Annotated in this window: 33 protein-coding genes, 1 pseudogene and 1 riboswitch (1 of these 35 only partly in view); of the genes and pseudogenes, 15 read left to right on the forward strand and 19 right to left on the reverse strand. The window is 68.9% G+C overall.

Going from position 1 to position 40512, the window contains the following annotated elements:
- The 9 genes from ACZ3H8_RS31405 to ACZ3H8_RS31445 form a co-directional block, all read right to left on the reverse strand.
- A protein-coding gene (locus ACZ3H8_RS31405; RefSeq protein ID WP_356228201.1) for a trimeric intracellular cation channel family protein crosses the window boundary here: on the reverse strand, positions 1 to 146 show its 5' portion. Its footprint begins 514 nt before the window's first position; the window shows 146 of its 660 coding nt (coding positions 1-146); it begins with the start codon at positions 144 to 146; its stop codon lies beyond the left edge, outside the window.
- Between the two features lie 18 nt (positions 147 to 164).
- On the reverse strand, positions 165 to 1487 hold the full coding sequence (locus ACZ3H8_RS31410) for an ABC transporter ATP-binding protein (protein ID WP_467407592.1): 1323 nt from the start codon (positions 1485 to 1487) through the stop codon (positions 165 to 167).
- Entirely contained in the window at positions 1484 to 2608 is a 1125-nt protein-coding gene (locus tag ACZ3H8_RS31415) for an ABC transporter ATP-binding protein (protein ID WP_467407593.1), read from the reverse strand. The genes ACZ3H8_RS31410 and ACZ3H8_RS31415 overlap by 4 nt, the downstream gene beginning before the upstream one ends.
- Positions 2605 to 3603 carry an ABC transporter permease gene (locus tag ACZ3H8_RS31420; RefSeq protein WP_467407594.1) on the reverse strand — a complete coding sequence of 333 codons (999 nt, stop codon included), beginning with the start codon at positions 3601 to 3603 and terminating at the stop codon, positions 2605 to 2607. The genes ACZ3H8_RS31415 and ACZ3H8_RS31420 overlap by 4 nt, the downstream gene beginning before the upstream one ends.
- Positions 3604 to 3733: 130 nt before the next feature.
- Entirely contained in the window at positions 3734 to 5509 is a 1776-nt protein-coding gene (locus ACZ3H8_RS31425) for an ABC transporter substrate-binding protein (protein WP_467407596.1), read from the reverse strand.
- Positions 5510 to 5637: 128 nt separating this feature from the next.
- Complete coding sequence (locus ACZ3H8_RS31430) at positions 5638 to 6642, reverse strand: ABC transporter permease (protein WP_467407597.1); 1005 nt, start codon at positions 6640 to 6642, stop codon at positions 5638 to 5640.
- 458 nt (positions 6643 to 7100) lie between these two features.
- Positions 7101 to 7913 (reverse strand): enhanced serine sensitivity protein SseB C-terminal domain-containing protein, encoded by an 813-nt coding sequence (locus tag ACZ3H8_RS31435; protein ID WP_467407599.1) that lies wholly within the window; start codon positions 7911 to 7913, stop codon positions 7101 to 7103.
- 102 nt (positions 7914 to 8015) lie between these two features.
- Complete coding sequence (locus tag ACZ3H8_RS31440) at positions 8016 to 8786, reverse strand: enhanced serine sensitivity protein SseB (protein ID WP_467407600.1); 771 nt, start codon at positions 8784 to 8786, stop codon at positions 8016 to 8018.
- Positions 8787 to 8891: 105 nt separating this feature from the next.
- On the reverse strand, positions 8892 to 9581 hold the full coding sequence (locus ACZ3H8_RS31445) for an AAA family ATPase (RefSeq protein ID WP_467407601.1): 690 nt from the start codon (positions 9579 to 9581) through the stop codon (positions 8892 to 8894).
- Between the two features lie 148 nt (positions 9582 to 9729).
- A riboswitch (glycine riboswitch) is annotated at positions 9730 to 9827 on the forward strand.
- A gap of 148 nt (positions 9828 to 9975) precedes the next feature.
- On the opposite strand from ACZ3H8_RS31445, the gene gcvT reads away from it, so the two are divergent.
- The 5 genes from gcvT to ACZ3H8_RS31470 all read left to right on the forward strand — a co-directional run bounded on the left by gcvT (position 9976) and on the right by ACZ3H8_RS31470 (position 14970).
- On the forward strand, positions 9976 to 11100 hold the full coding sequence (gene gcvT, locus ACZ3H8_RS31450; RefSeq protein WP_467407603.1) for a glycine cleavage system aminomethyltransferase GcvT: 1125 nt from the start codon (positions 9976 to 9978) through the stop codon (positions 11098 to 11100).
- Positions 11101 to 11161: 61 nt separating this feature from the next.
- Entirely contained in the window at positions 11162 to 11539 is a 378-nt protein-coding gene (gene gcvH / locus ACZ3H8_RS31455; protein ID WP_467407604.1) for a glycine cleavage system protein GcvH, read from the forward strand.
- Positions 11540 to 11550: 11 nt separating this feature from the next.
- On the forward strand, positions 11551 to 12813 hold the full coding sequence (gene glyA, locus ACZ3H8_RS31460) for a serine hydroxymethyltransferase (protein ID WP_467407606.1): 1263 nt from the start codon (positions 11551 to 11553) through the stop codon (positions 12811 to 12813).
- A 166-nt stretch (positions 12814 to 12979) separates the two neighbouring features.
- A complete protein-coding gene (locus ACZ3H8_RS31465) occupies positions 12980 to 14347 on the forward strand; it encodes an L-serine ammonia-lyase (RefSeq protein WP_467407607.1) in 1368 nt (455 codons plus the stop codon).
- A gap of 230 nt (positions 14348 to 14577) precedes the next feature.
- Positions 14578 to 14970, forward strand: a complete 393-nt coding sequence (locus tag ACZ3H8_RS31470) for an STAS domain-containing protein (RefSeq protein WP_467407608.1) — start codon at positions 14578 to 14580, stop codon at positions 14968 to 14970.
- Positions 14971 to 15055: 85 nt separating this feature from the next.
- Here ACZ3H8_RS31470 and ACZ3H8_RS31475 read toward each other — a convergent pair whose 3' ends face one another.
- On the reverse strand, positions 15056 to 15271 hold the full coding sequence (locus ACZ3H8_RS31475) for an EF-hand domain-containing protein (RefSeq protein ID WP_215092733.1): 216 nt from the start codon (positions 15269 to 15271) through the stop codon (positions 15056 to 15058).
- Between the two features lie 82 nt (positions 15272 to 15353).
- On the opposite strand from ACZ3H8_RS31475, the gene ACZ3H8_RS31480 reads away from it, so the two are divergent.
- From ACZ3H8_RS31480 to ACZ3H8_RS31490, 3 genes are all read left to right on the forward strand, one after another.
- Positions 15354 to 15992: a GNAT family N-acetyltransferase gene (locus ACZ3H8_RS31480; protein ID WP_467407610.1), complete on the forward strand. Its 639-nt coding sequence runs from the start codon at positions 15354 to 15356 to the stop codon at positions 15990 to 15992.
- Positions 15993 to 16186: 194 nt separating this feature from the next.
- Positions 16187 to 16918, forward strand: coding sequence for a tRNA-dependent cyclodipeptide synthase (locus tag ACZ3H8_RS31485; protein WP_467407612.1), 732 nt, complete (start codon positions 16187 to 16189; stop codon positions 16916 to 16918).
- On the forward strand, positions 16893 to 18080 hold the full coding sequence (locus tag ACZ3H8_RS31490; RefSeq protein ID WP_467407614.1) for a cytochrome P450: 1188 nt from the start codon (positions 16893 to 16895) through the stop codon (positions 18078 to 18080). The genes ACZ3H8_RS31485 and ACZ3H8_RS31490 overlap by 26 nt, the downstream gene beginning before the upstream one ends.
- Positions 18081 to 18338: 258 nt before the next feature.
- Here the strand turns inward: ACZ3H8_RS31490 and ACZ3H8_RS31495 are convergent, their stop codons facing one another.
- The 6 genes from ACZ3H8_RS31495 to ACZ3H8_RS31520 all read right to left on the reverse strand — a co-directional run bounded on the left by ACZ3H8_RS31495 (position 18339) and on the right by ACZ3H8_RS31520 (position 24990).
- Positions 18339 to 19529 carry a YVTN family beta-propeller repeat protein gene (locus ACZ3H8_RS31495; RefSeq protein WP_467407615.1) on the reverse strand — a complete coding sequence of 397 codons (1191 nt, stop codon included), beginning with the start codon at positions 19527 to 19529 and terminating at the stop codon, positions 18339 to 18341.
- Complete coding sequence (locus tag ACZ3H8_RS31500) at positions 19529 to 20299, reverse strand: polysaccharide deacetylase family protein (RefSeq protein ID WP_467407617.1); 771 nt, start codon at positions 20297 to 20299, stop codon at positions 19529 to 19531. The genes ACZ3H8_RS31495 and ACZ3H8_RS31500 overlap by 1 nt, the downstream gene beginning before the upstream one ends.
- Before the next feature lie 398 nt (positions 20300 to 20697).
- Entirely contained in the window at positions 20698 to 21213 is a 516-nt protein-coding gene (locus tag ACZ3H8_RS31505; protein WP_467407618.1) for an ATP-binding protein, read from the reverse strand.
- Positions 21214 to 21465: 252 nt separating this feature from the next.
- Positions 21466 to 22233, reverse strand: coding sequence for an enoyl-CoA hydratase/isomerase family protein (locus ACZ3H8_RS31510; RefSeq protein WP_398984482.1), 768 nt, complete (start codon positions 22231 to 22233; stop codon positions 21466 to 21468).
- Positions 22234 to 22330: 97 nt separating this feature from the next.
- Positions 22331 to 23581, reverse strand: a complete 1251-nt coding sequence (locus ACZ3H8_RS31515; protein WP_467407619.1) for a L,D-transpeptidase — start codon at positions 23579 to 23581, stop codon at positions 22331 to 22333.
- A 182-nt stretch (positions 23582 to 23763) separates the two neighbouring features.
- Positions 23764 to 24990: a L,D-transpeptidase gene (locus tag ACZ3H8_RS31520; protein WP_467407621.1), complete on the reverse strand. Its 1227-nt coding sequence runs from the start codon at positions 24988 to 24990 to the stop codon at positions 23764 to 23766.
- 203 nt (positions 24991 to 25193) lie between these two features.
- Between ACZ3H8_RS31520 and glgX the strand changes: the two genes are divergently transcribed.
- The 3 genes from glgX to ACZ3H8_RS31535 all read left to right on the forward strand — a co-directional run bounded on the left by glgX (position 25194) and on the right by ACZ3H8_RS31535 (position 31444).
- Positions 25194 to 27461 (forward strand): glycogen debranching protein GlgX, encoded by a 2268-nt coding sequence (gene glgX / locus ACZ3H8_RS31525; RefSeq protein ID WP_467407622.1) that lies wholly within the window; start codon positions 25194 to 25196, stop codon positions 27459 to 27461.
- Positions 27462 to 27563: 102 nt separating this feature from the next.
- Entirely contained in the window at positions 27564 to 29609 is a 2046-nt protein-coding gene (locus ACZ3H8_RS31530; protein WP_467407624.1) for an ABC transporter ATP-binding protein, read from the forward strand.
- The gene (locus ACZ3H8_RS31535) at positions 29606 to 31444 is read left to right on the forward strand and encodes an ABC transporter ATP-binding protein (RefSeq protein ID WP_467407625.1); all 1839 of its coding nucleotides are present in this window, start codon (positions 29606 to 29608) and stop codon (positions 31442 to 31444) included. The genes ACZ3H8_RS31530 and ACZ3H8_RS31535 overlap by 4 nt, the downstream gene beginning before the upstream one ends.
- A gap of 9 nt (positions 31445 to 31453) precedes the next feature.
- Here the strand turns inward: ACZ3H8_RS31535 and ACZ3H8_RS31540 are convergent, their stop codons facing one another.
- Together ACZ3H8_RS31540 and ACZ3H8_RS31545 are read right to left on the reverse strand one after the other, a co-directional pair.
- Positions 31454 to 33283, reverse strand: coding sequence for a glycoside hydrolase family 15 protein (locus tag ACZ3H8_RS31540; RefSeq protein ID WP_467407626.1), 1830 nt, complete (start codon positions 33281 to 33283; stop codon positions 31454 to 31456).
- A 212-nt stretch (positions 33284 to 33495) separates the two neighbouring features.
- Positions 33496 to 34056 (reverse strand): NADPH-dependent FMN reductase, encoded by a 561-nt coding sequence (locus tag ACZ3H8_RS31545; RefSeq protein ID WP_467407628.1) that lies wholly within the window; start codon positions 34054 to 34056, stop codon positions 33496 to 33498.
- Between the two features lie 100 nt (positions 34057 to 34156).
- Between ACZ3H8_RS31545 and ACZ3H8_RS31550 the strand changes: the two genes are divergently transcribed.
- From ACZ3H8_RS31550 to ACZ3H8_RS31565, 4 genes and pseudogenes are all read left to right on the forward strand, one after another.
- A complete protein-coding gene (locus tag ACZ3H8_RS31550; protein ID WP_467407629.1) occupies positions 34157 to 34648 on the forward strand; it encodes a MarR family winged helix-turn-helix transcriptional regulator in 492 nt (163 codons plus the stop codon).
- Positions 34645 to 35711 (forward strand): annotated as a pseudogene (locus tag ACZ3H8_RS31555) (LLM class flavin-dependent oxidoreductase). Before ACZ3H8_RS31550 ends, ACZ3H8_RS31555 begins: the two are co-directional and overlap by 4 nt.
- Before the next feature lie 39 nt (positions 35712 to 35750).
- Positions 35751 to 36482 (forward strand): hypothetical protein, encoded by a 732-nt coding sequence (locus tag ACZ3H8_RS31560; protein WP_467407630.1) that lies wholly within the window; start codon positions 35751 to 35753, stop codon positions 36480 to 36482.
- A 399-nt stretch (positions 36483 to 36881) separates the two neighbouring features.
- Entirely contained in the window at positions 36882 to 38918 is a 2037-nt protein-coding gene (locus tag ACZ3H8_RS31565) for a M4 family metallopeptidase (RefSeq protein ID WP_467407632.1), read from the forward strand.
- A 51-nt stretch (positions 38919 to 38969) separates the two neighbouring features.
- On the opposite strand, the gene ACZ3H8_RS31570 is transcribed toward ACZ3H8_RS31565, so the two are convergent.
- Entirely contained in the window at positions 38970 to 40193 is a 1224-nt protein-coding gene (locus ACZ3H8_RS31570; protein WP_467407633.1) for an alginate lyase family protein, read from the reverse strand.
- Positions 40194 to 40512 lie beyond the last annotated feature (319 nt).

Here is a 40512-nt window from a genome sequence, read left to right on the forward strand (position 1 = left end):
AGCGCGGTGACCTCTGCGAGCACTGCGATGCCGAAGACGTCGAAGTTCTTGCGTACGGCGAGCAGTGCGCCGGAGATCGCGAAGACGAAGATTCCGGCGAGGTCGAGCGCGTGCTGGACGGAGGGCGTGAACAGTTCTTGGAGCACCGGACGATTGTGCCGGTTCTACTCCTTGGAGATGTCCCCCGAGCCCTCGGAACGGCCGGCGTCCGCGCTGTCGGCACCTTCGCCGTCGGCGGGCCGGTCCCGGCTGTCGCCGGCGTCACCCTCGGCGTCGGCCTCGGCCAGGCCCGTCTTGGGCTCCGCCCCAGCCGTGTCGGCCTTCGCAAGGCCCGCCCCGGACTCCGCGTCGGCCACGGCCTTCGCCGACTCCTCCGACTTCGGCGTCGCCGTCACGATCTCGATCGCCTCCCGCGCCGACGCCAGCGCCACGTCCTCCGGCGCCTGGTCCTGCGCGTTCTCCGGGTGGTGGCAGGCCACCTGCTGGCCCGGTCGCAGCGCGATCAGCGGCGGCTCCTGCTTCTTGCAGATCTCCGTCGCCTTCCAGCACCGCGTGTGGAACCGGCAACCCGTCGGCGGAGCGATCGGCGACGGCACGTCGCCCTTCAGCAGGATGCGCTCGCTCTTGCCGCCGCGACGCCGCGGGTCCGGCACCGGCACCGCCGACATCAGCGCCTTCGTGTACGGGTGCATCGGCGCCTCGTACAGAGACTTGCGGTCCGCCAGCTCCACGATCTTGCCGAGGTACATCACCGCGATCCGGTCCGACACATGCCGGATCACCGACAGGTCGTGCGCGATGATCACGTATGTCAGGCCCAGCTCTTCCTGGAGGTCGTCCAGCAGGTTGACCACCTGCGCCTGGATGGAGACGTCCAGCGCGGAGACCGGCTCGTCCGCCACGACCAGCTTCGGCTTGAGCGCGAGCGCACGCGCGATGCCGATGCGCTGGCGCTGGCCGCCGGAGAACTCGTGCGGATAGCGGTTGTAGTGCTCGGGGTTGAGGCCCACCAGCTCGAGCAGCCGCTGGACCTCCTTCTTGATCCCGCCCTCGGGCCGTACCCCCTGCAGCTTGAAGGGCGCGGAGACGATCGTGCCGATCGTGTGCCGCGGGTTCAGCGAGGAGTACGGGTCCTGGAAGATCATCTGGACGTCACGCCGCAGCGGGCGCATCTTGCCGACGCCCAGGTGCGTGATGTCGTGGCCCTCGAACTCGATCTTCCCGCCGGTCGGTTCGAGCAGCCGCGTGATCAGCCGGCCCATCGTCGACTTGCCGCAGCCGGACTCGCCCACCACGCCCAGGGTCTCGCCCGGGCGGACATCGAAGGTCAGCCCGTCGACCGCCTGCACGGCCCCGGCCTGCCGCTGCAGCAGCCCCTTCCTGATGGGGAAGTGCTTGACCAGGCCCTCGACCTTGAGCAGCGCCTCGGACGAGGAGACGGCTGCGGCACTCTGCTGCTCCGGGATCTTCACGTCGTTCTCACTCACAGCTTGGGCGCAATCTCTTCGGTCCAGATCCGCGTCCGCTCGTCCTGCGACATGTGGCAGGCGGAGAAGTGCCGGCTGCCGACCTCGTGGAGTTCGGGGCGGACGGTGCGCGTCAGGTTGTCCTTCGGCACATCGGCGTACGGGCACCGCGGGTTGAAGGCACAGCCGTCGGGGATGTTGATGAGGCTGGGCGGGGAGCCCTTGACCGGGATGAGGCGCTCGGTCTGGTCCCGGTCGATGCGCGGCATCGAGCCCAGCAGACCCCAGGTGTACGGGTGCTGGGGCTCGTAGAAGACCTTCTCGGCAGGGCCGCGTTCGACGCTCCGGCCGCCGTACATCACCAGGATGTCGTCGGCCAGCTCGGCGACGACGCCCAGGTCGTGGGTGATGATGATGACCGCGGAGCCGAACTCCTTCTGCAGATCCCGGATGAGGTCGAGGATCTGCGCCTGGACGGTCACGTCCAGGGCGGTCGTCGGCTCGTCGGCGATCAGCAGCTCGGGGTTGTTGACGAGCGCCATGGCGATCATCGCGCGCTGGCGCATACCGCCGGAGAACTCGTGCGGATAACCGTCCACGCGTTTGTCGGGCTGCGGGATGCCCACCCGGTCGAGCATCTCGATCGCGCGCTTGCGCGCGGTCTTCTTGTCGACGTCGTGGTGGACCCGGTACGCCTCGGTGATCTGGCGGCCGATCGTGTAGTACGGGTGCAGCGCGGAGAGCGGATCCTGGAAGATCATCGCCATCTCGCGGCCGCGCAGCTTGCGCACCATCTCCGGGTCGGCGCCGAGCAGCTCCTGGCCGTCCAGCCAGACCTCGCCGGAGATCTGTGCCTTGCGGCGGCCGTACTGGCCCGCGGTGTGCAGACCCATGATGCCGAGCGAGGTGACGGACTTGCCGGAGCCGGACTCGCCGACGATGCCGAGGGTCTTGCCCTTCTCCAGCTGGAAGCTGAGGCCGTCGACGGACTTGACCAGACCGTCGTCGGTGGGGAAGTGGACCTTGAGGTCGCGTACTTCCAGGAAGGCGGTGGGGGCGGGCGAGCCGACCGCGGCGGGCTCCCCCAGTGCGGTGCCGGTCACAGCGAGGTCCTCGGTACTGGGCTTGTCGAAACTGGTCATCCGATCCTCACTCGGGGGTCGATGACTGCGTACAGAAGGTCCACGAAGAGGTTGGCCACGCAGATGAACAGGGCCGCGATGAGGGTGACACCGAGGATGAGCGGAAGGTCCTTGGTCTCGATCGAATCGATCGCGAGGTGCCCGAGGCCGGGCAGGTTGTACGTGGACTCCGTGAGCACCGCACCGCCCAGCAGCGCGCCCAGGTCCAGGCCGAGCAGGGTCAGCACCGGCGTCCAGGTCGAGCGCATCGCGTGCCGCCCGATGACGACCTTCTCCGTGAGGCCCTTGGCACGGGCCGTACGGATGTAGTCCTCACCCATGATCTCCAGCATGGTGGCCCGGGTGAGCCGGGCGTACATCGCCGCGTACAGGAAGGCGAGGGTGATCCACGGCAGGATCAGCGTCTGGAACCACTGGGCCGGGTCCTCGCTGAACGGCGCGAACTCCCCGCTGACCCAGTCCAGCTGGTAGCTGAAGATGGCCAGCGACAGCAGACCGGTGAAGTAGATGGGGAGCGAGACGCCGGCCAGGGCGACGGTCATCGCGGCCCGGTCCCACAGCGTGCCCCGGCGCAGCGCGGAGACGACGCCGGTGGCGACACCGCCGACGACCCAGAGCAGGCAGGCGCCCGCGGCGAGCGACAGGGTGACCGGAATCGCCTCGGTGAGCTGCGGCCACACCTCCTGCTCGGTGCGGAAGGAGTAGCCGAAGCAGGGGGCCGGACAGTGAGTGACATCCGTGCCGCTGATGTAGTCACGACCGACGAACAGACCCTGGACGAAGTGCCAGAACTGCACCAGGACCGGATCGGCGAGCCCCAGCTTCTGACGGATTCCCTCGATGGAGGCCGGGTCGGTCTGCTTGCCGGCGAACAAGTAGGCGGGGTCCATTCCGGCCCACTTCGGCAGCACAAAGAAGATGACGAAGGTCGTCAGGGTAACGACCAACAGCATCATGGCGACGGCGAACAAGCGCCGGATGACGTAAGCAAGCACTGTGCGCGGCCCGGCAGCGGCCCGGAGATCCCGGATTACGGGTTCCCCGGACCGCCGCCCGAGGCCATCACCTGCCCTTCGGGACTGGCGGGTTGGGCGATGGTGGGTTGTGACTCGTCACGAGTGACGGTTACTTGACGACGCCGAGGGAGACGTAGTCGTAACGGCCGTTGTACGCCGCGGTGGAGTAGGCGTTGGTCAGCCGCGAGCTGCGCCAGGTGAAGTTCTTCTCGTAGATGAACGGCATCTGCACGGCGAGGTCCGCGACAGCGTGGTTCATCTGCTTGTAGATCTCACCGGCCTTCTCCGGGTCGGTCTCTTTGAGAGCGTCGTCGAAGTACTTGTTGATCTTCGGGTCGTTCGTCTCGGAGACGTTGTAGTTGCCGTTGGCCACGATGAAGCGACCGTCGACCAGCGGCTGCGAGAAGCCCTGGCCGGTCGGGAAGTCCGGGCCCCAGCCGGTCATGACCAGACCGAGACCGCGCTTCTTCACCACCGCGGGAGCACCGGTGATGCTGGAGGACTCGGCGCCGTCGATCGACTCCACCTGGGCCTTGATGCCGACGGCCTGCAGCGACTGCTGCAGCGCCTCGGCGACCTGAACCTCACCCGGGTTGTTGCTGCGGGCGCTGATGTTGGTGGTGAAGCCCTCGGGCTTGCCACACGCCTTCAGAGCCGCCTTCGCCTTGGCGACGTCCGGCTTGCCGTCACGCGCCAGGATGCCGTACGGGTCGTAGTCGTCCGAGCCCTTGATGGACTTCGGCAGCATGTTCGTGGCGATGTCGCCACCCGCGTCCGGGCCACCGCGGACCGTCTGCATCGACTTGTAGTCGGCCGCGTAGATCACGGCCTTGCGGCACTCGACGTTGTCGAACGGCGGGACCTTGGTGGCGATGTCGACGTACCGGATGAAGCTGGTCTCGATGTTGTCGACGTTGTCCTTGTGCTGCTTGAGCGCGGCGGTGCGGCCCGACTGGGACATGCCCGTGGCGTTCAGGTCGAGGTCGTACTCGCCCTTGATCAGCAGCTGGTCGATCGCCTCGATGTTGGAGTTGATCGTGACCGTGATCTTGTCCGGCAGCGCGGCGCGGATCGGGTCGGAGGCCTTCTGCCACTTGTCGTTGCGGACGAGGACAGCGCTCTTCTTCGGCGCGTACGACTCGAACTTGTACGGGCCCGAGGAGAACGGCTTCAGCTGGTACTTGGCCGCCGTGTCCTTCTCCTTCTTCACCGGGGAGCCGGCCGGCATCGCGAGCATCTGCTCGAAGTCACCGTTGGGCGTCGCCAGGTTGAAGACGATGGTCTTGTCGTTCGGCGTCTGGATCGCCTTCAGACCGAGCTTGTCCGGGGTGGTGTCCTTGTAGGGACCCTTGTACTCGTTCTTGGGGTCGAGGACCTGGCGCAGGTAGGCGGGACCGCCGGTGATGACGTCCGTGGCCCAGATGCGCTCTATGCCGTACTTGATGTCCTTGGAGGTGATCGGCGTGCCGTCCTCCCAGGTGATCCCGTCGCGCAGCTCGTACGTGTACGTCTTGCCGCCGTTGGTGACCACACCGTTCGCCTTGGCGAGGTCGGGGACGAGCTCGGCGCCGCCGGCACCCGGCTTCGGCGCGTAGGAGATCAGCTGGCGCGCGTAGAACCGGGAGAAGTCCCAGGCCATGCCGTAGTACTGGCGCTGCGGGTCGGTGGAGTCGAAGTCCTGCTTGCCGATGAACTTGAGCGTGCCGCCCTTCTTGGCGGAGGCGTTGGCGACGCCCTTCGTACCGGCGTTGTATCCGGCGGCCTTGCCGGCGCCGTCCTCGTCCTTGGAACCGCCGCCACCGCACGCCGCGGTGGACATGAGGGCTGCCACGACAACCGCCGCACCGGCGACCTGCCTGCTCCTCGACGAACGTAGGGGTTTCATTGTTTCTGCAACCTCCGGAGTAGCACGGTCCTTGGCTTGATGCCGGGGAACCTTCGGGGAGCCGCCTGACATATGTGGCAGGGGCACGTTCATTTGTCTGCGGCCGGACGGCGCCGCGGGGGGTGCCGTCACCGGGTGCCCTTGGGGTCGAGTGCGTCCCGCACTCCGTCGCCGAAGAGGTTGAAGGCCAGCACCGTCACAAAGATCGCCACACCCGGGACGACCATGAACATCGGGTCTTCCTGGTAGTACTCCACGGCCTTGGAGAGCATCTGCCCCCAGGAGGCCGTCGGCGGCCTCACACCTGCCCCGAGGAAGCTGAGCGCCGCCTCTGTGAGGATGTTCGTGGGGATCATCAGGGTGGTGTAGACGGTGATCGGCGCGACCAGGTTGGGCAGCAACTCCTTGAAGAGGACGTACCGCTGACCGGCGCCCAGGCTCCGGGCCGCCTCGACGTACTCCTTCTCACGCAGCGAGAGGGTCTGGCCGCGCACGATGCGTCCCACGTACGGCCAGCCGAAGAAGCCGATCACCATGACCAGGACGGCGATGCGGACGCTGGTGCCGGTGAGGCCGAACAGATCGCTGGGGAGGACGGAGACCAGCGAGATGATGAAGAGCAGCTGCGGGAAGGCCAGCAGCATGTCCATCACCCGGCTGATGATCGCGTCGACCCAGCCGCCGAAGTAACCGGCCACGATGCCGAAGATGGTGCCGAGCAGAACGGCGACCAGCGCCGCGAGGAAGGCCACGAGCAGCGAGATGCGGGCGCCGTAGACGATGCGACTGAACACGTCGCGGCCGTTCTGCGGCTCGAGACCCAGCAGGAAGTCCGAACTGATGCCGCCGAAGGCGCCCTTGGGGGTGCCGAACAGCGGGTCGATCTCGTCCTGGTGGAACTCGTTGGGCGGGTGGCCGAGCAGACTCACGATCAGCGGCGCGAAGATCGCCACGAGCACCAGGAAGATGACGACGACGCCGCCGGCCAGCGCCAGCTTGTCCCGCTTGAGGCGGGTCCAGGCGATCTGTCGCAGCGACCGCCCTTCTACCGACTTCTTGACTACATCCGCCGCGACATCGACGGCTGCGGCCTTGTCCGCGTCCGCGCTCGTGTCGTGCAATGGTGCCGTCATCGTGGTGGGGACCCCTCTCGGCCGGAGGTGACCGGCCCGTACCCGCCGCTGTAGCGGCATTTTTCACAACTTGTGGTGCACGTGGAGCTTTGGTGCGAGAAGTACGCGTGAAGCACGCCGTACACAGGGGCGAATATCCCCTTGCTGCGGGAGTCTTCAATGGTCTCGCGATCACCCGCCAGCCCCCCCGGGGAATGTTTGCTCAAACGTGATGAGGGGAGGGGGTTCCGTTATACGGACGACGGCTCTGACTGAGCGGATCGCCATCTACCGCGTATCGGGCGAAAGTTGAGTGAGGTACCGCCATGCGGACCCATCCGCCGCACCCGTCAACTCATTCGATTGAAAGGCCTTTGAGACCCAAGACGCACACAATCTCACCTGACCATCACTACAGGGCACGGAATGTGTTGGGCCAGGACGGCAATGGTGCCGTTGTGTGCCGTTGTGTAAAGGTTTCAGCGGCCGTGCGGCGGAGGGTAGCCGTAGCCGCCCCCCGGCTCCGCCGGGGCGGCCCCCACCACCGGTGCGCCGCCGTGGGCGTCACGGTCGTAGAACGGACGGGCGTTGGCCCGCAGCCACATCGTCACCGGGTCGTACTCGTCGGACATCGCGACGGTGGAGACCGGCAGCCCGTCCGGAACCGCGGCGATCGACTGCTGCATCATGGCCCGCACCGCGTCCACGGACTGCCTGCCGGTGTCGTACAGATCGAGCCCGATGGCGAGATACGGAGCGCCGAGCGCGGGCTGCACCCAGGCGCGGCGCAACGAACGGACCGCGGCTGTGCGGTGGGCGTGCTGCGACAGCAGGCCGTAGAAGTGCGGGATGTCGATGGCGGGCTCGGACATCCGCAGGGGACCGGCGGGCATCCGGTCGAGGCCGGTGGCGATCCGGCGCAGATCGAGCCAGGGGATGCCGACGCCGCCGCCGGGGGCGTGCGGGTTGAGCCAGATTCCCCAGCGGTCGGGGAACAGGGCGCGGGCGACATCCGGGCCGCTGACCACTTCGTGGGCGCGGTTCCAGCCGCAGACCGAGAGCTCTTGGGCGGAGGTGACGCAAGGGGCGTAGCCGACGCCGTCGACCTCCATGTTCCCGTACTGGGCGTCGGGCGAGCCCGCCTGGCCGTGCCAGAGCAGCATCCAGAGCCGGCCGCCGGCCGGGTCGGCGATCGCCTGCAGCAGCGCCTCGTACGCGTCGTAGCGCCCAGGAGTCACCTGGCGCAGCATGTGCTCGACCTGCCCGGCCGCCGCGGTGCCTGACGCACTCACCCTGGGTTCCGCCCCTCTTCGATCCACCCGGCACACAAGTGCGGCGGGTCCGGCCTGGCCATCAAACCAGCTTAATCGGGAGTTCTGACGCCGACTTGACGACTACACGTGCTGTCGTTGGTAGAAGGGCCGCACCCGTTCCAGCATCCATATGCCGACCGGGTCCTGCGCCACATCCAGCAGTACGAGATTGACCGGCCAGCCCACCTGGACCCGGCCCAGCGCCCGGCCGAGCGCATCCATCGGGGCGTTGCGCTCGGCGGCCTCCCAGGAGGAGAGCTGGACGCCGATGAACAGGGTCGGCGACTCACCCTCGATGGAGGCGAGCGCACGGCGGGCGGTGACGACGACGCCGGAGCTCTCGAACTCACCGGCCGCGGCGGCGAGGAAGTCCACCGGCTCCTCCTGCCAGTCGGGTTCGAAGAGCCGCACCCGGCCGCCGGTCGCCGGACCGTCGAGGGGCGTGCGTCCCACCCGGCACAGCTCGGCGACGGCGGGCGGCGGCAGCGGGGCGCCGACCGTGCCGCCCGGGTTCACGGCGATGCCGAGCTGCGGGGGCAGTCCGCGGGCGAATTCGCGGGCGGGGGCGATGGTGAAGGGCATATGGCTGCCGACGCAGTGCAGGAACTGCTGCTCGGAGCTGAAGACCGGGACGTACGCGGCCCCGTCGATCTCCATGGTGGGCAGATCGAGGTCGGGGCTGTCCGGACCGCCGCCGTTCGGCAGCGGCACCCAGATCTGGCTGCGGCCGAGCACCTCGACGAGGCGGCCTCCGGCCGAGGGGTTGCCGAGGGATGCGGCGAGCACCTCTTCGAGCTCGTTCGCCGGCCAGCCGCCGTACGGATGCGGATGCGGATGCTCCGGTGTCTGCATGTGCTGTCCTTCTCCCCCTGCGTTCCCACGGTTGCGCGCCACGACCCTAACGCCGTGGGGGTCCGCCGGGGCGGGTGGGGGCGCGGCCTTCGGCCCCCATTGTCCTCAATCGCCGGACGGGCCTGCTTTCGACTCCTCGAAGCCGACCCGGCCGAGCACCCCCGCCGAGTCGCGGTCCAGCAGCACCGCAGACGCGCAGCCCGCGGGCAGCCGCCCGGCCTCCGCGTCGCCGACCAGACGGCCCACCGCCCGCCGGTGCCTGGCGAATGCGTACCCCGACACTCCGCGGCCGCGCTCGCGCTGGCCCTCCCTCGCCACCGCGGGCGTGACGTCAAGCAGCACCAGATGCAGGCCGCGGCCGCGGCGGCGCGCCTCGCGGGCCAGCCAGCGCCGCACCCAGGCCTGGGTGCCGCAGTCATGTACGACGACGCTCTCGCCGGAGCGCAGCGCGCGCCGCAGTCCGGCGTAGTGCGCGATCCGGACCAGCGGGCGGTAGACGGCGTACGGCAGGAGCTTCGGCATCCGCGCGTCCCACCGGTCACGGGTGTCCTGCGAGTCGATGCCGCGGCCGCGCGCCGCGCGCCGGATCAGCGTGGACTTTCCGCTGCCGGGCAGGCCGGAGACGACCACCACGTCACCGGCGGCGAAGACCAGACTGCGCGGGCTGTGACCCGAGCGGTCTCTCAGGTCACGCAGCACGGGCGCGGGCACCTCGGCCAGTCGCCGAGCGGCCCCGCCCGGCGGGGCGGGCACCCCCGCGGTCGTCGCGTACGCCTCGGAGCGGTGCAACGTCATCACCCTCCCCCATGTCGGGTTACCCACCCTTGCCCATGAAGTGTAAAGAAACGGTAATGCGGCACAACCATATTGCAGCCGAGGGCCTGTCGCCCCACTCCGCCACGATGCGTGCAATGATGTGCGCGCCAACTGCATACCGGCCGCTTGAATCCACGCGGGAGAGTCCTGGCCACTGTGTGCGCCGGGCGCCGAAGGAGCAAGTCCCTCCCTTGAATCTCTCAGGCCCCGTACCGCGTGTGATGAGGCAGATCTGAAAAGCGAGCCGCTGTCGAGTGGCTCCACCCAAGGTGCAAGTCACGACCACCAATACGTGCGGTCGCGACGAACCTCTCAGGTTCCGATGACAGATGGGGAGGATTGTCCTCGCCAGCATGCCCTGGGAGCCACATCTATGAGCAACGCCCCCCGTCTGACCGCTCTCGACGCCCTGCACCGTTCACTGGGCGCGACCATGACCGACTTCGCGGGCTGGGACATGCCGCTGCGGTACGGCAGTGAGCGCGACGAACACAACGCCGTCCGCACCAAGGCCGGCCTCTTCGACCTCTCCCACATGGGCGAGATCACCGTCACCGGGCCGCAGGCCGCCGACCTCCTCGACTACGCACTGGTCGGCAACATCGGCGGTGTCGCCGTCGGCCGCGCCCGCTACACCATGATCTGCCAGGAGGACGGCGGGATCCTCGACGACCTGATCGTCTACCGCCTCGGCGATACCGAATACATGGTCGTCGCCAACGCGGGCAATGCGCAGATCGTCCTGGACGCTCTGACCGAGCGCTCGGAGGGCTTCGACGCCGAGGTGCGCGACGACCGTGACGCGTATGCCCTGATCGCCGTCCAGGGCCCCCAGTCCCCGGGCATTCTGAAGTCGCTGACCGACGCCGACCTGGACGGGCTGAAGTACTACGCGGGCCTGCCCGGCACGGTCGCCGGCGTCCCGGCGCTGATCGCCCGCACCGGTTACACCGGCGAGGACGGCTTCGAGCTCTTCGTCGAGCCACAGCACGCCGAGAAGCTCTGGCAGGCGCTGACCGATGCCGGAGCGCCGGCCGGTCTGATCCCCTGCGGCCTCTCCTGTCGCGACACGCTGCGCCTGGAGGCGGGCATGCCGCTGTACGGGCACGAGCTGACGACCGCGCTGACACCGTTCGACGCGGGCCTGGGCCGGGTCGTGAAGTTCGAGAAGACGGCCAATGGCGGGCGCTTCGTCGGCCGTGAGGCCCTTGAGGCCGCCGCCGAGCGCGCCGGGGCCAACCCGCCGCGCACGCTCGTCGGCCTGATCGCCGAGGGCCGCCGGGTCCCCCGCGCCGGTTACCAGGTCGTCGCAGGCGGTCAGGTGATCGGCGCGGTCACCTCGGGCGCCCCGTCGCCGACGCTGGGCAAGCCGATCGCCATCGCGTACGTGGACGCGGCGCACGCCGCTCCCGGCACCGAGGGCGTCGGCGTCGACATCCGCGGCGCCCACGAGCCGTACGAGGTCGTCGCGCTGCCGTTCTACAAGCGCCAGAAGTGATCTTCAGCACCACACCACGCCCGTTCAGCAGCACTCCCCCGCGTACAGGAGAATTCAGGCCATGAGCAACCCCCAGCAGCTGCGCTACAGCAAGGAGCACGAGTGGCTGTCGCCCGCCGAGGACGGCGTGTCGACGGTCGGCATCACGGAGCACGCGGCCAACGCGCTCGGCGATGTGGTGTACGTACAGCTCCCGGAAGTCGGTGACACGGTGACCGCGGGCGAGACCTGCGGCGAGCTGGAGTCGACCAAGTCGGTCAGCGACCTGTACTCGCCGGTCAGCGGTGAGGTCGTCGAGGCCAACCAGGACGTGGTGGACGACCCGTCGCTGGTGAACTCCGCCCCCTTCGAGGGCGGCTGGCTCTTCAAGGTGCGCGTCACGGAGGAGCCGAAGGACCTGCTCTCCGCCGACGAGTACACCGAGTTCTCCGGCTCCTAAGGACGTATGGCATGTCTGTTCTCAACACCCCTCTCCACGAACTGGACCCCGACGTCGCCGCCGCTGTCGACGCCGAGCTCCACCGTCAGCAGTCCACCCTCGAGATGATCGCCTCGGAGAACTTCGCTCCGGTCGCGGTCATGGAGGCGCAGGGCTCCGTCCTCACCAACAAGTACGCCGAGGGCTACCCCGGCCGCCGCTACTACGGCGGCTGCGAGCACGTCGATGTCGTCGAGCAGATCGCCATCGACCGCATCAAGGAGCTCTTCGGCGCCGAGCACGCCAACGTCCAGCCGCACTCGGGCGCCCAGGCGAACGCGGCCGCGATGTTCGCGCTGCTCAAGCCGGGCGACACGATCATGGGTCTGAACCTCGCCCACGGCGGGCACCTGACCCACGGCATGAAGATCAACTTCTCCGGCAAGCTCTACAACGTGGTCGCGTACCACGTCGACGACGCCACCGGTCAGGTCGACATGGCCGAGGTCGAGCGGCTCGCCAAGGAGTCGAAGCCGAAGCTGATCGTGGCCGGCTGGTCCGCGTACCCCCGTCACCTGGACTTCGCGGCCTTCCGCCGGATCGCCGACGAGGTCGGCGCGTATCTGATGGTCGACATGGCCCACTTCGCGGGTCTCGTCGCCGCCGGGCTGCACCCCAACCCGGTGCCGCACGCCCATGTCGTCACCACCACCACGCACAAGACCCTCGGCGGTCCGCGCGGCGGTGTGATCCTGTCCACACAGGAGCTCGCCAAGAAGATCAACTCGGCGGTCTTCCCGGGCCAGCAGGGCGGTCCGCTGGAGCACGTCATCGCGGCGAAGGCGGTCGCCTTCAAGGTCGCGGCGTCCGAGGAGTTCCAGGAGCGCCAGCAGCGCACCATCGACGGCGCCCAGATCCTCGCCGCGCGTCTGGTCCGGGACGATGTGACCGAGCACGGGGTCTCCGTCCTGTCGGGCGGCACCGATGTGCACCTGGTCCTGGTCGACCTGCGCAACTCCGAGCTGGACGGCCAGCAGGCCGAGGACCGGCTCCACGAGGTGGGCATCACCGTCAACCGGAACGCCATTCCGAGCGACCCGCGGCCGCCGATGGTCACCTCGGGTCTGCGGATCGGCACCCCGGCGCTGGCCACCCGCGGTTTCCAGGACGAGGACTTCCGTGAGGTTGCCGACATCATCGCCGAGGCGCTGAAGCCGTCGTACGACACTCAGGCGCTGAGCGCACGGGTCTCGGCGCTGGCCGCGAAGCACCCGCTTTACCCCGGCCTGAAGTAGTTCCGTACGGTTTTGTGCGAAACGCTTTTGTACGAACCCTTGGGGCACCGCGCACACTGGACAGTGCGCGCGGTGCCCCGCACCGTGTACCCCGCTCGCTGTACCCCGCTCGCTTCTGCACCACCCCGGCAGACAACGGCGTCTACCAACCCCCTAGGAGTTCTCCGTGGCCATCTCGGTCTTCGACCTGTTCTCGATCGGCATCGGCCCGTCCAGCTCCCACACGGTCGGCCCGATGCGCGCCGCCGCCATGTTCGCCCGGCGGCTCAAGAACGAGGGCATGCTGGCCCACACCGCCGCCATACGCGCAGAGCTCTTCGGCTCCCTGGGCGCGACCGGCCACGGCCACGGCACTCCCAAGGCCGTCCTGCTCGGCCTGGAGGGCAATTCCCCCCGTACCGTCGACGTCGAGACCGCGGACGCGCAGGTCGAGCGCATCCGCACCAGCGGCCGGATCAGTCTGCTCGGCAGCCACGAGATCGGCTTCGACTTCGACAAGGATCTGGTTCTGCACCGCCGCAAGGCGCTGCCGTACCACGCCAACGGCATGACGATCTTCGCGTACGACGCCGAGGGCGCGACGGTTCTGGAAAAGACGTACTACTCGGTGGGCGGCGGCTTCGTCGTTGACGAGGACGCCGTCGGCGAGGACCGGATCAAGCTCGACGACACCGTGCTGAAGTACCCCTTCCGCACCGGTGACGAGCTGCTGCGGCTCGCCCAGGAGACCGGTCTGTCCATCTCCGCGCTGATGCTGGAGAACGAGAAGGCCTGGCGCTCCGAGGAGGAGATCCGCGAGGGCCTGCTGGAGATCTGGGGGGTCATGCAGGCCTGTGTCGCACGCGGCATGTCCCGCGAGGGCATCCTGCCCGGCGGTCTCAAGGTGCGCCGCCGCGCGGCCAACTCGGCCCGCCAGCTGCGCGCCGAGGGCGACGCGCTGGCCCGCTCCATGGAGTGGATCACGCTGTACGCGATGGCGGTGAACGAGGAGAACGCCGCGGGCGGCCGGGTGGTCACCGCCCCCACCAACGGCGCCGCGGGCATCATCCCGGCCGTGCTGCACTACTACATGAACTTCGTGCCCGGCGCCGACGAGGAGGGCGTGGTCCGCTTCCTGCTGGCCGCGGGCGCGATCGGCATGCTCTTCAAGGAGAACGCCTCCATCTCCGGCGCCGAGGTCGGCTGCCAGGGCGAGGTCGGTTCCGCCTGCTCGATGGCCGCGGGCGCGCTCGCCGAGGTGCTGGGCGGCACCCCTGAGCAGGTCGAGAACGCCGCGGAGATCGGCATGGAGCACAACCTCGGTCTGACCTGCGACCCGGTCGGCGGCCTGGTCCAGATTCCGTGCATCGAGCGCAACGGCATGGCGGCGGTGAAGGCCGTGACGGCGGCAAGGATGGCGATGCGCGGCGACGGCAGCCACAAGGTCTCGCTGGACAAGGTCATCAAGACGATGAAGGACACTGGCGCGGACATGTCGGTGAAGTACAAGGAGACCGCGCGCGGCGGCCTCGCGGTGAACATCATCGAATGCTGAGCATCATCAAGTGCTGAGCGTCATCGAGTGCTGAGCATCGTCCGCTGCTGAGCCGGTGCGAAGACCTCGGCGGGTCAAGTCGCTTCACGCGGATTCACCCACAAGGGGGAGCTTTCTGGGCTCCGAACGTTTTTTCACCTCCGTGCGCCCGAAACCCCGCACTAGCCTCCCAGCCAGTACGCCCAACCTCAGGTGGCCACATCGGGCTCGCCGCAGCAAGGAGAACAGCCATGGCCGAGGGGCTGACTACCACGTCGTCCGGCTTACACGCACCCCTCCCCGGACCGTACGGCCGGGCCTACTGCACCCGAGGCCGTACCGTCGTCGAGCTGCACGGGGAGATCGACATCGCCGCGGCGAAGCCCATCGGGGCCTATCTGGACGTGGTCACCGCCGTCCGCGGCCACCATGTGGTGGTCGATCTGACGCATGTGGCGTTCTTCGACTGCTCGGGACTGGCCCTGCTGTGCCGTGCGCGGCGGCGCACCGCCGAGAACGGCGGGCGGATGTGGGTGGTGTGCGACCGCCCGGCGATTCTGCGTGTGTTCCGGGCGGGCGCGGTGCTCGAAGTGTTCCGTACGCTGCCGACGCTGGACGACGCCCTGGCGGCCGAGGACTGGTGAACTCCCGGGCGGTCCCCGGCCTGGCCGGGGAGCCTCCCCCAGAGCCTTCGGCCTGGGAGGTGCCCCCCGAAGGATCAGGCCTTGTTCAGCCCTTGTTGAGCGAGGCCCAGAACTCCTCGAACGTCAATTGACCGTCGCCGTTCGCGTCCTTGGTCTTGATCACTGCCTCGGCGACCGTCTCGGTGACATTGAAGTCCCCCAGCTGCGCCATCACGCTCTTGTACTCCGCCGCCGTGATCAGGCCGTCGCCGTTCACGTCGTACCGCTCGAACGCCCGGCGCGCCTCTTCGATGTCGGCCACTGCTTCCGCCCCTTCTTGGTGCATTACTGACGGAGGTCAGATTAACGGCCTGGTGGAGACTTAGGGCGAGGAGGTACGCGGGATGAGCGACGCACTGGAGAGGATCCTGGCAGCCGCGGCGGCCGGGGAGTTCCCGCCACCGGACGGTTCCACAACCGTGATCGGGCAGCCGAACGCGCGCGATGCGGGCGTGGTGGCGTTCACCGCACACTCGGTGATCTTCACGGACGAGGATCCGGAGTGGGTACGGGCCGAGCTCGCCGCGACCGACTCCGACCGGCTTGCCGCCGCGATGAACCCGGCGTTCCTGGCCGCCATGCTGGCCCGCACCGGCCGCTCGATGAACACCATCGACATGCTGACGGTTGCCGGGGCGCTGCCGGGCAGGCCCGATCTCGAGCTTCGCGAGATCGAGGACCCGGACCACCCGCGGGTGGCGCGGGCCCTGAAGTTCCGTGACGGCGTACGGGTCTGGGCCGCCGCCGGCGGAGTGGTGGTGCTCGGCCGGGGTGTGGCCGGCCGCTGGGAGACCGCGATCGAGGTGGACGAGCGGGCGCGCGGCCTCGGCCTGGGCGTGGCGCTCGCGCTGGCGGCACGCCATCTGGTGCCGGACTCCGTGGTGTGGTCCCAGCAGTCACCGGGGAACGCCCGCAGCGTGCGGACATTCCAGGCCGCGGGCTTCAAACCGGTGGGCTCCGAGGCGCTGTTCGTGGTCGGCTGAACAGACGACAGAAAAGGCTTCAACTACCTTTTCCGTAGGGCGGAAGATGATTTTCCGCCCTACTGGATGCAGTTCTGGCCAAATTCCCGAGGGGAATTCGTCACTCTCCGCCGACGGGAGATAACTTCATGCCGTCGCCGCCACACCAGGAGCACAGGGCTCCCAGGGACAAGCGGCGCAAAGGTGATGTCATCGTGACGATCACAATCGATTCCTTCTCGGTCCGGCCCTTCTCCCGTAACTGTCACATCATTTGGGACGAGGGCGACCATGTCCTGATCGGGGTTTCCCCGGGGAACAGCTATTTCTCCGCCCGCCGGATCACCGAACTCACACGCTGGGCGGCCCCGCGATTCACCGCGGTGGACATCGTCTACGCCGATCTGCATGTGGCAGCCGTCTTCGCGTCATTGGGCCACACTCCCGAACAAGCCGCCCGGCGTGCGGCCAAGGAGCTCAAGGCGGTACGCAGGCGGATTGTCGGCGGAGTGGCGGCGGCCGGGCCGCCGGGCCGCCGGATCCGTGTGCGGGCGCTGTCGGAGTTCTCCGACGATCCGGTCTACGCGCTGCTGCACCGGCGGGTCCAGCACTTCCTCGCCACCGACGATGAGTTCCGTAAGAGCTGCGACCTCATGGTGCAGCAGTTCCTGGCGCCCAAACTGGCAGCCGGTGAATCCATCTCCCCCGAGCAGCGGTCCGCCTGTCTCGACTACATAGCCGCCGAACTCCCCTTCTTCCTCGACACTCCGGGGATTCTCGGCGTCCCTTCCTCCGTCTCCTGCTATCACGCGCTGATGCCACTGACGGAACTCCTCTTCTCAAAGGGCGGCGGGCTACGAGCCGCCCGCAATCAGGCCTATGCCGTCGTACGGCCCGAAGCACCTGAAAGGAGCGCGGACGATGACCCCCAATCCCGAGCGGCTTGATTTCCCGCTCTCCCGGCGCGGTGATGTGCTGCCCGCCGAGTGCTCCTGGCTGCGCGAGAAGCAGCCGGTGACCAGGGTGCGTACGCTCACCGGCGACAGCGCCTGGCTGGTGAGCAGTTACGCGCTGGCCAAGCAGGTCCTGGAGGACGAGCGGTTCAGCCTCAAGGACACGGCCGCTCCCGGAGTGCCCCGGCAGTACGCGCTGACGATCCCGCCCGAGGTCGTCAACAACATGGGGAACATCAACAGCGCGGGGCTGCGCGGCGCGGTGATGAAGGCGCTCAACCCACGGGCCGACGGCCTGCAGGAGTGGCTGCGCGCCACGGCCGACGAACTCGTCGACGGCCTGCTGGCCGAGGGACCGCCGGTCGACTTCCGGGCGGGGTTCGCAGAGCCGTTCTCGGCTGCCCTGCACTGCAAGGTGATCGGGGTGCCGTTCACCGACTGGCGGCGGCTGATGTCGGGGCTCGACATCGCCTTCATGACCAGCGTCCGGCCTTTCGACGGGGCGAGCCTCAACTGGTACAAGGCCCTCGGCCATATGGTCGACCGGCTCAACTCCCCCGACCGCACCGGCCTGCTGGCCGCACTGGCGGCGCTGCGCGAGGACGCGGAGTCCGCGCATCTGACGGACGAGATGCTGGCCACCGTCGCCGTGTCGCTGTTCGGCGCGGGCGCGGTCTCCACCTCCGCCTTCCTGGTCCTCGCCGTGCTGGCGCTGCTCCAGCGCCCCGAGCTGATCGGGTACCTGCGTGACCACCCGGAGCGGATGGGGCCCGCCGTCGACGAGCTGCTGCGCTGGAATCTGTCGATCGGCGACGGACTGCCGCGGCTCGCCCTCGCCGATGTCCGCCTCGGTGAAGTCCTCGTCCGCAAGGGCGAGTTGGTGCTGGTCCTGGTGGAGGGGGCGAACTTCGACCCGGAGGTCTTCGAGAACCCCGAGCGCCTCGACCTGGAGCGGGCACCCAATCCGCATCTCTCCTTCGGGGGCGGCCGCCACTTCTGTCCGGCCTCCGGCCTGGGGCGGCTGCACGCCGAGACCGCGCTGGCGGCGATCGTGGACCGGCTGCCCCGGCTGCGGCTCGCCGTACCGGATGAGCAGTTGATGTGGCGTACGGGCTTCATCAAACGGCTGCCGGAGCGGCTGCCGGTGCTGTGGTGAGGCGGGGTCCTGCGGTGGGCCTTTGACCGGGGCTCCGCCCCGGACCCCGCGCCTCAATCGCCGGAGGGGCTGAATTTCGCGTCCGGGACCGCGCCTCAATCGCCGCCGGGGCCTAAATTTCCCGCCGGTCGGCCTGAAAACTCAGGCCGACCGGCGGGCTCAAGCCCGTTGGGGGGTCCCCCCGGACGAAGTCCGGGGGGAGATTGAGGACAACGCCCGAAGGGCGTACGGGGTCTGGGGACTCGCACCGCACTCGTCCTAGCGGAAGACACCCGTGTGGCCGAGCGAGTAGCGGCCGGGCTGCGGGTAGACCGCGAGTCCGTGCGGGCCGCTGCCCACCGCGATACGGGCGAGCTGCCTGCCGGTGGTGGTGTCGATCGCGTACACCTCGGAGTCGTAACGCCCGGACAGCCACAGCACCTTGCCGTCCGCCGAGACACCGCCCATGTCGGGGCTGCCGCCGTCCGGCAGCCACCACTTCTTGGTGAGCCTGTTCTGCTTGAAGTCGAAGATCGAGATGGAGCCCTCGCCGCGGTTGGGGACGTACATCTCCTTGGAGTCACGGCTGATGTAGAGGCCGTGGCAGCCCTTGCCGGTGGGCAGCAGCCCGGGCGGCAGGAAGCTGTCGCCGTCGAGCACCCACACGCCGTGCGCCATCATGTCGGCGATGTAGAAGGTCTTGCCGTCCGGGGAGAGCTTCACGTCCTGCGGCATCGCGCCGGGGAAGGGCAGCTTCTGCCGGCCGATGACCTCCATCTTCTCCGTGTCGACCTTCAGCAGCTCGCCGGAGAACTCGCAGGAGACGACGAAGTACCTGCCGTCGGCGGAGAAGTCCGCGTGGTTGACGCCGTAGCAGGAGACCGGGGTCGACTTGACCATTTTCATGGTGTGCGGGTCGCGGAAGACGAGTTCGCGGTCGAGGGAGGCCATCACGATGGCGTACTTGCCGTTGGGCGTGAAGTAGAGGTTGTACGGGTCGTGCACCTCGACCGCCTTGCCCGCGACGCCGGTGGCCGGGTCGATCGGGGTGAGCGTGTGGCCGCGGTTGTTGTTGACCCAGAGCGTCTTCATGTCCCAGGACGGGACGACGTGCTGCGGCTGGACTCCGACCGGGATCGTCCCGATGACCTTGTACGTGGTGGGGTCGATGACCGAGACGGTGTTGGAGCCGGTGTTGGGGACGTACACCCGGGACGGGAAGCCCCTGACCACCGGCGAGAGCTTGCCCGGCCGGTCCGCGGAGTAGATGTCGTGCGGGTCGAGCACCGGCGGCATGCCGGGCAGTCCGGCCGGGGCAACGGCCTTGGGCTTGGCGGGCAGCGCGGCGGACTTGGTGTGGCGCGCCTCGTCGCCGTGTGAGCTGCAGCCCACGAACAGGGCGAACAGCGCGAGCAGCGCGCCGGCGAGCAGCGCGGTGGTTCTCTTGGTGAGCGGAATGAGCGGGTGCATCAGGTCAGCAGCTCCATGGTCGTCACCGCGCGCAGTCCGCGGCGGTCGAGGTCGTCGAGGAGGCCGGGCAGTGCGGCGACGGTGTCCGCATAGCCGAAGTGCAGGCTCACCACGGATCCGCGCTGGATCTGCCGGGTGACGTTGCGGGTGACGGCCGTGGCGCCGGGCGAGGTGAAGTCGAGGGAGTCGACGTCATAGGAGAGGACGTGCGGGTAGCCGGCCCGGTGGGCGAGTCTGGCGACGAGGGGAGTCGCGTACTGCGTACGGGAGGGGCGGAACCAGCTGCCGATGGAACCGGTGAGCCGACGCAGCCGCTCGGCGCAGTCGGAGATCTCGGCGTACGCCTCGGTCTCGGACATCGATGAGATGCCCAGATGACGCTGGGTGTGGTTGCCGAGGTCGTGGCCGCCGTCGAGGATCCTGCGGGCGAGTTCGGGGTGCTGGTCGAGCCAGTCGCCGACGACGAGCACGGTGATGCGGGCGCCGGCCCGCTCGGCCTCGGCGAGCACGGCCTTGGCGATGGCCGGGTCACCCTGGCCGTGGAAGGTGAGAGCCACCCTGTCGCGGTCGCGTGGGCCGTGCGCGATCTCGGCGGGCTGCTCGGGGAAACGGCGCGGGGCGGGTGCGGGACGGGGACCGCGGGACGGCGGGGCAGACGCGGCGGGCGGCGCCGGGGCGGGACCGCCGTCGGTGCAGCCTGTGGAGAGGGCGCCCGCGGCGGCGGCCCCCACTCCTGCGCGCAGTGCGCTGCGGCGGTCGATCGAGCTCACGGGAAAGCACAGTAGGGGCGAACCAGGCAAAAGATAACGATTGACCCAATTCGGGATACTCGCAGGTCGGGCCGCCGGAGCCCCGCCTTTAGTCAGCGAGGCGATGAAACACTCGCCAAACCCTATATTTATTCAGCATTTACTAGGCAGGTGGCCCATCTCGCCTACGATTCACTTCCGAGATGCGTCGCTTTACTCGCCAATGCCCGAGTAAGGACTTTTGGCAGTGCGGCCTCCCGTCTGCCATAGTCGAGCACACGACCCCCATTGACCCGGGCCAGGTCGTCGTAAGCTGCCGTGGATACACCCCCCAATCCACGGCGCTCCGCAGAAGCCCCCGCTCAGGGGGCTTCTGTGTGTCCGGGTCGCGCTGTCCGGGGTAAGCCGTCCGGGTCGTGTCAGCGGTCGGAGACCCGCATCTCGAACCACGTGGTCTTGCCGCGCGGCAGCAGATCCACGCCCCACCGGTCGGAGAGCTTGTCGACGAGGAAGAGCCCGCGGCCGCTGATGTCCATCTCCTGGACCGGCATCAGACAGGGCAGACCTCGCGAGGGATCGCGGACCTCGATCCTGATCCAGCCGCGGCGGCGCAGCATCCGCAGCCCGAAGACCCGTGCCCCGGTGTGCCGTACGGCATTGCCGACGAGCTCCGAGACCAGTAACACCGCATGCTCGGCGGTCTGCGGGGAGAGTGCCCACTGGCGCAGCACGACGCACTGAGTCAGCCGGCGCGCGGTGGCGGCCGACTCGGGGCGGGAGGGGAGCTTTATTTCCTCGTCCGTGGGATCGCCGAACAACTCCAGCGCCCTGAGCGTCTGTTCGTCCTCGACGGCAGGCAACCACCGCGCCGCGGCCGCGTTGCCGCGCTGCCGCGGCTGTTCCACACCTTCGAGGCCCGCCATGGACCCCATCATGGCCGCAACGAGCGAATTCCGGGGCCGTTCCGGCGGAATAGAGCCCCCGGAATCGGCTGCTCCGGGGGGATCTGACGGCATATGACTATGGCCGCATGCAGGCTCTCGCGCCCACCCTGAGCTGCCCTGACGCCTCGCACATAAATGATCGCCAAGTGCTGCGGGCCCGATAGGACTTAAGGCTGCTTTAAGACTCAGCTAAGCTGCACACAGGGTTGACGCGGACAGCCGATGTGTCCAACTGACTTGAATTCAGAGGAACTTGGCCTTGCCCGGGCCCTCTTCCACAAAGCTGCGCATCCCGCGCTCGCGGTCCTCTGTCGCGAACAGGCCCGCGAACCAGTTGCGTTCAATGGCGAGGCCCGTCTCGATGTCCGTCTCAAGACCCGCGTCGATGGACTCCTTGGCGGCGCGCAGTGCCAGCGCGGGTCCCTGGGCAAGCCTCGCGGCCCAGGCATGGGCCTGCTCGTACACCTCGGCGGCCGGTACGACACGGTCCACCAGGCCCAGTTGGAGCGCCTCGTCCGCCTTCACCATGCGGCCGGTGAAGATCAGGTCCTTGGCCTTGGACGGGCCGATCAGCCGCGACAGCCGCTGGGTGCCGCCGGCGCCCGGGATCAGGCCCAGCAGGATCTCCGGCTGACCGAGCTTGGCGTTGTCCGCGGCGATCCGGAAGTCGGCGCAGAGCGCCAGCTCGCAGCCACCACCCAGCGCATAGCCGGTGACGGCCGCGACGACGGGCTTGGGGATGCGGGCGACGGCGGTGAAGGAGTCCTGGAGCGCCCGGGACCGCACGACCATCGCCGTGTGGTCCATCGCCTGCATCTCCTTGATGTCCGCGCCGGCCGCGAACACCTTCTCGCCGCCGTACAGGATCACCGCCCGTACGTCGTCCCGGCGGGCCGCCTCATCGGCGAGCTCGCGCAGCCGGTCCTGGACTGCGATGTCCAGCGCGTTCATCGGCGGGCGGTCGAGACGGATGGTGCCGACGCCTTCGGAGACCTCAAGGTTGACTGTCATGGACCGAGGTTAGCCCGCGTTAACGGCAACGGACCCGGTGCTCTCCGTCACAGCACCGGGTCCGTTCTCGTCGTACAGGAACTACGTCATACAGGAACTACTTGGTCCACTCCGCCCAGGACATGTTCCAGCCGTTCAGGCCGTTCTCCGGGGATATCTGCTTGTCCTTGGAGTTCTTCACGATCACCACGTCGCCGATGATCGAGCTGTCGAAGAACCAGGCCGCCGGAGTGGAGCCGTCACCGGCGCCACGGGCGTCGCGCAGGCCCACGCAGCCGTGGCTGACGTTCGCCGATCCGAAGGTCCCGGACGAGGCCCAGTAGTTGCCGTGGACGAAGGTGCCCGAGTTGGACAGGCGCATCGCGTGCGGCACGTCCTTGATGTCGTACTCACCGCCGAAGCCGACGGTGGCGCCGTTCATCCGGGTCACCTTGTACTTCTCGCTGATGACCATCTGGCCGTTGTACGTCGTGGTCGACGGCGCGCCCGCGGTGATCGGGATGTTCTTGATCTGCTTGCCGTCGCGTACGACCTTCATCCGATGCGCCTTGGCGTCCACGGTGGAGACCTGGCTGCGGCCGATGGTGAACTTCACCGTCTTGGACTGCTTGCCGTACACACCCGGGCGGCCCTCGACGCCGTCCAGGTTCAGCTTCACGGTCACCTTGGTGCCCGCGGCCCAGTACTTCTCCGGGCGGAAGTCGAGGCGGTCGTTGCCGAACCAGTGGCCCTCGATCGGCACCGACGGCTCGGCCGTCACCTTGACGGCCCGCTCGACGGCGGCGGGGTCGGTGATGCCACGGGTGAAGTTGATCGAGACCGGCATGCCGACGCCGACCGTCGAACCGTCCTCGGGGCTGTAGTGCCCGATGAAGGTGTTCTTCGGGACGAGCGTGGTGAAGCTGGTGTCCTTCGCCGACTCACGGCCGTCCGCGTCCTTGGCGATGGCGTGCACCTTGTACTTGGTGGAGCCGGCCAGATGCTGCAGCGGCTGCCAACTGGCGCCGTCCGCGGCGAGCTTGCCCTCGACCGGGGCGCCCTTGTCGTCCTGGACCGTGACCGTGGTCAGCTTGCCCTTGGCCGCGGTGACCTTCAGCGCGCCACTGGTGGCGACCGAGTCGGCGCCGTCCTTGGGCGCTATGGTCACCACCGCCTGGGAGGCCGCGTTCCCGACCTTCCCGCCGTCCTTCTTGTCCTTGCCGTCGCTGTCCTTGTCGGAGTCCCCGCCCCCGCAGGCCGTGACCAGCACCAGCAATGCCCCCAGCACCAGAGCCCGCAGCGGGGCGCCCCCACGCCCGCGTCCGCGTCCCGCCCCGGCCGACGCCCCCGATATCGGCTGCCCGTTCAAAATGGTCTCTCCCCTCGCACGGCCTGGCCCCGCCAAAGCCCGCACCCCCGCGCGCCTCACGCACGCACGGCGATAGATAATCACACCGCGGGTAGTTGATCCTCCCCGCGAATGTCACCGTTCAGTCCCAACTTGTCCGGTGGGCTCATCTGAACGGTGCGGGCCCTGCAGGTCAGCGAGGGTCAGCCCAGCGCGGAACCGGCCTTCCACGTCTTCCAGTCCAGGTTCCAGCCGCCGAGGCCGTTGCTGGGATCGACCTTCTTGTCACGCGAATTGAAGACCTCGACCACATCACCGATCAGCGTCCGGTCGAAGAACCAGCCGGCCGGAGTGTCCCCGCTGCCGCCCTTCACATCACGCAGTCCGACACAGCCGTGGGACACATTCGCCGAGCCGAACGTCTCCGGCGCGGCCCAGTAGTTTCCGTGCAGGAAGGTGCCGGATTTGGTCAGCCGCAGCGCGTGCGGCACATCCTTGATGTCGTACTCGCCCCTGCCGTTCCGCCTCTTGAAGCCGACCGTCGCACCGTTCATCCGGGTCACGTCGAACATCTCCATGACCACCATCTTTCCGTTGTACGTCGTCGACTTCGGCGCTCCGGCCGTGATCGGGAGAGTCGCCAGAACCCCGCCGTCGCGCCGTACCACCATGGTGTGCTTCGCCGCGTCGACGAGCGAGACCTGCGAACGGCCGATGGTGAAGGCGACGGTCTTCTGCTGGATGCCGTACACCCCCGGCGCGCCCTCGACGTCGCGCAGCCGCAACTCGACGGTGACCTTGGTGCCCGGCTTCCAGAAGTCGCGCGGACGGAAGTCGAGGCGCTCGTTACCGAACCAGTGGCCCGCGATCTCGACCGGCGGGTCCGAGCTGATGCGGATGGCGCGCTCGACGGCCTCGCGATCCTCGATCTCCCGGTTGAAGTCGAAGGAGACGATCATGCCGGTGCCGACGGTCGAGCGGTTCTCGGGCTTGAAGTAGCCGATGAAGCGGCGCTCGGGGACCTGCGTGGTGAAGGTCGTATGGCGCGCCGAACGGCGGCCGTGCCCGTCCAGCGCGACCACGTCGACGCTGTACTTGGCGGACAGGTCGAGGCGGGTGCCCTCGTCCGGCTTCCAGCTCAGACCGTCCTCGGAGATCTCGCCCTGGATCTCGGTGGGCTGGGCATCCTCGACCTGCGTCACCTTGACCCGCTCGAGCCGCCCGCTGGGCAACCGCACCTCGAGGGGGCCTTCGGGGCCGACCCCCTTCGCGCCGTCCTCGGGAACAACTCGGATCGTGTCCTCGATAGACCGGGGCTTGCTGCCGATGTCCAGCTTCTCGCTGGTGCAACCGGTCAGCCCGGCCATGAGTCCTGCCCATGTCAGGGCGACGGCCACGCCCTGCCCTGCCCGCTTCATTACGTGTCTCACGTACCGCCCAACGACCACGCCCCTCCAGGGGAAACGTGAGAGCAGGGCCATGTTGGGACAAGAGCAGCGCGGGCAGAACAGGTGGGAGGCCACGCGTGGGCTGCCGCGGCCGGGACGCCGTAAGCAGCCGTACTCCCCCAGAGCCCTCCGGCGCCTGGGGAGGTACCCCCAGCGGGGCCCGACGAGCCGCGGGAGGCCGGCAGGTGTCGAGCGCAGCCGAGCAGGAGACAGTGCAGGAGGGGGTGCGGGACGACCTGCCCGGCCCATTTCCGGCGGCCGGGGTCAACGGCCGCCACCGGGAGCCCGGAGCCCGCAGGCCATCGGTGTGGCCGGGGGCGCCGACGCCTCTCGGGGCCCGTTTCCGGGTCGGTCCGGACGGGGTGGCGGGGACCAACTTCGCGCTCTGGGCGGGCGGTGCGGAGGCGGTCGAGCTGTGCCTCTTCGACGACGGGAGCGATTCGGCCACGGAGACGCGGCTGCCGCTGACCGAGCTGACGCATGAGATCTGGCACGGCTTCGTGCCCGGGATCCGGCCGGGTCAGCGGTACGGCTACCGGGTGCACGGCCGCTGGGACCCGTGGACGGGTGCCCGCTGGAATCCGGCGAAGCTGCTGCTCGATCCGTACGCACGGGCGGTGGACGGGGACTTCGACCTGCCCGCGGAGGTGTACGGACACGTACGGGACTGGCCGCAGCAGCATGTCGCGGACACCGTGCGCGACGACCGGGACTCGGCGCCCCATGTGCCCAAGGGCGTCGTCGTCCACGATGACGACGACTGGGCGGACGACCGCAGGCCCAAGACCCCGTGGGCGGACTCGGTCATATACGAACTTCATGTGCGTGGCTTCACCAAGCTCCATCCGGGGATCCCCGAAGAGCTGCGGGGCACCTACGCGGGGCTCGCGCATCCGGCGGCGATCGAGCATCTGGTGCGGCTCGGGGTGACGGCGGTCGAGCTGCTGCCGGTGCACCAGTACGCGCACGAGGACCATCTGCTGAAGCGAGGGCTGCGCAACTACTGGGGCTACAACTCCATCGGCTACTTCGCGCCGCATGCCGGGTACTCGGCGAGCGGGACGCGGGGTGAGCAGGTCGGCGAGTTCAAACGGATGGTGCGCGCGCTGCACGCCGCAGGCATCGAGGTCATCCTCGATGTGGTCTACAACCACACCGCGGAGGCGGGTGAGCTGGGTCCGACGCTGTCGCTGCGCGGGATCGACAACCGCGGCTACTACCGCCTCCAGTCGGACGCCCGGACGTACGCCGACTACACCGGGTGCGGCAATACGTTGCATGTGGTGCAGCCACATGTGCTGCGGCTGATCACCGATTCGCTGCGCTACTGGGTGACCGAGATGGGCGTCGACGGGTTCCGCTTCGACCTGGCGGCGGCGCTGGCGCGCTCCATGCACGACGTCGACATGCTCTCCCCCTTCCTCGCGGTGATCGCCCAGGACCCGGTGCTGCGGCGGGTGAAGCTGATCGCCGAGCCGTGGGACGTCGGCAACGGCGGCTACCAGGTGGGCGCGTTCCCGCCGCTGTGGACCGAGTGGAACGACCGGTACCGCGACGCCGTACGGGACTTCTGGCGCGGCGCGCTGCCCGACGTACGAGATCTGGGATACCGGCTTTCCGGGTCCAGCGATCTGTACGCGTGGGGCGGGCGGCGGCCGTACGCCTCCATCAACTTCGTCACCGCGCACGACGGGTACACCCTGCGTGACCTGGTCAGTTACGAGCAGAAGCACAACGAGGCCAACGGGGAGGGCAATCGGGACGGCACGAACGGCAACCGGTCCTGGAACTGCGGCGCGGAAGGCGCGAGTGACGATCCGCGCATCAACGCGCTGCGGCGGCGCCAGCTGCGGAATCTGCTGACCACCCTGCTGGTGTCGACGGGTGTGCCGATGCTGGTCGCGGGCGACGAGATGGGCCGTACGCAGGGCGGCAACAACAACGCCTACTGCCAGGACAACGAGGTCGGCTGGCTGGACTGGTCGCTGCTGGAGACCCCAGGGCCGCGTGGCCTGCTGGAGCTGACCACCCGGCTGCTGGCCCTGCGCCACACCCACCCGGTGCTGCGCCGCCGCGCCTTCTTCTCGGGCCGCGCCCGGGCGGCGGACGGACTGAGGGACCTCGCCTGGTTCACCCCGCACGGCACGGAGATGACGGAACGGGACTGGTACGCCCCGGCGTCGACGCTGGCCCTCTATCTCTCGGGCCGCGACATCCCGGGACGTGACGCGCGTGGAGCGGAGGTGACGGACGACAGCTTCCTGACGGTCCTGCACGCGGCGGACCGGCCGACGAGCTTCCAGCTGCCGGGCCCGCCGTGGGCGCAGTCGTACGAGCTGGTGGTCGACACCTCGCGGGAGGACCAGGAGACGGCGCCGGGGACGGTGCACACGGGCGGGGAGACGGTGACGGTGCCGGCGCGGTCGGTGCTGCTGCTGCGGGTCAGGACGTAGGCCTGTCACCGGCGGGCTCGGCGCGGCGGCTGCGGTGCGGTGGCTGCGGTGCGGCCAAAATCGGATGAGCGCTGTCAGTGGTGAACCGTAGGCTCGGGCCTGATGCCCGAATCACATGCAGCTGCCAAGGACCGGTCCACCGTACGTTCGCTGCTACGACTGTGGCCGTATGTACGCCCCGTCCGAACTCGCCTGTTCAGTGCGGCATTTGTCGCCATCGTGGCCTCCTGTCTGGGCCTGGTCATCCCCCTCGTACTGAAGTGGATCGTGGACGGCCCGGTGGCCGGCCGGGACCCCGGCGGGGTCTGGTTCGGAGCACTGGCCCTGCTGTTGCTGGGGGTTGCCGAGGCGGGGCTCTTCGGATTGAGGCGATGGCTGGTGGCCCGGCCGCTGGCGGGGGTCGAGGCGGCGATGCGGGCGGACCTCTACCGGCATCTGCAACGGCTGCCGGTGGCCTTCCACGACCGGTGGCCGTCGGGCCAGTTACTGTCGCGCGGCACGACGGATCTGATGCTGTTGCGGATGTTCCTGGCGTTCCCGCTGACCTTTCTGCTGGTCAACGCGGTGACGATTCTGGTCGGGTTTGTGATTCTGCTCGGCCAGGAGTGGACGCTGGGTCTGGTGCTGCTCGCGCCGATCGTGCCGCTGGTGATTCTCTGCTCGCTGTTCGAGTCGCGGTACGCGGTCGTCGCACGGCGGGCGCAGGACCAGGTCGGCGATCTGACGACGGTCGTCGAGGAGAGCGTGCTCGGCATCCGCATCATCAAGGGCTTCGGCCGCCACCGCAGCCAGGCGCTGGCCTTCCGCGAGCTGTCGGAACGGCTGCGCGGCACGGAGCTGGGCAAGGCGCGGCTGCTGGCGGGGATCTGGGCGCTGATCACGACGATCCCCGAGATGACGATCGGCGCGGCTCTGGTGCTCGGCACGGTCCAGGTAGCGGACGGCGGCCTGTCGGCGGGCACGCTGGTGGCGTTCCTGTCGACGGCGCTGGCGCTGCGGTGGCCGGTGGAGTCGATCGGCTTTCTGCTGGCGATGAGCCAGGAGGCGGCGACCGCTACGGAACGGTACTTCGAGGTGATGGACGCGGCGGAGGAGTCGGACGCGGCACTCCCGGCCGAGGCGGCGGCCGGGGGTGAGGACGGGCTGCGGTTCGAGGCCGTTGAATTCCGCTACCCGGACGCGCCGGCGGAGGCCCCGCCCGTGCTCGCCCGTATCGATCTACGGGTGCGGCCCGGGGAGACCATGGCCCTGGTCGGGGGCACGGGCTCCGGGAAGACGACACTCACCGCGCTCGTACCGCGGCTGCACGAAGTGAGTGCCGGGCGGATCACACTGGACGGGGAGGACATCGCCGCGATGCCACTGGAGCGGCTGCGGCGGCTGGTGTCGGTGGCGTTCGAGGAACCGACGCTCTTCTCGGCCACCGTCGGCGAGAACGTCCTGATGGGCGCGGAGGGCGCGGGCGAGCGGGAGTTGGGCCGGGCGCTGGACGTCGCGCAGGCCGGTTTCGTGCGTGCGCTGCCGTACGGCGCGGACACCCAGGTCGGCGAACAGGGCCTCAGTCTCTCCGGCGGCCAGCGCCAACGCCTCGCCCTGGCCCGGGCGGTGGTCGGCCGCCCGCGCTTCCTGGTCCTCGACGACCCGCTGTCGGCGCTGGACGTGCACACGGAGGCCCGGGTGGAGGCGGCCCTGCGCAGAGTGCTGGAAGACACGACGGCCCTGGTGGTGGCGCACCGCCCGTCGACGGTGATGCTGGCGGACCGGGTGGCGCTGCTGTCGGGGGGCCGGATCTCGGCGGTGGGCACGCATCGGGAACTGCTGCGTACGAATGCGGAGTACGCGTGGCTGATGTCGGGAGCGGAGTCGCGGCGGCGCGAGGCCGGACCCGAGGTGGGGGCCGGTGGGTCGACGGGCGCCGAGGCCGGCCGGCCCGCGCCCGAGAGCGGCGGGACGGCAGTCCTGGCGGCAGCGGCTGCCACCGGGGAGGACGCTGCCGCCGGGCCGGCGTGCGGCGAAGCCGCAGCCCTGGCCGGTCCGGACGTGGCCGACGTGCTCGGTGGCCGGGGGCCCCGGGACGTGCCCTCCCATGGTGCTGCCCAACTCCCCCCGGCCACCTCGTCCGGCCACGCCGAAGGGAGTCCCCGATGACCACGACCACCACCTCGACCGCCCCCGGTGGCGTCCAAGGCGGGGACGATCCCTTCGACCGGGATGCCCTGCCCGCGCCTCAAGGAGCGACCGGTGCGCTGCTGCGGTCTCTCCTCGCAGCCCGACGCGCACACGTCGTCCTGGCCGCGCTCCTCCTGCTGCTCCAGCAGGCCGCCGTCCAGGCCGGGCCCCTCCTCGTCGCGTACGCCATCGACCGCGGCGTACCTGCCTTCCAGCGGCACGACTACGGGCCGCTCATCGCCGTCGCCACCGGGTACGCCGTGTGCGCGCTCGGCGCCGGCCTGCTCCAGTACTCCTTCATCCGGACCTCCGCCCGCGTCAACCAGGACGTTCTCGTCGACCTGCGCGGCCGGATCTTCCGCCACGCCCAGGCCCTGAGCGTCGACTTCCACGAGCGCTACACCTCCGGCCGGCTGATCTCCCGCTCGACCACCGACGTGGAGTCCCTGCGGGAGCTGCTCAGCGAAGGGCTCCAGGAGCTGATCACGGTCGTCCTCGCCTTCGTCTACATCTCGGCCATGCTGCTCTGGCTGGACCTCGGGCTCGGCGCGCTCGCCGTGCTCTCCTTCGTACCGCTGTATCTGCTGGTACGCCGCTACCGGCGCCGCGTCGCCGTCGTCTTCCGCACCCGCTCCACCCTGATCGCGGCGGTCATCGTGAAGTTCGCGGAGACGATGAACGGCATCCGCCCGGTGCGCGCGTTCCGGCGCGAGCGCGCCAACGATGTGGAGTTCCGGCGCCTCAACCACCGCCATGAGCGCAGCAACGGCGACGGCCTGCTGGAGATGGCGCGCTATGTCATCGGCTCCCGGCTCGTCGCCAACACCGCCGTCGCCGGGATCGTCCTCTGGGGCGCGTACCGCGTCGCCTCCGGCACCCTCGCGCTCGGCGTGCTGGCCGCCGCCGTGCTGTATCTGCGGCGGCTGTACGACCCGATCGACCGACTCGGGATGTTCCTCAACTCCTATCAGTCCGCGGCCGCCTCGCTCGAGAAGATCGCTGGTCTGCTGGCCCAGACGCCGTCCGTACCAGAGGCCCGGGACCCCAAGAACCTGCCCGCACCCCACGGTGACCACCCGGGCCGCGAGGTCGCCTTCGAAGGCGTCACCTTCGCCTACCGCACCGGCGGCGAGGTGCTGCCCCGCTTCGGCCTGACGATCCCGGCCGGCCAGACGGTCGCCGTCGTCGGCTCGACCGGCGCGGGCAAGTCCACGCTGGCCAAGCTGCTGGCCCGCTTCTACGACCCCACCGAGGGCCGGGTCCTCCTCGACGGCGTCGAGCTGCGCGATCTGGCCACGCCCGAACTGCGGCGCGGGGTCGTGATGGTGACGCAGGAGGCGTTCCTGTTCTCCGGGACGGTCGCGGAGAACATCGCGATCGGACGGCCGGACGCTTCGCGTGCTGAGATCGAGCGTGCCGCGAAGGCCATCGGCGCGCACGATTTCATCAGCGGCCTGCCGGACGGCTACGACACCGACGTACGCAAACGGGGCGGCCGGATCTCGGCCGGCCAGCGCCAACTGGTCGCATTCGCCCGCGCGCTGCTCGCCGACCCGGCGGTGCTGATCCTCGACGAAGCGACGAGCTCGCTCGACATTCCGGGCGAACGGGCGGTGCAGCGGGCGATGGACACGGTGCTGCACGGGCGTACGGCTGTCGTGATCGCGCACCGGCTGTCGACGGTGGAGATCGCGGACCGGGTGCTGGTGATGGAGCACGGGCGGATCGTGGAGGACGGGTCACCGGCCGAACTCATCGGCGGGGAGGGGCGGTTCGCGGATCTGCACCGGGCATGGCGGGACAGCCTGGTCTGACGTGGCCTGTCAGCCAAGGGCGCGGTCGAGGTTGAACGCGGCGCTGATCAGTGAGAGGTGGGTGAACGCCTGTGGGAAGTTGCCGAGCTGTTCGCCGGTCAGTCCGATTTCCTCGGCGTACAGGCCGACGTGGTTGGCGTAGGTAAGCATCTTCTCGAAGGCCAGCCGGGCCTCCTCCAGCCGTCCGGCGCGGGCGAGCGCCTCGACGTACCAGAAGGAGCAGATCGAGAAGGTGCCCTCGGCCCCCCGGAGGCCGTCCGGGCTGGCTTGGGAGTCGTAGCGGTAGACCAGCGAGTCAGAGACCAGGTCCGCGGTGAGCGCGTCCAGCGTCGCGAGCCATTTGGGGTCGGTGGGTGAGATGAATTTGGCCATCGGCATCATCAGCACAGAGGCGTCGAGTACGCGGGCGTCGAGGTGCTGAACGAACGCCCCTCGTTCAGGGCTCCAGCCGCGTTGCATGATTTGCCGGTAGATCGCATCGCGGCTCTGCCGCCACCGGGGGAGGTCCGCGGGCAGGCCGCGCCGGTTCGCCATCCGGATGGCTCGTTCTATCGCCACCCAGCTCATCAGCCGCGAATACAGATAGTTCCTGCGTCCCCCGCGCGTTTCCCACACGCCGTCGTCGGGTTGGTCCCAGTGGTCGCAGAGCCAGTCCACCAGTACACCGATCTCCTCCCACCGATCGCTGCTGATGGGTTGTCCCCACTTGTCGTACAGATACACGGAGTCGATGAGCGCTCCGTAGATGTCCAGCTGGAGCTGGCCGGTGGCGGCATTTCCCACCCGCACCGGGGCGGACCCCAGGTAGCCCTCGAGGTGGGGCAGCTCACGCTCGGGCAGCTCGCCGCGCCCGTCGATTCCGTACATGATCTGCAGCGGACCCGCGGGACCGCTGCCACGCATAATGCCCCGCTCGGACAGGAAGCGCATGAACGCCTCGGCCTCTCCGGTGAAGCCCAGCCTGAGCATGGCGTAGACACAGAAGGCGGCGTCACGGACCCACACGAACCGGTAGTCCCAGTTGCGCTCGCCACCGACCAGCTCGGGCAGGCTGGTCGTCGGGGCAGCCACGATCGCACCCGTCGGCGCATAGGTGAGCAGCTTCAGCACGAGCGCGGAGCGGTGCACCATCTCCCGCCACCGTCCCTGGTAGCGCGAGCCGGCCAGCCAGTTGCGCCAGAACCTGACTGTCGTCTCGAACTGCTCCTCCGCCTCGGCCTCGGGACATGCCCGCGGGATGACGTCATCACTGATCTGGTCGAGGGCGAACACCGCGGACTCGCCTTCGAGGAGCTTGAAGCGCGACCGCACGTCCAGGCCGTCGCACTCCAGCGGCGCGGTGGCGGTCAGCCCCAACGACAGACTCTCGGACCGGAACATTGCATAGTTGCCCTGCAGCTGCGCGGAATGCGGTTCGGCCCCGTAGCCGAAGCGGGGAGCCACCCGCGCTGTGAACGGAAGCGATCCCCGAACGCAGATCACCCGCCGGATCAGCCGGTGCCGGGCGGCCGCGCCTGAGTCGTCCTTGACCGGCATGAAGTCCTGGATCTCCGCCACCCCGTCGGAGGCGAAGAACCGGGTGATGAGAACGTTGGTGTCGGGAAAGTAGAACTGCCGGGTTCGCGTGGGCACTTCGGCGGCCAGCTCGAACGATCCGCCCCGGTTCGTGTCCAGAATGGAGGCGAACACGCTCGGCGAGTCAAAGCGCGGGCAGCAGTACCAATCGATGGTGCCGTTGGTGCCCACGAGTGCCGCGGTGTGAAGATCGCCGATAAGGCCGTGCTCAGCGATCGGCAGATAGGGCGAGAGGCCCTCTCGTCCGAATCCGGCGTTCGCCATATCGGCCTCCCTACGACCGCAGGGCGCATAGTGCGTACACGTGATACTAGATCTCCACGGCCGCGGATGCCATCGCAGCCCAGTGGCGCTCCAGAATGACATCACAGGGTCTGACCTGGCATGACGTTACTCGGGACCGGGGCTTCGGCAAGATCGGCGGCTATCTCCTGTCCCGCGGAGCGACCTTGCCGAAGAAATCCCTGAGCGTGGTCTCAGCCGGCGCGCAGCGGGGCCAGCGCCAGGCTCCACGACACGACCTGGTCGAGCGTGGCGGTGAGCGACTCGCGCTGGAAGTCGCCGGGCTTGAACACGCTGAAGTTCTCGAAGTCGGTGAACAGCGACAGCGCAACCTGGGCACGCACGTCGGCCATCTGGAGTTCGCCGGCGATCAGACGCAGGTGCTCCACGGCGCGGGTGCCGCCGGCCGAGCCGTAGCTGACGAACCCGACGGCCTTGTTGTTCCACTCGGCGTAGAGGTAGTCGATGGCGTTCTTCAGCGCGCCGGAGGTGGAGTGGTTGTACTCCGGCGTCACTATCACGTAGCCGTCGAACGAGGCGATCTTGTTGGCCCAGCGCAGGGTGTGCGGCTGGGTGTACTGGCCCATCGACGGCGGGTACGCCTCGTCGAGGTGGGGGAGCTTGTAGTCGAGCAGGTCGACAAGCTCGAACTCCGCGTCGGTGCGCTGCGCGGCGACCTCGTGCACCCAGCGGGCGACGGCCTCCCCGTTGCGTCCGGGGCGGGTGCTGCCAAGGATGATCCCGATCTTGGTCATGAGTGTCCCTCTATGACTTTCTGCTGACCGATACGCGAATGTGATTGCTCCGTCAACTAATCATGTGGAGCTTGCTGCGTCAAGCAACTAAGATGGACGCATGTCCACCGCCGAGCAGCCACTGCAACCCATGAACGCGGACGAGGAAGCGCTGGTGCGCGAGCTCGGCCGGGTGATGATCGTCCTGCCCCGCGTGGTCGACGCCGACATGATGCGCGAGCAGCACCTGCCGCTCTCCGAGTACACGACACTCATGTATCTGTCCGAGGCCCCGCACCGGCTGATGCGCATGAGCGAGCTCGCCGCCGTCTGCAACCTCTCACTGAGCGGGATGACCCGCATCGTCACCCGCCTGGAGAACCAGGGACTGATCGAACGGGTCAGGTGCGACGAGGACGCCCGCGGATGGAACGCCGTCCTCACCGATGCGGGCCTCGCCCGGCTGCAACAGGCATGGCCCGCCCACCTCGCCAGCGTCCGGCGCCACGTCCTCGACCACGTCGAAGGCACCGACCTGACCCAGCTCATCCGCGCACTGAGGCGCATCGCGACTGACACACCTGGTGATGCGCGCCCGAGGAGTACGTCATGAACAACCCGTCGATCGGTCAAACCGGTGGGGCAGACATCACGCTGGGGCTGGACACGTTCGGTGATGTGACGAACGACGCCGAAGGCAAGCCGCTGTCGCACGGCCAGACCATCCGCCATCTGGTCGAGGAAGGCGTCCTTGCCGACCGGGTCGGCCTGGACCACTTCGGCATCGGCGAGCACCACACCGATTCGATGCCGCTCTCGGCTGCCGACGTCGTGCTCGCGGCCATCGCGTCGCGCACATCGCGCATACGCCTCGGTTCGGCAGTGACGGTGATCAGCTCCGACGATCCCGTCCGCGTCTTCCAGCGCTACGCCACTCTCGACGCCGTCTCCGGGGGGCGCGCCGAGGTGATCCTCGGCAGGGGATCGAGCACCGAGTCCTTCCCGATCTTCGGCTATGACCTGAGCGACTACGAGGAACTGTTCGAGGAGAAGGTCAGCCTCTTCGCCGAGCTTCTCCGGGAGAAGCCCGTTTCACCTGGTCCGGCAACACCCGCGCGTCCCTCGACGGTCTCTCCGTCTACCCGCACAGCGAGTCGGGATCCATCCCGACCTGGATCGGCGTCGGCGGCAGCCCCGAGTCGGTCATCCGGACCGCCCGGTACGGGTTCTCGCTGATGCTCGCGATCATCGGAGGCGAGACAGCCCGCTTCGCACCGTTCTCACAGCTGTTCCAGCAGGCGCTGGAGAAGTTCGGACAACCCCGGCGGCCCGTCGGCGTCCATGCGCCCGGCCATGTCGCCGCCACCGACGAACAGGCGGTGGAGCAGTTCCTGCCCGCCTTCGAAGCCGTGATACGAAGCGTGTCCAAGCAGCGCGGCTTCCGCACCCCCACCCGCGAGAGCCTCATGCGCGATGTCGGCCCCGGCGGCGCGCTGCACGTCGGATCGCCCGAAACCGTGGCCCGCAAGATCACGGCGACGCTCAAGGACCTCAACGCGACCCGCTTCGATCTGAAGTACGGGATGAACGGAATGCCTCACAGCGCACTCATGACCAACATCGAGCTGTTCGGCACCAAGGTGGCACCGCTGGTACGCGAGATGATGGGCTCCTGACGCCACGAGCGCCGGCCGCGGCCGCTTACCGTGGACTTCATGACCGACTCGACGCCCGACGTGATCCTGGTGCCGGAGCTGTATGCCGGCTACCCCGAGGTGGCTTTCGGCGGCTTTGTCGCGGGCGTGCTGGCTGAGCGGTCCGGGGCGAAGACCGTACGAGTGGACTTCCGCGGCCCCGTGCCGGTCGGGGTGCCCGTGCGGATCGCCGGAACGGCGGACGGTGGCTGCGAGTTGGGCGACACCGGGCGGCCGCTCGCGATGGCTGCCCCTGCCGAACTGGACCTCGACGCTCCGGCAGCGCCGAGCTGGGACGAGTCGGTCGCCGCTGCCGAGGCGTTCCGGGCCGCGCCGCCCGCCGGTCTCGTCGACTGCTTCGGCTGCGGCCTGGACCGTACGCCCGACCGCGGACTGCGCCAGCACTGCACCCCGGTACCAGGACGGGACGTGGTGGCCTGCGGCTGGACCCCGGATCCGGCGCTCGCGGACCCGGACGGCCTGCTCCCGCCCGAGCTGGCCTGGGGCGCACTGGACTGCCCGGGCAACTGGGCGGGCCGGCTGCTCGGCACCCAGCGCCCGGGCGCGGTGACAGCGTCCCTCACGGCCACGCTCCTGCGCCCGGTCGCCGCCGCGGCACCGCACATCTCGTACGCGTGGGTCCTTGCCGAGTCGGGCCGCAAGCACACACTGGGCGTGGCACTGGCAACGGCCGACGGCGAGTTGTGCGCCGTGGCCGAGGCCCTGTGGCTGGACCCGAGGCCCGCGGCCTGACGCATCCCGACACGCACGCGCGAGGACGCCGGTACGCCCTCGACGGATGGCACGGAACTAGCCACAGTTCGATGTGATCGCCGCGACCGGGATCCGTCCCCTGTTCAACACCCTTTTCACACAGCCGAGTTCGAGCGCACCTTGAAACCCGTTCTATTTCGGGCTCCGGTGAACCCTCGTCGGCATCGCGGCAATGATCGACGAAACGTCCGCTTAACGAACATGACCAATCGGGCAGCGAACGATTTCCGGCCAACTTCTTGACGCGCCCCTGACATAAGCCGTTCAGGGCTGTCACTCTTCCTCCGATCCACGCTCCACACGCCCGACACGCTCCGCATGCTCTGCCCGGCCGACCTCACCCAGTCGCCCGGTACCCCCCTCGCAGAAGGAGTTCGCGTGAGACCCACGCATCGCCGGCGCACCACCGCGACCGGAGCTCTTATAGCCACCGCTGCCCTCCTCGCGGTCGGATTCCAGACAGGCACCTCCTCAGCCGACCCGGCGCGGGCCGCCGCGCAGGCGGCGGCGAAAGCGGGGAAGGCCGACCCCGGCGCCCTGCCGCTGAACCTGACCCCCGCCCAGCGCGCCGAGCTGATCCGCAAGCAGAGCGCCACCACGGCGGCCACCGCCAAGGAACTGGGTCTGACCGCCCAGGAGAAGCTCGTCGTCCGGGACGTCACCCAGGACCGCGACGGCACCACGCACACCCGCTACGAGCGCACCTACGCCGGACTCCCGGTGCTGGGCGGCGACTTGGTGGTCGCCGAGACCAAGGCGGGCGCGACCGAGTCGGTCACCAAGGCGTCCAGGTCGGCCCTCAAGAACGTCGACACCAGCGCCGACATCGCCCCGGCCACCGCCGAGAAGCAGGCGCTGGGCGCGGCCAGGGCGGAGGGCTCGGCGAAGACCAAGGCCGACCGCGCACCGCGCAAGGTGGTCTGGCTGGCGCAGGGCGCGCCGACTCTCGCGTACGAGACGGTCGTCGGCGGCATCCAGCACGACGGCACCCCGAACGAGCTGCACGTCGTCACCGACGCGACGACGGGCAAGAAGCTCTTCGAGTGGCAGGCCGTCGAGAACGGCACCGGCAACACGCAGTACAGCGGCCAGGTGACGCTCGGCTCCACGCAGTCGGGATCGACGTACAACCTGACCGACGGCGGCCGTGGCAACACCAAGACGTACAACCTCAACCGCGGCACCTCGGGCACCGGCACCCTGTTCTCGGGTCCGGACGACGTCTGGGGCAACGGCCAGGCCTCCGACCTGGAGACCGCGGGTGCCGATGCCGCGTACGGCGCCGGGATCACCTGGGACTACTACAAGAACGTGCACGGCCGCTCCGGCATCCGCGGCGACGGCGTCGGCGCGTACTCCCGCGTGCACTACGGCAACAACTACGTCAACGCGTTCTGGCAGGACAGCTGCTTCTGCATGACGTACGGCGATGGCTCGGGCAACGCCAAGCCGCTCACCTCGATCGACGTGGCGGCGCACGAGATGACCCACGGCGTCACCTCCGCCACCGCGAAGCTCGTCTACAGCGGCGAGTCCGGCGGTCTCAACGAGGCGACCTCCGACATCTTCGCCGCCGCGGTCGAGTTCTACGCCAACAACGCCCAGGACAAGGGTGACTACCTGGTCGGCGAGAAGATCGACATCAACGGCGACGGCACCCCGCTGCGCTACATGGACAAGCCGAGCAAGGACGGCGCGTCCAAGGACGCCTGGTACTCGGGCATCGGCAATATCGACGTCCACTACTCCTCGGGCCCGGCGAACCACTGGTACTACCTGCTCTCCGAGGGCAGCGGCGCCAAGACCATCAACGGCGTCAACTACGACTCGCCGACCTCCGACGGTCTGCCCGTGACCGGCATCGGCCGGGACAAGGCCTCGCTGATCTGGTTCAAGGCGCTCACCACGAAGTTCAACTCGACGACGAACTACGCGGCTGCCCGCACCGGCACCATCGCGGTCGCGACGGAGCTGTACGGAGCAACCAGCGCCGAGGTCAAGGCCGTGACCGACGCGTGGGCCGGCATCAACGTCGGTGCCCGCCCCGGCGGCGGCGACCCCGACCCGGGCACCGTCTTCGAGAACACCGCTGACGTCTCCATCCCGGACAACGGCGCCGCGGTCACCTCGTCGGTCAGCGTCACGGGCCGCACGGGCAACGCCCCGGCCGCCCTCAAGGTCGGCGTGGACATCATCCACACCTGGCGCGGCGACCTGGTCGTCGACCTGCTCGCCCCGGACGGAACGGTGTACAACCTGAAGCCGTTCAGCTCCTCCGACTCGGCGGACAACGTCCAGGCGACCTACACGGTCAATGCCTCCTCCGAGGTCGCCAACGGCGCCTGGAAGCTGCGCGTCCAGGACAAGGCGGCGTACGACACCGGCTACATCAACAGCGTCAAGCTCACCTTCTGAGCCTTGTCGCAAGGAGCTGCCCGGGGGCCGAGCCCCCCGGGCAGTTCCGCGTCAAGCGGGGTTGTTCGCGTGCGTCAGCGTCTCCCATGCCACGAACAGGTTGTTGGAGCCCGCCGGCCGCTGCTGCTCCGTGAGGCGCTGGGTGTTGCTCATGCCGAAGCCCATGCGGTTGTGCAGCGCGTTGAATCCGACCTCGGTGACCGGGCCGAGCTTGTCCTTGAGGCTGCCGTTGCAGAGGTTCCCGGGCACGGGCTCGCCCAGCTGGTACTTGGCGTGCAGGCCCAGCGCGTGGCGCAGCCGGTCGGCGATCTCCGGGTAGAGGTCCTGGCCCTGGATTCGGCTGGTCTCGGCGATGTGTGAGATGGCGGAGAGTCCGTATCCGGTGTGGGTGAGGTCGCGGCAGGTCTCCTGGCTGAGCCCGTTCATGAAGGTCGACTGGCCCTGCCAGTACTTGATGATCTCCTCGCGGGTGTCGAGGCCCGAGCCGGGCGCGGTCTTCGGCAGAGAGCCGTCCGAGGTGAGATAGATGTACGCGGGGACCCGGCCGCGGACCTTGGCCACGGCCTTGTCGTACGCCCCGCGGTCCTCCAGGAAGACCGCGATGCCGATCGCCGCCTCCATCATGCTCAGCTCCCAATTGCCGTTGGAGTGCGAGCCGTTGATCACCTTGGGGAGGTACACGTTGCGCAGCATCGTGCCGAAGCGGCCGGAGTTGGGCCAGGAGCTGTATGTGTACCTGACTATCTCGGCGGCCCGCGGCCAGGAGGAGCCCGCCCAGCCGGTCTGCAGCGGGGCGTTGCTGTTGGTGTGGTCCTTGATCACCGCGGACCAGGCGTCCATGATCTCGATCGACTTCTTGGCGTAGCGGCTGTCTCCGCCGATGTACCAGGCAAGTGCCAGGGTGTACGCGGCGATTGCGTCCTCACGCTCGTCCGTGCAGCCGTAGTTGGGGTTGGAGTACGAACCGCACTCGACGACGGCGCGCGGCTTGGCGGTGCGCGACAGTGAGCCGTACTTGCTCGCGAGCATCTGGTCGTAGGCGGACTTCCAGGGCTGGGCACCCGCGTTGACCTTGGCCTTCACAAAGTCGAGCTGGGGGCGGCTGACGAGCACGCCGGGGTGGGTGAAGTTCGCGGGTGCGGCGGCCTGTTGGGCGGTGTCCTTCACCGCCGAGGCCGGGGCTATGAGCACCGCGGCCAGCACTGTGGCCAGGGCCGTGGCAGGGGCGAGCAGGAGCGCTTTTGGTCTGCGCAGGGCGCGTGATCCGGTACGCATGGGGGGCCTTCCGGTGGGGGGTTGCTCTCCAACTGGGTTCACTCATATGAACGTTGGGCGTGGGAGTGAACCCCGCAGTGTGTCAGGAAGCTAAAGGCATCCCATGGGCACGTCAAGACTCAGAGTTCAAGGCGTGAAAAAAGCCAATGCAAAAGGGCGGCGTGGGGGGGGGCCCCCCCCCCCCCCCCCCCCCCCCCCCCCCACCCCCCCCCACCCCCCCCCCCCCCACCCCCCCCCCCCCCCCCCCCCCCCCCACTCCCGGAGCGCCGAGCCGGCCCCCCCCCCCGCCACCCCCGACCAGAACAGCAGCCAGACCCGG

The organism is Streptomyces sp. NPDC002868, from assembly GCF_055563295.1.

What these genes read in the sequence shown, in the direction of transcription:
- ACZ3H8_RS31415 (WP_467407593.1), bottom strand. Translation starts at nt 2,608, where the DNA reads ATGACCAGTTTCGACAAGCCCAGTACCGAGGACCTCGCTGTGACCGGC.
- ACZ3H8_RS31425 (WP_467407596.1), bottom strand. Translation starts at nt 5,509, where the DNA reads ATGAAACCCCTACGTTCGTCGAGGAGCAGGCAGGTCGCCGGTGCGGCG.
- ACZ3H8_RS31430 (WP_467407597.1), bottom strand. Translation starts at nt 6,642, where the DNA reads ATGACGGCACCATTGCACGACACGAGCGCGGACGCGGACAAGGCCGCA.
- ACZ3H8_RS31440 (WP_467407600.1), bottom strand. Translation starts at nt 8,786, where the DNA reads ATGCAGACACCGGAGCATCCGCATCCGCATCCGTACGGCGGCTGGCCG.
- ACZ3H8_RS31445 (WP_467407601.1), bottom strand. Translation starts at nt 9,581, where the DNA reads ATGACGTTGCACCGCTCCGAGGCGTACGCGACGACCGCGGGGGTGCCC.
- gcvT (WP_467407603.1), top strand. Translation starts at nt 9,976, where the DNA reads ATGAGCAACGCCCCCCGTCTGACCGCTCTCGACGCCCTGCACCGTTCA.
- gcvH (WP_467407604.1), top strand. Translation starts at nt 11,162, where the DNA reads ATGAGCAACCCCCAGCAGCTGCGCTACAGCAAGGAGCACGAGTGGCTG.
- glyA (WP_467407606.1), top strand. Translation starts at nt 11,551, where the DNA reads ATGTCTGTTCTCAACACCCCTCTCCACGAACTGGACCCCGACGTCGCC.
- ACZ3H8_RS31470 (WP_467407608.1), top strand. Translation starts at nt 14,578, where the DNA reads ATGGCCGAGGGGCTGACTACCACGTCGTCCGGCTTACACGCACCCCTC.
- ACZ3H8_RS31480 (WP_467407610.1), top strand. Translation starts at nt 15,354, where the DNA reads ATGAGCGACGCACTGGAGAGGATCCTGGCAGCCGCGGCGGCCGGGGAG.
- ACZ3H8_RS31490 (WP_467407614.1), top strand. Translation starts at nt 16,893, where the DNA reads ATGACCCCCAATCCCGAGCGGCTTGATTTCCCGCTCTCCCGGCGCGGT.
- ACZ3H8_RS31495 (WP_467407615.1), bottom strand. Translation starts at nt 19,529, where the DNA reads ATGCACCCGCTCATTCCGCTCACCAAGAGAACCACCGCGCTGCTCGCC.
- ACZ3H8_RS31505 (WP_467407618.1), bottom strand. Translation starts at nt 21,213, where the DNA reads ATGATGGGGTCCATGGCGGGCCTCGAAGGTGTGGAACAGCCGCGGCAG.
- ACZ3H8_RS31510 (WP_398984482.1), bottom strand. Translation starts at nt 22,233, where the DNA reads ATGACAGTCAACCTTGAGGTCTCCGAAGGCGTCGGCACCATCCGTCTC.
- ACZ3H8_RS31530 (WP_467407624.1), top strand. Translation starts at nt 27,564, where the DNA reads ATGCCCGAATCACATGCAGCTGCCAAGGACCGGTCCACCGTACGTTCG.
- ACZ3H8_RS31535 (WP_467407625.1), top strand. Translation starts at nt 29,606, where the DNA reads ATGACCACGACCACCACCTCGACCGCCCCCGGTGGCGTCCAAGGCGGG.
- ACZ3H8_RS31540 (WP_467407626.1), bottom strand. Translation starts at nt 33,283, where the DNA reads ATGGCGAACGCCGGATTCGGACGAGAGGGCCTCTCGCCCTATCTGCCG.
- ACZ3H8_RS31545 (WP_467407628.1), bottom strand. Translation starts at nt 34,056, where the DNA reads ATGACCAAGATCGGGATCATCCTTGGCAGCACCCGCCCCGGACGCAAC.
- ACZ3H8_RS31550 (WP_467407629.1), top strand. Translation starts at nt 34,157, where the DNA reads ATGTCCACCGCCGAGCAGCCACTGCAACCCATGAACGCGGACGAGGAA.
- ACZ3H8_RS31560 (WP_467407630.1), top strand. Translation starts at nt 35,751, where the DNA reads ATGACCGACTCGACGCCCGACGTGATCCTGGTGCCGGAGCTGTATGCC.
- ACZ3H8_RS31570 (WP_467407633.1), bottom strand. Translation starts at nt 40,193, where the DNA reads ATGCGTACCGGATCACGCGCCCTGCGCAGACCAAAAGCGCTCCTGCTC.